General features: G+C 73.4%; 60 protein-coding genes, 1 pseudogene and 1 riboswitch (1 of these 62 cut by a window edge). Of the genes and pseudogenes, 28 read left to right on the top strand and 33 right to left on the bottom strand.

The annotated features are described in order from the left end of the window. The first annotated feature begins 314 nt into the window (after nt 1-314). Nucleotides 315-1,145, top strand: coding sequence for a tyrosine-protein phosphatase (locus BN344_RS12480; RefSeq protein ID WP_040338732.1), 831 nt, complete (start codon nt 315-317; stop codon nt 1,143-1,145). On the opposite strand, the gene BN344_RS12485 is transcribed toward BN344_RS12480, so the two are convergent. The 8 genes from BN344_RS12485 to pdhA form a co-directional block, all read right to left on the bottom strand. After that, nucleotides 1,142-3,166: a sensor domain-containing diguanylate cyclase gene (locus BN344_RS12485; RefSeq protein WP_040338733.1), complete on the bottom strand. Its 2,025-nt coding sequence runs from the start codon at nt 3,164-3,166 to the stop codon at nt 1,142-1,144. The two genes, BN344_RS12480 and BN344_RS12485, sit on opposite strands and share 4 nt — an antisense overlap. A 111-nt stretch (nt 3,167-3,277) precedes the next feature. Beyond that, nucleotides 3,278-5,416, bottom strand: coding sequence for a GGDEF domain-containing protein (locus tag BN344_RS12490; RefSeq protein ID WP_081788576.1), 2,139 nt, complete (start codon nt 5,414-5,416; stop codon nt 3,278-3,280). A 24-nt stretch (nt 5,417-5,440) separates the two neighbouring features. Continuing rightward, a complete protein-coding gene (locus BN344_RS20320) occupies nt 5,441-5,590 on the bottom strand; it encodes a hypothetical protein (protein WP_166518237.1) in 150 nt (49 codons plus the stop codon). Between the two features lie 209 nt (nt 5,591-5,799). Beyond that, nucleotides 5,800-6,261, bottom strand: a complete 462-nt coding sequence (locus BN344_RS12495) for an SRPBCC family protein (protein ID WP_040338734.1) — start codon at nt 6,259-6,261, stop codon at nt 5,800-5,802. Nucleotides 6,262-6,343: 82 nt separating this feature from the next. Further along, a complete protein-coding gene (locus tag BN344_RS12500; protein WP_040338735.1) occupies nt 6,344-6,754 on the bottom strand; it encodes a hypothetical protein in 411 nt (136 codons plus the stop codon). Nucleotides 6,755-6,783: 29 nt separating this feature from the next. After that, complete coding sequence (locus BN344_RS12505; RefSeq protein ID WP_040338736.1) at nt 6,784-8,217, bottom strand: dihydrolipoamide acetyltransferase family protein; 1,434 nt, start codon at nt 8,215-8,217, stop codon at nt 6,784-6,786. Nucleotide 8,218: 1 nt separating this feature from the next. Then, on the bottom strand, nt 8,219-9,196 hold the full coding sequence (locus tag BN344_RS12510; protein WP_040338737.1) for an alpha-ketoacid dehydrogenase subunit beta: 978 nt from the start codon (nt 9,194-9,196) through the stop codon (nt 8,219-8,221). Then, on the bottom strand, nt 9,193-10,353 hold the full coding sequence (pdhA, locus tag BN344_RS12515) for a pyruvate dehydrogenase (acetyl-transferring) E1 component subunit alpha (RefSeq protein ID WP_197022307.1): 1,161 nt from the start codon (nt 10,351-10,353) through the stop codon (nt 9,193-9,195). The genes BN344_RS12510 and pdhA overlap by 4 nt, the downstream gene beginning before the upstream one ends. A 213-nt stretch (nt 10,354-10,566) precedes the next feature. Between pdhA and BN344_RS12520 the strand changes: the two genes are divergently transcribed. Next, the gene (locus BN344_RS12520; RefSeq protein WP_040338738.1) at nt 10,567-11,190 is read left to right on the top strand and encodes a hypothetical protein; all 624 of its coding nucleotides are present in this window, start codon (nt 10,567-10,569) and stop codon (nt 11,188-11,190) included. Here BN344_RS12520 and BN344_RS12525 read toward each other — a convergent pair. Beyond that, nucleotides 11,187-11,432 (bottom strand): DUF3253 domain-containing protein, encoded by a 246-nt coding sequence (locus BN344_RS12525; protein ID WP_051515850.1) that lies wholly within the window; start codon nt 11,430-11,432, stop codon nt 11,187-11,189. The genes BN344_RS12520 and BN344_RS12525 overlap by 4 nt on opposite strands. 90 nt (nt 11,433-11,522) lie before the next feature. Here BN344_RS12525 and BN344_RS12530 point away from each other — a divergent pair, with 90 nt between their 5' ends. Then, a complete protein-coding gene (locus tag BN344_RS12530) occupies nt 11,523-12,041 on the top strand; it encodes a hypothetical protein (protein ID WP_051515851.1) in 519 nt (172 codons plus the stop codon). A gap of 13 nt (nt 12,042-12,054) precedes the next feature. Next, on the top strand, nt 12,055-12,678 hold the full coding sequence (locus tag BN344_RS12535; RefSeq protein WP_040338740.1) for a pyridoxamine 5'-phosphate oxidase family protein: 624 nt from the start codon (nt 12,055-12,057) through the stop codon (nt 12,676-12,678). Nucleotides 12,679-12,687: 9 nt separating this feature from the next. On the opposite strand, the gene BN344_RS12540 is transcribed toward BN344_RS12535, so the two are convergent. Together BN344_RS12540 and BN344_RS12545 are read right to left on the bottom strand one after the other, a co-directional pair. Next, the gene (locus BN344_RS12540) at nt 12,688-14,010 is read right to left on the bottom strand and encodes a serine hydrolase domain-containing protein (RefSeq protein ID WP_040338741.1); all 1,323 of its coding nucleotides are present in this window, start codon (nt 14,008-14,010) and stop codon (nt 12,688-12,690) included. A gap of 29 nt (nt 14,011-14,039) precedes the next feature. Next, entirely contained in the window at nt 14,040-14,366 is a 327-nt protein-coding gene (locus tag BN344_RS12545) for a DUF3817 domain-containing protein (protein WP_081788577.1), read from the bottom strand. Nucleotides 14,367-14,437: 71 nt separating this feature from the next. On the opposite strand from BN344_RS12545, the gene BN344_RS19925 reads away from it, so the two are divergent. Both BN344_RS19925 and BN344_RS19930 read left to right on the top strand, forming a co-directional pair. Then, nucleotides 14,438-14,656 (top strand): hypothetical protein, encoded by a 219-nt coding sequence (locus BN344_RS19925; RefSeq protein WP_155858864.1) that lies wholly within the window; start codon nt 14,438-14,440, stop codon nt 14,654-14,656. Nucleotides 14,657-14,683: 27 nt separating this feature from the next. Next, complete coding sequence (locus tag BN344_RS19930; RefSeq protein ID WP_155858865.1) at nt 14,684-14,980, top strand: hypothetical protein; 297 nt, start codon at nt 14,684-14,686, stop codon at nt 14,978-14,980. Nucleotides 14,981-14,992: 12 nt separating this feature from the next. On the opposite strand, the gene BN344_RS12555 is transcribed toward BN344_RS19930, so the two are convergent. Further along, nucleotides 14,993-16,048 carry a C40 family peptidase gene (locus BN344_RS12555; RefSeq protein WP_040338743.1) on the bottom strand — a complete coding sequence of 352 codons (1,056 nt, stop codon included), beginning with the start codon at nt 16,046-16,048 and terminating at the stop codon, nt 14,993-14,995. A gap of 286 nt (nt 16,049-16,334) precedes the next feature. Here BN344_RS12555 and BN344_RS19935 point away from each other — a divergent pair, with 286 nt between their 5' ends. Together BN344_RS19935 and BN344_RS12560 are read left to right on the top strand one after the other, a co-directional pair. Further along, nucleotides 16,335-16,505: a hypothetical protein gene (locus tag BN344_RS19935; RefSeq protein WP_155858866.1), complete on the top strand. Its 171-nt coding sequence runs from the start codon at nt 16,335-16,337 to the stop codon at nt 16,503-16,505. Next, a complete protein-coding gene (locus BN344_RS12560) occupies nt 16,502-17,404 on the top strand; it encodes a YhjD/YihY/BrkB family envelope integrity protein (protein WP_040338744.1) in 903 nt (300 codons plus the stop codon). Before BN344_RS19935 ends, BN344_RS12560 begins: the two co-directional genes overlap by 4 nt. Here BN344_RS12560 and BN344_RS12565 read toward each other — a convergent pair. Next, nucleotides 17,310-19,394, bottom strand: coding sequence for a HelD family protein (locus BN344_RS12565; RefSeq protein WP_231486758.1), 2,085 nt, complete (start codon nt 19,392-19,394; stop codon nt 17,310-17,312). The genes BN344_RS12560 and BN344_RS12565 overlap by 95 nt on opposite strands. A gap of 105 nt (nt 19,395-19,499) precedes the next feature. Between BN344_RS12565 and BN344_RS12570 the strand changes: the two genes are divergently transcribed. Further along, on the top strand, nt 19,500-20,522 hold the full coding sequence (locus BN344_RS12570; protein WP_040338745.1) for a zinc-binding dehydrogenase: 1,023 nt from the start codon (nt 19,500-19,502) through the stop codon (nt 20,520-20,522). A gap of 199 nt (nt 20,523-20,721) precedes the next feature. Here BN344_RS12570 and BN344_RS21050 read toward each other — a convergent pair whose 3' ends face one another. The 6 genes from BN344_RS21050 to BN344_RS12600 form a co-directional block, all read right to left on the bottom strand. Further along, entirely contained in the window at nt 20,722-20,853 is a 132-nt protein-coding gene (locus tag BN344_RS21050) for a hypothetical protein (protein WP_269319903.1), read from the bottom strand. A gap of 263 nt (nt 20,854-21,116) precedes the next feature. Beyond that, on the bottom strand, nt 21,117-21,785 hold the full coding sequence (locus BN344_RS12580) for an acVLRF1 family peptidyl-tRNA hydrolase (protein WP_040338747.1): 669 nt from the start codon (nt 21,783-21,785) through the stop codon (nt 21,117-21,119). Continuing rightward, nucleotides 21,782-23,035, bottom strand: coding sequence for an alpha/beta fold hydrolase (locus BN344_RS12585; protein ID WP_040338748.1), 1,254 nt, complete (start codon nt 23,033-23,035; stop codon nt 21,782-21,784). Before BN344_RS12585 ends, BN344_RS12580 begins: the two co-directional genes overlap by 4 nt. Next, nucleotides 23,035-24,249: an MFS transporter gene (locus BN344_RS12590; RefSeq protein ID WP_040338749.1), complete on the bottom strand. Its 1,215-nt coding sequence runs from the start codon at nt 24,247-24,249 to the stop codon at nt 23,035-23,037. Before BN344_RS12590 ends, BN344_RS12585 begins: the two co-directional genes overlap by 1 nt. A 117-nt stretch (nt 24,250-24,366) precedes the next feature. Beyond that, a complete protein-coding gene (locus BN344_RS12595) occupies nt 24,367-24,870 on the bottom strand; it encodes an SRPBCC family protein (RefSeq protein WP_051515852.1) in 504 nt (167 codons plus the stop codon). After that, nucleotides 24,867-25,187, bottom strand: coding sequence for an ArsR/SmtB family transcription factor (locus tag BN344_RS12600; protein ID WP_040338750.1), 321 nt, complete (start codon nt 25,185-25,187; stop codon nt 24,867-24,869). The genes BN344_RS12595 and BN344_RS12600 overlap by 4 nt, the downstream gene beginning before the upstream one ends. 84 nt (nt 25,188-25,271) lie before the next feature. On the opposite strand from BN344_RS12600, the gene BN344_RS12605 reads away from it, so the two are divergent. From BN344_RS12605 to BN344_RS12615, 3 genes are read left to right on the top strand one after another with little or no spacing between them, the layout of a single operon-like run. Beyond that, on the top strand, nt 25,272-25,454 hold the full coding sequence (locus BN344_RS12605) for a hypothetical protein (protein WP_051515936.1): 183 nt from the start codon (nt 25,272-25,274) through the stop codon (nt 25,452-25,454). A gap of 57 nt (nt 25,455-25,511) precedes the next feature. Beyond that, entirely contained in the window at nt 25,512-25,754 is a 243-nt protein-coding gene (locus tag BN344_RS12610) for a hypothetical protein (protein WP_040338752.1), read from the top strand. 21 nt (nt 25,755-25,775) lie between these two features. Next, nucleotides 25,776-26,738, top strand: a complete 963-nt coding sequence (locus tag BN344_RS12615) for an NAD(P)H-dependent flavin oxidoreductase (protein WP_040338753.1) — start codon at nt 25,776-25,778, stop codon at nt 26,736-26,738. A gap of 64 nt (nt 26,739-26,802) precedes the next feature. Here the strand turns inward: BN344_RS12615 and BN344_RS12620 are convergent, their stop codons facing one another. Continuing rightward, on the bottom strand, nt 26,803-27,534 hold the full coding sequence (locus BN344_RS12620) for a DsbA family oxidoreductase (protein ID WP_231486760.1): 732 nt from the start codon (nt 27,532-27,534) through the stop codon (nt 26,803-26,805). A 55-nt stretch (nt 27,535-27,589) separates the two neighbouring features. Continuing rightward, complete coding sequence (locus BN344_RS12625) at nt 27,590-27,967, bottom strand: FKBP-type peptidyl-prolyl cis-trans isomerase (RefSeq protein ID WP_040338754.1); 378 nt, start codon at nt 27,965-27,967, stop codon at nt 27,590-27,592. 151 nt (nt 27,968-28,118) lie between these two features. Between BN344_RS12625 and BN344_RS12630 the strand changes: the two genes are divergently transcribed. The 4 genes from BN344_RS12630 to BN344_RS12645 all read left to right on the top strand — a co-directional run bounded on the left by BN344_RS12630 (nt 28,119) and on the right by BN344_RS12645 (nt 32,090). Beyond that, nucleotides 28,119-28,505, top strand: a complete 387-nt coding sequence (locus BN344_RS12630) for a VOC family protein (protein WP_040338755.1) — start codon at nt 28,119-28,121, stop codon at nt 28,503-28,505. A gap of 14 nt (nt 28,506-28,519) precedes the next feature. Continuing rightward, a complete protein-coding gene (locus BN344_RS12635; RefSeq protein WP_040338756.1) occupies nt 28,520-30,226 on the top strand; it encodes a glycoside hydrolase family 13 protein in 1,707 nt (568 codons plus the stop codon). A gap of 28 nt (nt 30,227-30,254) precedes the next feature. Further along, the gene (locus tag BN344_RS12640) at nt 30,255-31,496 is read left to right on the top strand and encodes an MFS transporter (protein WP_040338757.1); all 1,242 of its coding nucleotides are present in this window, start codon (nt 30,255-30,257) and stop codon (nt 31,494-31,496) included. A 75-nt stretch (nt 31,497-31,571) separates the two neighbouring features. Beyond that, nucleotides 31,572-32,090: a cupin domain-containing protein gene (locus BN344_RS12645; protein ID WP_197022309.1), complete on the top strand. Its 519-nt coding sequence runs from the start codon at nt 31,572-31,574 to the stop codon at nt 32,088-32,090. 84 nt (nt 32,091-32,174) lie between these two features. On the opposite strand, the gene BN344_RS12650 is transcribed toward BN344_RS12645, so the two are convergent. Both BN344_RS12650 and BN344_RS12655 read right to left on the bottom strand, forming a co-directional pair. Then, complete coding sequence (locus BN344_RS12650; protein WP_051515853.1) at nt 32,175-33,446, bottom strand: acyl-CoA dehydrogenase family protein; 1,272 nt, start codon at nt 33,444-33,446, stop codon at nt 32,175-32,177. 159 nt (nt 33,447-33,605) lie between these two features. Next, nucleotides 33,606-35,567: an acetoacetate--CoA ligase gene (locus BN344_RS12655; protein WP_040338758.1), complete on the bottom strand. Its 1,962-nt coding sequence runs from the start codon at nt 35,565-35,567 to the stop codon at nt 33,606-33,608. 53 nt (nt 35,568-35,620) lie between these two features. Between BN344_RS12655 and BN344_RS12660 the strand changes: the two genes are divergently transcribed. From BN344_RS12660 to BN344_RS12670, 3 genes are read left to right on the top strand one after another with little or no spacing between them, the layout of a single operon-like run. Continuing rightward, on the top strand, nt 35,621-36,016 hold the full coding sequence (locus tag BN344_RS12660; RefSeq protein ID WP_040338759.1) for a DUF2237 family protein: 396 nt from the start codon (nt 35,621-35,623) through the stop codon (nt 36,014-36,016). A 42-nt stretch (nt 36,017-36,058) separates the two neighbouring features. After that, a complete protein-coding gene (locus tag BN344_RS12665) occupies nt 36,059-36,553 on the top strand; it encodes a glutathione peroxidase (RefSeq protein ID WP_040338760.1) in 495 nt (164 codons plus the stop codon). A 19-nt stretch (nt 36,554-36,572) separates the two neighbouring features. Continuing rightward, a complete protein-coding gene (locus BN344_RS12670; RefSeq protein WP_040338761.1) occupies nt 36,573-37,286 on the top strand; it encodes a mycothiol-dependent nitroreductase Rv2466c family protein in 714 nt (237 codons plus the stop codon). Between the two features lie 63 nt (nt 37,287-37,349). Here the strand turns inward: BN344_RS12670 and BN344_RS12675 are convergent, their stop codons facing one another. Continuing rightward, nucleotides 37,350-39,161 (bottom strand): BCCT family transporter, encoded by a 1,812-nt coding sequence (locus BN344_RS12675; protein ID WP_081788579.1) that lies wholly within the window; start codon nt 39,159-39,161, stop codon nt 37,350-37,352. A 184-nt stretch (nt 39,162-39,345) separates the two neighbouring features. Between BN344_RS12675 and BN344_RS12680 the strand changes: the two genes are divergently transcribed. The 8 genes from BN344_RS12680 (at nt 39,346) to metX (ending at nt 47,079) form a co-directional block, all read left to right on the top strand. Then, nucleotides 39,346-40,152 carry a thioesterase family protein gene (locus tag BN344_RS12680; RefSeq protein WP_040338762.1) on the top strand — a complete coding sequence of 269 codons (807 nt, stop codon included), beginning with the start codon at nt 39,346-39,348 and terminating at the stop codon, nt 40,150-40,152. A gap of 37 nt (nt 40,153-40,189) precedes the next feature. After that, nucleotides 40,190-41,119, top strand: coding sequence for a mechanosensitive ion channel family protein (locus BN344_RS12685; protein ID WP_231486761.1), 930 nt, complete (start codon nt 40,190-40,192; stop codon nt 41,117-41,119). Beyond that, nucleotides 41,116-41,619, top strand: coding sequence for a hypothetical protein (locus BN344_RS12690; RefSeq protein ID WP_040338763.1), 504 nt, complete (start codon nt 41,116-41,118; stop codon nt 41,617-41,619). Before BN344_RS12685 ends, BN344_RS12690 begins: the two co-directional genes overlap by 4 nt. 85 nt (nt 41,620-41,704) lie before the next feature. Further along, entirely contained in the window at nt 41,705-42,637 is a 933-nt protein-coding gene (locus BN344_RS12695) for an ABC transporter substrate-binding protein (protein ID WP_040338764.1), read from the top strand. A 13-nt stretch (nt 42,638-42,650) separates the two neighbouring features. Next, nucleotides 42,651-43,607 (top strand): amino acid ABC transporter permease, encoded by a 957-nt coding sequence (locus BN344_RS12700; RefSeq protein ID WP_051515854.1) that lies wholly within the window; start codon nt 42,651-42,653, stop codon nt 43,605-43,607. Next, nucleotides 43,604-44,380, top strand: coding sequence for an amino acid ABC transporter ATP-binding protein (locus BN344_RS12705; protein ID WP_462475930.1), 777 nt, complete (start codon nt 43,604-43,606; stop codon nt 44,378-44,380). The genes BN344_RS12700 and BN344_RS12705 overlap by 4 nt, the downstream gene beginning before the upstream one ends. Nucleotides 44,381-44,548: 168 nt before the next feature. Further along, nucleotides 44,549-44,666, top strand: a riboswitch (SAM riboswitch). Nucleotides 44,667-44,710: 44 nt separating this feature from the next. After that, on the top strand, nt 44,711-46,003 hold the full coding sequence (locus tag BN344_RS12710; protein ID WP_040338765.1) for a bifunctional o-acetylhomoserine/o-acetylserine sulfhydrylase: 1,293 nt from the start codon (nt 44,711-44,713) through the stop codon (nt 46,001-46,003). A 2-nt stretch (nt 46,004-46,005) separates the two neighbouring features. Further along, nucleotides 46,006-47,079, top strand: coding sequence for a homoserine O-acetyltransferase MetX (gene metX / locus BN344_RS12715; RefSeq protein WP_040338766.1), 1,074 nt, complete (start codon nt 46,006-46,008; stop codon nt 47,077-47,079). A gap of 10 nt (nt 47,080-47,089) precedes the next feature. On the opposite strand, the gene BN344_RS12720 is transcribed toward metX, so the two are convergent. The 5 genes from BN344_RS12720 to BN344_RS12740 all read right to left on the bottom strand — a co-directional run bounded on the left by BN344_RS12720 (nt 47,090) and on the right by BN344_RS12740 (nt 51,049). Then, nucleotides 47,090-47,482 (bottom strand): VOC family protein, encoded by a 393-nt coding sequence (locus BN344_RS12720; protein ID WP_231486763.1) that lies wholly within the window; start codon nt 47,480-47,482, stop codon nt 47,090-47,092. Nucleotides 47,483-47,486: 4 nt separating this feature from the next. Next, nucleotides 47,487-48,017, bottom strand: coding sequence for a gamma carbonic anhydrase family protein (locus BN344_RS12725; protein WP_040338767.1), 531 nt, complete (start codon nt 48,015-48,017; stop codon nt 47,487-47,489). 9 nt (nt 48,018-48,026) lie between these two features. Continuing rightward, entirely contained in the window at nt 48,027-49,370 is a 1,344-nt protein-coding gene (gdhA, locus tag BN344_RS12730; protein ID WP_040339215.1) for an NADP-specific glutamate dehydrogenase, read from the bottom strand. Between the two features lie 67 nt (nt 49,371-49,437). Next, nucleotides 49,438-50,328, bottom strand: coding sequence for an NAD(P)H-hydrate dehydratase (locus BN344_RS12735; RefSeq protein WP_040338768.1), 891 nt, complete (start codon nt 50,326-50,328; stop codon nt 49,438-49,440). Then, nucleotides 50,309-51,049, bottom strand: coding sequence for a histidine phosphatase family protein (locus tag BN344_RS12740; protein WP_040338769.1), 741 nt, complete (start codon nt 51,047-51,049; stop codon nt 50,309-50,311). The genes BN344_RS12735 and BN344_RS12740 overlap by 20 nt, the downstream gene beginning before the upstream one ends. 102 nt (nt 51,050-51,151) lie before the next feature. Here BN344_RS12740 and BN344_RS12745 point away from each other — a divergent pair, with 102 nt between their 5' ends. Beyond that, nucleotides 51,152-51,730: a YdeI/OmpD-associated family protein gene (locus BN344_RS12745; RefSeq protein ID WP_040338770.1), complete on the top strand. Its 579-nt coding sequence runs from the start codon at nt 51,152-51,154 to the stop codon at nt 51,728-51,730. Between the two features lie 6 nt (nt 51,731-51,736). On the opposite strand, the pseudogene BN344_RS20755 reads toward BN344_RS12745, so the two are convergent. From BN344_RS20755 to BN344_RS12765, 4 genes and pseudogenes are all read right to left on the bottom strand, one after another. Continuing rightward, nucleotides 51,737-53,206: pseudogene (locus BN344_RS20755) on the bottom strand (APC family permease). A 13-nt stretch (nt 53,207-53,219) separates the two neighbouring features. Beyond that, the gene (locus BN344_RS12755) at nt 53,220-54,248 is read right to left on the bottom strand and encodes a C40 family peptidase (RefSeq protein ID WP_040338771.1); all 1,029 of its coding nucleotides are present in this window, start codon (nt 54,246-54,248) and stop codon (nt 53,220-53,222) included. Nucleotides 54,249-54,522: 274 nt separating this feature from the next. Beyond that, nucleotides 54,523-54,825 carry a hypothetical protein gene (locus tag BN344_RS12760; RefSeq protein WP_040338772.1) on the bottom strand — a complete coding sequence of 101 codons (303 nt, stop codon included), beginning with the start codon at nt 54,823-54,825 and terminating at the stop codon, nt 54,523-54,525. A gap of 260 nt (nt 54,826-55,085) precedes the next feature. After that, nucleotides 55,086-55,532, bottom strand: the 3' portion of a protein-coding gene (locus BN344_RS12765; protein WP_040338773.1) for a metallopeptidase TldD-related protein. It continues 945 nt past the right edge of the window; the window shows 447 of its 1,392 coding nt (coding positions 946-1,392); the start codon falls outside the window, past its right edge; it ends in the stop codon at nt 55,086-55,088.

Genomic DNA, 55,532 nt, shown 5'->3' on the forward strand with positions numbered 1-55,532 from the left:
AGGGCCTGGTGCATCACCCGCACGGACTGATCGCGGGGTGTCCCTGAGTGGGCCGCTCCGGGACGCATCCTGCCTGGAGTGGGAACCGGCGCTTTCTGGGCCCCACGTGCACTCGCCGGTAGGAAACCCTCTGCGCCTGGGCCCGCTCGGCCCGGCCGTGCCGGGCGCCCCCGGCCTGACCGTCGACAGCCCCGGACGGGGGCCGAGCCGATGCCGCGGGACCAGGGCTGGACGTGGCGCTCCCAGCAGGGTCTCCCGCCCCGCGTCCCTGGGCCCGGCACGAGGCGGTCACCCCCGCGTCGTACCGTCGGCCCGTGACCTCCCTCCACGACCAGCGCTGGCTGCGGCTCGACGGCACCGCCAACACGCGTGACCTGGGCGGACTGCCCACGACCGACGGCGGCCGCACGCTGTCCGGCCGGGTGCTGCGCAGCGACAACCTGCAGGGCCTCAGCGACGCCGACGTCGGCCGGCTGGTCGACGGGATCGGCCTGCGCGAGGTCATCGACCTGCGCACGTCCGCCGAGGTGCTGCTCGAGGGCCGCGGGCCGCTGCGGTCACGGCCGGAGGTGACCCACCGGCACTTCACCCTGCTGCCCGAGCGCGGCGAGTACACCGACGTGTTCGCCGTCGAGGAGGACGAGGTGCCCGACCTCCCGGCCGGCTGGCTGGAGTCGGTGCTGCCGCGTCAGTTCGCCGAGCACGACGAGAGCGAACCGCCGCCGGTGCGCAGCTACATCGGCTACCTCACGCACCGGCCGGAGGCCGTCGTCGCGGCGATGCGCGCCCTGGCCGCGCCGGTCGAGGGCGCATCGGTGGTGCACTGCGCGGCCGGCAAGGACCGCACCGGCGTGGTGGTCGCGCTGACCCTCGCCGTGGCCGGTGTGCCGCACGAGGAGATCGCGATCGACTACGGCCTCAGCGGCGACGTCATCGACGCGATCGTCGCTCGACTGGCCGCCACCAGCACGTACGGCGGGGACATGGCCGGGCGCGACCCGGCGACCCACACCCCGCGCCGGGAGACGATGGACCGGGTGCTCGCCCTGCTGGACGAGCGGTACGGCGGTCCGATCGGGTGGCTGACCGAGCACGGGTTCGGGCGGGACGAGCAGGCTGCGCTCCGCGCCCGACTGCGCGACTAGGTCGACGCCTGCTGCTTGTGCCGGTACATGGCGGCGTCGGCTTCCCGGAGCAGGTCCTCCGCGCCGGCGCCGGGCCGGTGCACGGCGATCCCGACGCTCGTGCCGACCGCGATCGCGCGGCCGTCGAGCCGGAACGGCTCGTCGAAGCAGTGCAGGACGCGGTCGGCCAGGCTGCGCGCGGCGTCGGCGTCGTCGAGGCCCGGGAGGATGATCGCGAACTCGTCGCCGCTGAGCCGGCCGACGGTGTCGCCCGGGCGGATCGCGGCGCGCAGCCGGGCGGAGACCTGGCGGAGCAACTCGTCGCCGGCCGCGTGGCCCATCGTGTCGTTGACCTGCTTGAACCGGTCGAGGTCGCAGAAGAGCACGGAGACGAGCGTGCCGGGATCGGCTGCCGCGAGCTCCTCGACCAGCCGGTCGAGGAACAGCACCCGGTTCGGCAGCCCGGTCAGGGCGTCGTGGGTGGCCTGGTGCCGCACGGTCTCGAGCAGCCGGGCCCGCTGGAGCGCCGAGGTCGCCTGGTCCCCGACCCCGCGGAGCCGGTCGAGCACGTCGCCGGTCAGCTCGTCGTGCGTCTCGCCGGTCCCCCAGCTCGCCGTGGCGACCCCGAGGAACACGTCACCGGCCACCAGCGGCAGGACGACCACGTCGGAGACGCCCATCAGCGCCAGCAGGTCGCGGAGCACCGGGCTGCTGGAGGCGCTCTCGAGCACAAGCGGTTCCCGGGCGCTGAGCATCTCCATCAGTTCGGGCGTGTCCTCCGGGCGCAGTGCCGCCTCGGCGAAGACCGCCTCGAGGCCCGGATCGGGATTCACCGACGCGTGCGCCCTCAGCTGTCCCTCGGCCGGGTCCCAGAGCATGACCGAGGCACTGCTGCACCCGACGACGACGGGGAGCGCGTCGACGACGACGGTGCAGATCGCGTCCACGTCGGGGGCCGCCGCCAGCTGGTGCGCCAGAGACAGCAGCGCGCCGGCCCGGCTGGCCTCCAGCCGGACCTCCTCGAGGGCGATGATCAGGTCGAGCGCCGCGGCGGCGTGCCCGGCGTAGGCCGCCAGCATCGCCGCCTCGTCGCCCATGGGCTCGTCACCCGGCCGGTAGAGCGCCGCCAGCCGGCCGTGTGCGCGGCGGGCCGAGGCAACGGGGACAACCACCGCGCCGGCACCGAGGTCCTCCCCGGCCAGCAACGTGGTGACCAGCCCGGGGACGACGTCCTCGGGCAGCCCCGCGCTGTGGACGAGGGCCGGGCCGCCCCACGGCGCCTCCACGGCCAGCAGGTAGGAGGGAGCCAGGACGGCCTGCGCCGCGCGGGTGACGATGCGGCGCAGCATGGTGTCGAGGTCGTCGCTGGCCACCAGGTCGGTCGCTGCGGACTGCAGGATCTGCAGCTGCCCGCGGAGCGCGTGCAGCTCCGGGTCCACCGTCGGCGTGCCCCGCCGTCGCCACGGCAGGCGTGACCGGCGGGCCCACGCCACCTGGTAGACGCAGGCGTCGAACCCGTCGGACTGGCACTCCTCGTGGACGATGTCGGCCGGCGGGAGCGAGAAGATCACCGGCACCGTGCTGAGCAGACCCTGCGTGTAGCGGCAGTCCAGCCGGGAGTGCGGATAGCCGTCGTGCAGCCGGTATCGGATCGTGGCGGACGTCCCGCCGGCCTCGAGGACCTCCATGGTGGAGGTGGTGCTGAACTTCTGGACCGCGCGCGGGAGCTTGCCGAAGACCTGGCGCGGCGAGCCCATGGTGCGCAGGAGGATGACCAGGGAGTGCGCCAGCCCCGTCTGCAGCGCCGCGGCACCGACCTTGAACATGGCGTCGGGATCGCCGAGGACCGCGGTGGCGGCTGCGAAGAGCCGGATGCGCGTGTCGTAGCTCCACCAGCGGGACTGGTCGTCGAGCTCGGCGGCCGACGCCGGCACGTCCGCCTGCCGTATCAGGTCCGCGACGGCGCTCTCACCGGCGGTGGAGCGGACGTAGCGCAGCACCCCACCGGTCGTCGCGCCGGAGGTCTCACGGGCCTCCGCCACTGCGCCTGTGTCGCTCACATGTTCCAGATCGGCCGACTCGGCCGTCGACCTGAGAGGGCCACCCCTTTCGGGGGGCGAGGACCGCGACGGCCGCGCGCACGGGCGACGTCGTCAGCCGAGCGGTCGGGCGGCCCGGCGGTCCTGCTTGTGGCGGTACATGGCGGCGTCGGCCTTCTTGAGCAGTTCCTCCGCGGTGGTGCCGGACTCGTGCACCGCGACGCCCACGCTCGTGCCGACCGCCACCTCCCGGCCCTCGAGCCGGAACGGCTCGGCGAAGCACTCCTCGACCCGGGCCGCGAGGCCGTGTGCGTCGGCGGCGTCGGTCAGGCCGGGCAGGATGACGGCGAACTCGTCGCCGCTGAGGCGGCCGACGGTGTCACAGGGCCGGATAGCGGCGCGGAGCCGCGCGGCGACCTGGCGCAGCAGTTCGTCGCCCGCGGCATGCCCGAGGGCGTCGTTGACCTGCTTGAACCCGTCGAGGTCGCAGAACAGGACCGACACGGGTGCGCCGGACTCCGATTCCTCGAGCGCGCTGAGCAGACGCTCCAGGAACAGCACGCGGTTGGGCAGCCCGGTCAGGGCGTCGTGGGTGGCCTGGTGCCGGACCGTCTCCAGCAGGCGGGCCCGCTGCAGCGCCGACGTCGCCTGGTCGCCGACACCGCGGAGCCGGCCGAGCACGTCCCCGCCCAGCTCCTCGGCGGCCTCCCCCGACTCCCAGCTGGCCGTGGCGACACCGAGGAAGGTGGTGCCGGCCACCAGGGGGACGACGACGACGTCGGTCACGTCGATCTGGTCGAGCATGGCGCGCAACCCCGGGCTGCTGGTCGCGTGCTTGATGATGCGCGGCTCGCGCGTGGTGAGCATGTCGACCAGCTCGGGGGTGTTCTCCGGGCGCAGGGGCGTCTTGCGGAAGACGTGCCGCTCGGGCCGGTGGACGTTGATGGAGCCCTGCGCACGCAGCGTCCCCTGGGCGGGGTCCCAGAGCATGACCGCGGCACTGCTGCACCCGACCACCCGCGGGAGGGCCTCGGCGACGACGGCGCAGATGCCGTCGGCCTCGGTGGTGGCGGCGAGCTCGTGCGCCAGCGACAGCAGCGCACCGGCCCGGCTCGCCTCGAGCCGGGCGTCCTCCAGGGCGATCAGCAGGTCGAGGGCCGCGGCCGCGTGCCCCGCGTAGGCGGCCAGCATCGCGTGCTCGTCCTCCGTCGGGTCCTCCGAGGAGGGGAAGAGGGCCGCCAGCCGTCCGTGCCACCGGCGCGCCGACGCCACGTCGACGACGACGGCCCCGGGGCCGATGCCCTGTCCGGACAGGAGCCGGGAGGCGAGGTCCTGCACCTGGGACTCGGGGATGCCGGCGCTGTGCACCAGCGGCGGGCCACCGTCGGGGGCCTCGACGGCGAGGAGGTGGCCGGGCGCCAGGACCGCCTCGCCGGCGCGCGCGACGATCCGGCGCAGCACGGTGTCGAGGTCGTCGCTGCCCACCAGATCGGTGGCCGTGGACTGCAGGGTGCGGAGCTGCCCGCGCAGCGCGCTGAGCTCGGGGTCGATCGCGCCGTCCCCGCGGCGGCCGCGTCTCAGGCGGCGCCGTCGCTCCCAGGTCACCCGGTAGACGCAGGCGCGGCCGTGCCCGACGAGGCACTCGGCGGAGGCGATGGAACCGGGCGCCAGGCCGAAGATCTCGGGGATGGTGGTCACCAGCCCCTGGGTGTAGTCGCAGTCCAGCGGCGAGTGGGGGTACCCCTCGGCCAGGTGGATCGCGACGGACGCCGACGTAGCCGTCGACTCCAGGAGCTCCATGGACTGGACCGTGGTGAACTTCGCCGCGGTGCGGGGGAGCCGGCGGAAGACCTGGCGGGGCGTGCCCAGGGCGCGCAGGACCAGGACCAGCGAGTACGCGACCTTGTTGCGCAGCGCCGCCGCACCCACGTCGAACATCACCCGCGGGTCGTCGAACACCTCGGTCGCCGCCTGGAACAGGCGCACCCGGGTCTCGTGGCTGAACCAGCGGGACTGGTCGGCCAGCTCGTCGGCGGTCGCAGCCACACCCGCCCGCTCGATCAGCCGGGCCACGGCCTCGGGACCACCCCGGTCGCGGACGTAGGTCAGCAGCCCAGCGGTCGTGACACCGGACGTCTCGCGCGGCTCGGCCGCGCCACCGTCCGGGTTCCCGTGCTGGTCTGCCTCCACATTCCGCAGATCGGCAGCCAGGGCCGAATCATTAGCCGGGACGACCCCGACGGGTGAGGACATCGGAGGGGGCAACGCCCCCGCCGGTCAGCGCAGCATGTACGAGTTGTGGCTGGCCAGGGTCAGGAGCTCGTCCCGCATGGCCGGGCTGCTGCTGCGCGCCAGGGCCTGGTCGATCGCCCGCCGGGTTCGCGCGGCCTGGCGCCGCTGCCGCCAGCTGGACGTCACGCTGTTCATGGGTCATGCCTCTTTCCTCGGAATGATGGACCTACATCCGTAGCAATGCAGGTGGTATCGACAGTATTCCGAGGATCATTAGGCGGAGGACCAGACAGGCCGAGCTTTCCTCATCCCAGCGGGTGAGTCGCGTCACCAGGGCCGGACGCGACGGCGCCCGCCGTCCCGGAACCGGGAGGGCGGGCGCCGTGGAGCCGCGATCGCTCGCGTCAGCTGGGACGCTCGACGTCCCCGCGCCACGCACCGGTCTCGGTGCCGCGGCTTTCGATGAACTCCTTGAACTTCTTCGCGTCGGCCTTGATCTGGCGGTCGTCGAAGCCCAGGGCGGCGCCGGCCTTCTCGACCAGACCCTCGGGCTCCCAGTCGATCTGGATCATGACGCGCGTCTTGGCGTCGTCGAGGCGGTGGAAGGTCACGACCCCGGCGTGCTTGGCCTCGCCGCCGGTGCTGGTCCAGGCGACCCGCTCCTCGGGGTGCTGCTCGGTGATCTCGGCGTCGAACTCACGCTTCACGCCGTCGACGTTGGTCACCCAGTGGGTGTGCGTGTCGTCGATCTGCGTGATGCTCTCGACCCCGCCCATGAACTGGGGGAAGGACTCGAACTGGGTCCACTGGTCGTAGGCGACGCGGATCGGCACGTCGACGTCGACGGATTCCTGCACGCTTGCCACGTGTCTCAGCTCCTCGTGATCGCTTGATCGGTCGTGTGCGACCTACCCCGCGGATCCGGCTGCGACACCTGAACTGCGCTGGTCAGGGCCGCGCAGTCGGCCGGTCGTCGCGGCGCTGCAGGGCCACGGCGCGGACCTGCAGCACGCACACGGAGAACACGACGACCAGGGCCATCAGCCGCACGAAACCCAGTCCGATGTTCGCGCCGCCGTCCCCGCCGAGTGCCACCACGTCGGCCAGCACGATCACCACCATGGCGGCCACCACCGCGAATCCGGACCGGCGGTCCGCGCCCTTCGTCCTCGCCGGATCACCGGCCATGGCGAGCAGCAGCATCCCCCCGGTGATCCCGGCCAGGTAGCCGAGCGCCTGGACGACCCATCCGGCGACGCTCTCCTCGCTCGCCGGAAGCCGGCCGTCGAGCACCGTCGCGAGGACCGTGGCGACGGCGAACAGGGTCAGGGCGGCGAGGGCGGAGGTGCGTCGGTCCATGGCGGACATCCTGCTGCCCGGGCCGCCGGTCAGAACGCCAGCGCCGAGCCGGGGTCACCCAGAAGTGCCCCGACGTCGGCCAGGAACCTCGAGCCGAGCTCCCCGTCGACGATCCGGTGGTCGAAGGACAGCGCCAGCGTGGTGACCTGCCGCGGCCGGACCTTCCCCTTGTGCACCCACGGCATCTCCCGGACCGCTCCGAAGGCGAGGATGGCCGCCTCCCCCGGGTTGAGGATCGGGGTCCCGGAGTCGACGCCGAAGACGCCCACGTTGGTGAGGGTGATCGTGCCGCCGGTCATGTCCGCGGGCGGCGTGCGCCCCGCCCGGGCGGTCTCGGTGAGGTCGCCCAGCGCAGTGGCGAGCTCGGGCAGGGAGAGCCGGCCGGCGTCCTTGATGTTCGGGACGACGAGGCCGCGGGGCGTGGCCGCAGCGATGCCCAGGTTCACCTGACCGTGCACCACGATCTCCTGCGCCGCCTCGTCCCAGCTGCTGTTCACCATCGGGTGCCGCGTGGCCGCCAGCAGCACCGCCTTGGCGACGAACAGCAGGGGACTGACCTTGAGCTCGGTGAACTCCGGCCGCTCGGCCAGGCGGCGGCGCAGCTTCATCATCCGGGTCACGTCGACGGTGAGGAACTCGGTGACGTGCGGTGCGGTGAAGGCGCTGGCCACCATGGCCGCGGCGGTGTGCTTGCGCACGCCCTTGATCGGGATCCGCTGCTCCCCCGCGGTGCCGGCTGGTTCATGGCCAGCGGGAACGGGGGTGGCCGTGCGGAACGCGTCGACGTCGGCCCGCGTGATCACCCCGCCCGGGCCGGTCCCGAGAACCTCGGCGAGGTCGACGCCGCAGTCCTTGGCGTACTTGCGCACCGGCGGCTTGGCCAGCGGGCGCGGGCCCCGTCGGCCGGGCGCGACCGGTTCCGAGGGCGCGGCAGCCTCCTGGAGGGCACGCGCCTCCGCCTGCCGGCCCAGCTCCAGGCCGCCGTGGCGCACCGGCTTGGTGCGTGCGTCCGGGGCGGTGGGCAGGAGGGGGACGCCGTCGGTCTCCGGAGCGGGCGCCGCGGCGGGCAGAGCGCCGGCTCGCCGGGGACGGCGGCGGGCCTCCGTGCTGCGCGGCCCGTAGCCGACCAGCACGGCGGTACGTCCACCCGGCGCCGCCTCCTCGGCCGCGGCGGGGTCGGAGGGGGCGTCGGACGGGGCGGACGACCCGCCGACGTCGATGGTGATGATCGGCGTCCCCACCTCGACCATGTCCCCGGCGGCGTGCAGCAGTTCGGTGACCGTGCCGGCGTAGGGGGACGGCAGCTCGACCGCCGCCTTCGCCGTCTCGATCTCGCACAACGGCTGGTTGACGGTGACCGTGTCGCCGACGGCGACCAGCCACTGCAGGATCTCGCCCTCGGTCAGGCCCTCACCGACGTCGGGGAGCCGGAACTGCCGCAGCGACGTGCTCGTGGACGTCATCTCAGAACTCCATCGTGCGGTCGACGGCGTCCAGCACCCGGTCGAGGTCGGGGAGGTATTCCTCCTCGAGCTTCGCCGGCGGGTACGGCAGGTCGTAACCGCCGACCCGCAGCACCGGCGCCTCCAGCGAGTGGAAGCACGTCTCGGTGACGCGGGCGGCGATCTCCGCGCCGAGGCCCAGCGTGATCGGCGCCTCGTGGACGACGACGCAGCGACCGGTGCGCCGGACCGAGGCGTAGACCGGGTCGAGATCCAGCGGCGAGACGCTGCGCAGGTCGACGACCTCGAGCGAGCGGCCCTCCCCCTCGGCCGCCTCGGCCGCCTGCAGCGCCGTCTTCACCATGGGGCCGTAGGCGAGCACGGTGACGTCGTCGCCGGCGCGCACGACCCGGGAACCGAACAGCGGTTCGGGCGTGGCGTCCGGGTCGACCTCCGCCTTGTCCCAGTACCGGCGCTTGGGCTCGAGGAACACGACCGGGTCGGGGGAGGCGATGGCCTGCTGGATGCCCCAGTAGGCGTCGACGGGGTTGCTCACCGCGACGACCTTGAGCCCCGGCGTGTGGGCGAAGTACGCCTCCGGGCTCTCGCTGTGGTGCTCCACGGCTCCGATCCCGCCGCCGAAGGGGATGCGGACGACGATCGGCATGGTCAGCGTGCCCTTCGACCGGGCGTGGATCTTGGCGACCTGCGTGACGATCTGGTTGTAGGCGGGGAAGACGAACCCGTCGAACTGGATCTCGCAGACCGGCCGGTAGCCGCGCATGGCCAGGCCGACGGCGGTGCCGAGGATGCCGGCCTCGGCCAGCGGGGTGTCGACGACGCGGTCCTCCCCGAAGTCCTTCTGCAGCCCGTCGGTGATCCGGAAGACGCCGCCGAGGCGGCCGATGTCCTCGCCCATGAGCACGACCTTGGGGTCGTCCTCCATCGCGCGGCGCAGGCCGAGGTTGAGCGCCTTGCCGATCGTGAGCGTCTCGGTCACTGCGCCGCACCACCCTCGAAGCCGGCGCTGTAGGCCTCGAACTCGGCCTTCTGCGCGGCCAGGTGCGGGGTCTGCTCGGCGTAGACGACGTCGAACATGTCGCTGGGCCGCGGATCGGGCATCTCCACCGTGCCGCGGCGGATGCGCGCGGCCAGGTCGTCCGCCTCGGCCTCGACCGCGTCGAAGAAGTCGCCGCCGGCCAGGCCGCCGCGGGACAGGTAGGACCTGAGCCGGGCGATCGGGTCGCGCAGCTTCCACTCCTCCACCTCGCCGGACATCCGGTAGCGGCTGGGGTCGTCGGAGGTGGTGTGCGCCCCCATCCGGTAGGTGAAGGCCTCGATGAAGCTGGGGCCCTGACCCTCGCGGGCGGCGGCCAGGGCGGCCCGGGTCACGGCGAGCACGGCGAGCACGTCGTTGCCGTCCACCCGGATACCGGGGAAGCCGAAGCCGGACGCCCGCTGGTACAGCGGCACCTTCGACTGCCGCTCCAGCGGTGCGCTGATCGCGTACTGGTTGTTCTGGCAGAAGAAGACGACGGGGGCGGCGAAGCTGGCCGCGAACACCATCGCCTCGTTCACCTCGCCCTGGCTGGTCGCGCCGTCGCCGAGGAAGGCGAGAACGGCGCTCTCCGCGCCGTCGCGCTGGACGCCCATCGCGTAGCCGGTCGCGTGCAGGCACTGGGCGCCGATGACGATCGTGTACAGGTTGAAGCCGCGCTCGAGCGGGTTCCAGCCCCCGTTGTCGACGCCGCGGTACAGGCTCATGACGTGCAGGGGGTCCACGCCGCGGGTCCAGGCGACACCGTGCTCGCGGTAGGTGGGGAAGGCCATGTCGTCGTCGGCCATCGCGCGGCCGGCGCCGACCTGGGCGGCCTCCTGGCCCAGCAGCGAGGCCCACAGGCCCAGTTCGCCCTGCCGCTGCAGCGCGGTGGCCTCGGCGTCCCAGCGGCGGACCAGCGCCATGTCGCGGTAGAGGGCGCGCAGCTCGTCGTCGCCGATGTCCAAGGCGTAGTCGGGGTGCTCGACCCGCTCGCCCTCGGGCGTGAGCAGCTGCACCAGCTCCGGCTGGGACGGCAGCTGCGGTGGGGAGCTCCGCCCGCCGGAACTCCGGTAATCGGACCGGCTCTGGACCAGGGACTCGTCGCGCAACGCCGTCACAGCTCGCTCCTCGCCGTCTGCCGCTGCGGCCGGGGTCACCGGCACCTCGCGGAGGTGGACGTGTGTGGCACCGGGGTGTGGTGCCGCTCACACATCCTGACATGCCGCCCCCGGGGTCGGACAAGATCACCACGCCGATGCACCGCCGCGGCTCGCTCATCGGGAGGAGTCCGGGTGCTGGCGCCGGCGACCCCTCAGGAGGAGGCTCCCGGAATGCGACGCACCGGGGTCCTCGTGCTGCTCGGCGCCCTGCTGGGGGCGCTCTTCGTCGTTGCGGCCGCCCCCGCGCAGGCGTGCAGCTGCGCCGAGGCGACGGCGGCGCAGTACCTCGAGTCGGCCGACGCCGTCTTCACCGGGCGGCTGGTCTCCCGCGAGGCCCCGGAGGAACGGATCACCAGCGCCGATCCGGCGCTGCACGTGTTCGCCGTGGACACCGTCCACAAGGGTTCCGTGACCGAGCGGCAGGAGATCCTGTCGCCGATGTCCGGCGCGTCGTGCGGCCTGGAGATCACGGACGACGGGCCGGTCGCCGTCTTCGCGAGCCGAACGCCCGACCCCTACATCAACGGTGAGGCGTCGGCTGCGGACGACCAGTACTTCGCCTATCTCTGCGACGGGACGGGGCCGCTCACCCCGGAACTCGAGGCGGAACTGGCGGCGCTGGGGCCGGCGAGCGCTCCGGCGCCGGCGCCCGCTCCGCCCGAGCCGCGAGCGGCCGCGACTCCGACGGACGACGGCCCGGACGACGACGGCCCGCTCGCCGCGATCCTCGTCGCTGCCGCTGCCGCCCTGCTGGGGGCCGGGGCACTGCTGGTGCTGCGTCGTCGCAGGGGCTAGCGCCTGCGGATCCGGACCGGCCCGCGCGCCGTCGCGACGTCGACGACCTCCCCGCCCTGCGTGACCTCGACCATGCCCGCGGCCGCCAGCCGGCCGGCGGCGTCGCGGGCGGCCGGCATGAGCGGGCGCCAGTTCTCGGGATCCACGGCGCGCGCCGCCTCCGAGGGGCAGATCGTGGCGCCTGCCTTCCGCTGGTCGAGCAGCCCGGCGATCGCCTCCTCGAGCGTGCGGTCGATGTCCACGCAGTCCACCCTGCGCGTGCGGCGGCCCGCTCGCCACGAGGACCGCTGACCGGGCGCGTCGCCGCCGGGTGACCGGGTACGGACGTCGCCATGGCGAAGCGGACGGCGATCGGGACGATCGGCAAGGGCAGGCGCGGGATCAGCAGCGCCGGCTGGGCGCTGCGCGGCGCAGCGGCAGGGGCGGCGGCCAGCACCGCCCTCAACGCCGTCACCTACCTGGACATGGCGGTGCGCGGCCGCGGCAGCAGCTCGACGCCGGAACGGACGGTGGAGAAGCTGGCGGAGAAGGCGCACGTGCCGATCCCGGGCGACGGCGACACCCGCGAGAACCGCGTGCAGGGGCTCGGACCGCTCACCGGGCTGGTGGCGGGCGTCGGCGTCGGCGTCGTCGTCGGGCTCGTGCGGGCGGCCGGCTACCGGTCGCGACCCACGGTGGGAACGCTGCTGACGACAGCGGGCATCCTCGTCGCCGCGAACGGCCCGATGACGGCGCTGGGCATCACCGATCCGCGCACCTGGTCCCGGACGGACTGGATCAGCGACCTGGTTCCGCACCTGGTCTACGGCGCCGTGCTCAAGAAGACGATGGACGCCTTCGACCCACCGTGAGCATGATCGTCCCGTGGCGACGATCACCAGCGAGGCCCAGCTGCGGGAACTGCTCGGCGAACCGGTCCCGGCGGCCCTCGCCAAGGAACGGACGGCGCTGCACGAGCTCGACCGGGCCTGGCTGGCCGCCTCGCCGTTCTGCCTCGTCGCGACCAGCGCCGGCGACGGCTCCTGCGACGTCTCCCCCAAGGGCGATCCGCCCGGCTTCACCCTCGTCCTCGACGACCGGACGATCGCGATCCCCGAGCGGGCCGGCAACCGGCGGGCCGACGGGTACCGCAACATCCTCGCCAACCCGCACGTCGGGCTGATCCACCTCCTGCCGGGACGCACGGACACGCTGCGGATCAACGGCCGGGCCCGGCTGGTCACCGACCCCGACCTGCTCGACCGCATGGTGGTCAAGGGACACCGCCCCGTGCTCGCCGTCGTCGTCGAGATCGACCAGGTGTTCCACCACTGCGGCAAGGCGTTCCTCCGGTCCCAGCTCTGGGATCCGGAGAGCTGGGACACCGAGGCCGTCCCGACGCGGGCCCGGATCGCGCACGCCATGGAGCGCCGGGACGAGCCGCTCGAGGAACTCGAGCGCTACTACTCCCCCGCCACCTACTCGGCCGGCCTCTACCCGAGCGCCTGACCCGACGACTCAGCGCCAGCCGGCCTCGTCCACGCCGCCGGGCACGGGTGCCTGCGGGTCGTACGGCGTCCGTGTGAAGACGAACGTGCCCAGGTCGAGGTGGTCGGCGGCGATGCGCAGGGTCTCGCCCGCGTAGTAGCCGTCCAGCCCCACCCAGCGGCCGTCGTCGGCCCGGGCGAACCGGCTCGCCCTCCCGGCGCGGCCGGGCAGCGGCCCCAGGTGCAGCATCCCGCCGGGCACGGCGCGCAGGACGCACGGCACCGGCCCCCAGAACCACACGCCGAGCACCGCCAGCGGCACCGGCGCGGGCGCGGATTCCCAGGGCTCGACGATCCGGGGCTCCGCGGTCCGCAGGTCCGCCAGCAGCCCGAAGACCACCGGCTCCACGCCCGCCGTCGCGTTGGCCAGGGAGACGGCGCCGGTCTGCTCGTCGCGGTCGACGAAGACGCCGGCGAGGAAGCCCGGCATCGAGCCGCCGTGCCCGACCAGCGTCCGGCCGTCGATCCGCAACACCTGCACGCCCAGCCCGTACGCGGCCCAGCCGGGCACCGAGGAGTCCACGCCGGCGGGCACCGTCATCTCCTCGAGGGTCGCCTCGTCGAGGACGTCGGCGGTGTCCCCGAGCAGGAAGGCCGCGAACCGGCCGAGGTCGGGAAGCGTCGCCCAGAGCTGGCCGGCGGCCGCCATGGCGCCCGCGTGGTGCTCCGGCTCGCGGAGGACGACGTCGGCCCACGGGTGGACCGCGAGGCCCTCCGCCGCCGGCGCGACCGGGCGCGGGGTGGTCCGGTCCATGCCCAGCGGCGCGAGCACCTCGGCGCGGACGACGTCGTCCCACGAGCCGCCGCGCAGCCGGGCGACGAGCTCGCCGAGCAGGCCGAAGCCGAGGTTGGAGTAGTGGAACCGCCGGGCGGCCCCGAGGACGACGTCGCCGGCGTCCAGGCCGAGGTCGTCGAGCGCCCCACCGGCCGTGCGCTCCCACCACCCGCCCGGACTCTCGGCCGAGGCGCCGGAGAGGTGCGAGAGCAGCTGCCCGATCGTGCGGTCCCCCAGGGGCGTGCCGGGCAGGTGCCGCTCGAGGGGGTCGTCCAACGACAGCCGGCCCTCGTCGCGCAGCCGCATCACCACGACGGCGGTCACCGTCTTGCTGATCGAGCCCAGCCGGTACTGGACGTCGGTGTGCGGCTCGGCCACCGCGCCGCGGCCTGCCGACCACGCCAGCTCCCCGTCGCGCACGACACCCGCGACGAGGCTGGGAGCACGACCGTCGCGCTGCGCGCGGGCGACGCGCGCCAGCATCGTGCGGGCGGTGCCGGGGAGGACGGGCTCGGGCATGACGGCGACCGTAACCCTCGCCCCGCAGGTCAGGCGGTGGGGACGGCGTCCGCAGCGGGGAGGCGGCCGGTGCGGGTGGCCCAGCGCTCGAACCAGACGGTGACCAGCGGCGGCACCGAGGCGGCCAGCGCCAGCACCGTCGTGGCCGGCGTCCAGCGGAGCACCCGGGAGGCGAGCAGCGCGACGACCACGTAGGCCACGAAGATCCCGCCGTGGATGGGCCCGAAGATCTTCACCCCGATCTCGGAGGTCTCGGGCACGTACTTGACGAACATCCCGATGAGCAGACCGAGCCAGGAGAACGCCTCGGCCACGGCGACGATGCGGAAGGCGGTGGCGGCGGTACGGGGAGTCACGCGCACGATCCTCCCCGACCGCTCCGTCGGGCCGGGCCCACCCCCGAGGTGAGGTTGCCTACGTTGAGCGCGTGCGGGGACCGGCGCGGCGCGAGTTCTGCCTCGTGCTGCTACGCCGGATGGCCGACATCCGGCCCGACTTCGTCTCCGATGCGCTGCCCCGGCTGGGGGCCACGCGCGCCGAGGCCCACGCCGCGCACACCCGCTGGCAGCAGAAGGACCCCGTCCCTCTCACACCTCGCAAGCTCGGCGCGAGCCTCCGGACGGGGCCACGGGACGCCTGCGGATAAGAGGAAGGGCGCTTCGGCGACCTGGACGTGCAGGTCCGGCGCTGGCCGCTGCCGCTCTGGCCGCACCTCTACTGGGAGGTGCTCACCGGGCCCGGCGGATCGGTGCTGAACGAGCACCTGGTGCGGATGCCCGGCTCGCCCGTGCCACCGGCCTCCGCGGACGGGCTGCTGGTCTGGGAGCACGTGCTGGACGACGTCATCGGCCTGCCCGGTGCGGAGAGCGTGGGCACCGGCGTCGTGACCAGATGGGAGGTGCGGCTCCCCGGCGGCGTGCGGACGACGTTCGTCTGGGGCCTGCTCCAGCGGGTCAGCGGCCCCGAGTGAGGCCCGGTGGGATCAGGCGGAGATGCGGCGGGCGCCGGCGTAGCCGCCCACGGCGTCGACGGGCGCGGTCTTGACGACGTCGCCCGACGTCGGGGCGTGGACCATCTGTCCCCCGCCGATGTAGATGCCCACGTGGCTGACCGGGCTGTAGAAGAACACCAGGTCGCCGGGCTGGAGGTCGGCGCGGGCGACCGACTGGCCCATCCGCGACTGCAGCCGGCTCGAGTGCGGCAGGCTGATCCCCGCCGCGCGGAAGGCGTACTGCGTGAGACCCGAGCAGTCGAACGACCTGGGGCCGCCGGCGGCCCAGACGTAGGGCTTGCCGCGCTGGGCCATGGCCGTGTCGACGGCGATCTGCGCGGCCCCGCTGTTCGCCACCACCGGGGCGGACGCCTCGGCCAGCGGCTCGGTGCGCTCGGCGCGGCTGGCCCGCGGGGAGTGCGCTTCGGCGGCAGCCGCTGCGACCGCCTGCCGCTCCTGGGTGCTCAGCCGGTCGTGGATGGCCTGGAACTCGGCGATCTGCCGCTGGAGCTCGGCCTGCTTGGCGGCGACGGCGTCGTACTGACGCTGCGCCTCGGCGACCGAGGCCTGGACCTGCGCCTGGGCCTCGACGGCGGCGGCGTTGGCGCCGGCGGCACGGCCGAGCAGCTCGTTCTGGTGTCCCGCGACGTGCTGCAGCGTCGACATGCGGGTCACGAACTCGTCGGCCGAGCCGCTGATCATCAGCGCCTCGAACGAGGTGAGCCCCGTGCCGGTGTAGGCGGTGCGCGCGACACCGCGGACGCTCTCCTGCGCGGCGGCGAGGGCGGCGGTGGCCCGGTCGAGCTCGGCCTGGGCGGCCTCGGCGGCGGCCTGCTGGCCCCGGAGCGTCTCGCGCGCCTCGTTGAACTCCTCGGACAGCGCCTCGAGGTCGTGGCCTCGGGCGGCCACGAGCTCCGCCGCCTCGGCCGAGGTCGACGGGTCGCCGGGGGCGGCCGCCGCGGGGACGGTCGCGAGGAGGATGCCGAGGGCTCCGACGACGGCCACGACGGCCCGTCGGGCGGTGCGGCGAGCGGGGTGCAGAGCCATGTGCCGCGGCTCTCCGATCTGTGTGCGATCCCGGCCGGGCTGTCACCCTGGCGGTGACGGAGCGCCCCGGCGGGCACACAGACGGTAAGTCTCGTTATCGAGCCGTGACAACAGGTAATAACAAGATTGTTGTTTGCCGATACGCGCGCGCGGGCACCAACGCCCGTTGACCCAGGTCAGCGTGACGGACCCGTCCGCGTCCGCTCCGCGGCCTTCGTCCCAGGGGCCTCAGAGTTCACGGGCGCGGCGCCGTTTCGACAGGCCACCCTCCGCGCACTACGGAGGCATGGACCTCCGCCGCCCCCTCCTCCTGCTGGCCGTCGCCGGGTCGCTGGTCGCCTGCGGCGACAACACCGACCTGCAGCGCGGTGAGACCAACTGCGACGCCCAGGGCGAGGAGGCGAGCAACTCGCAGGACGCGAGTTGCGAGGAGACCGGCAGCAACGACGCCGGGTGAGCCGGCGCGCCTCCCTGTCGCCCGGCTCCGCCCGCCAGTGGGCCCGCGCCCTCGTCGGAGGTGTGCGCCACCGGCTGCGGGGCCGCGACCTCGCGCTCATCGCCGCGGGGCTCACCTTCTACGCCGGTATCGCTGTGGTGCCGCTGCTGGTCCTGGCCTTCTCCCTCACCGCTCGCCTGACCTCGCCCGAGCGCGTGAGCGACCTCGGCGAGCGGCTTTCCGACCTCCTGCCGCCCGAGCTCGGTGCTCCCGACGCGGTCGCCCGGCTGGTGGACGCCGGCGTCGACCTGAACCCGCTGCAGGGCCTGCTCGCCCTCCTGCCCATGTCGCTGTACGGCGAGGGCCTGCGCCGGGCCCTGCTGCGCTTCAGCCACCGCGAGGAGGGGATGACCGCGTGGCGCGGCCGGCTGGCCGCCCTGCCGCTACTGCTCCTCGCGCCCTTCCTGCTCTACCCGCTGCTGCTGGCCGGCGCCGCCATGGCCGGTCTCGCCGACAGCGGGGGCGCCTGGGCGACGGTCGGCCGGGTCGCCGTCGGTTTCTACGCGGTCCTGGCCGCCCTCACGCTCCCGCTGGCCTGGGGGTTCCGGGTCGTGGGCGGCGGAAGGGTGCGGTGGCCGGCGCTGGTGTGCGGCGCGCTGTTCACCGCGGCGTGCCTGTCCGGCTTCCTGCAGGGCTTCGTGCTCTTCCTGTCCCTGCCGCTGGACCTCGGCGCCCCCTTCGGCGGGCTGACCGTGGTCGGCGGCGTCGTCGCGCTCGGCCTCTGGCTGTGGCTGCTGCACCTCGTCCTGCTCGCCTGCTGGCTGCTCACCGGCTCGCTGGACGAGCTGCTGGAGCGCCGGCGAGCGGCGCCGGCAGGTCACCCCGGTGCAGGACGACCAGCGTGCTCACCGCCCGGGTGAGGACGACGTAGAGCCGGTGCAACCCGCGCGGCTCGGCCGCCACGATCGCCGCGGGGTCGACCACCACCACCGCGTCGAACTCCAGCCCCTTGGCCAGCGTCGCGGGCACCACGGCCAGGCGGGCCGGGGGTTCGCCGTCGTCGGCCAGCGGGACGGCAGGCAGCCCCGCGTCCGACATCATCGCGACGACGTCGGCGACGGCGTCGTCGGCACAGACCACCCCGATCGACCCCGGCACCGCGGACAGTTCTTCGACGACGTCGGCCAGGGGCCCGGCGAGCTCGGTCACCGGACGCACGCGGAGCGACCCCGGCTCCCCGCGGACGGCGGTCGCGGCCGGCAACCCCGGGGCGATGAGCGGCAGCAGCCGGTTGGCGTAGTCGAGCACCTCGGCCGGCACCCGGTAACCGCGGGTGAGCGGGCGGACCACGGTGCCGGGACGGCCGAGCCCGGCCAGGGTCTGCCCCCAGTCGGCCGCCGACCAGGGGCTGGTCGCCTGGGCGAGGTCCCCGAGCACGGTGAGCGACCCCGCGGCGAGCCGGCGGGCCACGGCGCGGCACTGCATCGGCGAGAGGTCCTGCGCCTCGTCCACGACGACGTGCCCGTAGCCGGGCGTCCGCTCGAGCAGCCCCGCCACCTCGTCCACGAGGACGGCGTCGGCCTCGGTCCAGGGCGCCGAGCGGATCGACCGCGGGGCCTTCTCCCACCGCAGCAGCGCCTGCTCGGCGTCGTCGAGCAGGGCGCGCGCCGCGCGGGCCAGCAGGGCGGGGTCGCTGTACAGCGCGGCCAGGACGCCGGCGGCGTCCTGCGCGGGCCAGACCAGGTCGCAGAACGCGCGCACCTCGGGACTCCGCGCGGCCCGGCGGGTCTCCGCGTCGGTCGGACTGCCGCCGGCCGCCTCCTTCTGGCGGCGGGCGTCCTCGGCCAGCATGAGGGCCAGCCGCTCCCGGCCGGCGGCATAGTGCAGCGACTGCTGGTCGTCGTCCGCCCGGGCCCGGCGGCGCAGGTCGTCGACGTAGCGCTTGAGCCGCTCGACGGGCACCCGGTAGCGGCGTCCCGTCAAGGGCACCAGCACGTCGTCGGCCGGCTTGCGGATCTCGCCCCACAGCGCGCGGCGCAGCACCTCGGCCATCCGGCCGTCACCCTTGAGGACCGCGGCCCCGGGGGCGTCGACCGCGCGCACCGGCACCCGGCCGGTCAGGTCGGCGACGGTCGACTGCGCGACGTCCACCTCGCCCAGGGTGGGCAGCACCTGCTCGATGTAGCGCAGGAAGGCGCGGTTGGGCCCGACCACGAGGACGCCGGTGCGGGACAGCTGCCCCCCGTGCGTGTAGAGCAGGTAGGCGGCCCGGTGCAGGCCGACGGCGGTCTTGCCGGTACCCGGGGCACCCTGCACGCAGATCGACTCGGCCAGTGGAGCCCGCACGATGTCGTCCTGGTCGGGCTGGATGGTCGCCACGATGTCGCGCATGGGCCCGCTGCGCGGTCGCTCGATCTCCGCGCGGAGGAACTCCCCCGGTCCGTCGTCCCCCGCCTCGAGGAGCTCGTCCTCGTAGCCGGTGAGCTCGCCGCCGGCGAACCCGAACCGGCGACGGCGGGCCACGCCCTGGGGATCCGCGGCGGTGGCCTGGTAGAACGGCCGGCTCATCGGGGCGCGCCAGTCGATGACCACCGGATCGCCGGCGTCGTCGCGGACGTGCCGGCGGCCGATGTGGAAGGTCTCCGGGGCAGGGCCTGCGGCGTCGGTGCGGCCGAAGAACGGGGGGACGCCGGGGTCGGCGGCCAGCGCGAGCAGCCGTTCGGCCCGGGCGGCGCCGAGGCGCTCGGAGGCCCAGGCGTCGACACCGGCGTCGGTCACCGCTTCGGTGGCGTCCCGCATCCGGGTCAGGCACTCGGCAGCGCGGTGGAGGTGGGCCCGCTCGGCGGCGAGCACGGGGTCGGGGCGGATGTCGTCGGGGGCAACGGTCTCGGGGCGAGCAGCGGGAGACACGGTCGGAGGACGTTACGCCGCGACCCGACGCCGGTCGAGCGCATTCCGTCGTGCAGGTCACACCCCCGTGCACCGGGCCGCGGCCGCGGCCGCCAGGGTGGGGGCATGACCGACACGATCCCCGACTCGATGCTGGCCGGCCGCCTCGACGTGCGCACCCGTGAGTTCACGGTGAAGGAGGTGGCGGTTCCCCGCCCCGGTCCCGGCGAGGTGCTGATCCGGGTGGGCGCCGCGGGCATCTGCCTCTCCGACGTGCACCTCATCGAGGGCTCGCTCTCGCCACTGTTCCTGGAGGGTCCCGAGGTCACGCTGGGCCACGAGGTCGCGGGCACGGTCGCGTCGCTCGGTGCCGGCGTCGAGGGCTGGGCGGAGGGCGCTCGCGTGCTGCTGCAGGCCGGCGAGCAGCGCAACGGCTGGGTGTACACCCGCGGGGTCGACTACGACGGTGGCTGGGCGGAGTACGCGCTGGCCACGGCGACGACGCTCGTCGCCGTCCCCGACGACCTGCCGCTGGAGCAGGCGTGCATCGTGCCCGACGCGGTCTCGACGCCCTGGGCCTCGATCGTGGAGACGGCGGGTGTGCGGGCCGGCCAGTCGGTGGGGGTGTGGGGCATCGGCGGGCTCGGCGCGCACGCGGTGCAGCTGCTCCGGCTGGCCGGCGCGGCGCCGATCGTCGCCGTCGACCCGGTGCCGGCCGCGCGGCAGCGCGCCCTGGACTTCGGCGCCGACCTGGCCCTCGACCCGGCCGACGACGTCGCCGCTGCGGTCCGCGAGCTCACCGGCGGACCGGGTCTGGCGTACGCGTTCGACTTCGCCGGTGTGGCCGCCGTCCGCGAGCAGGCGGTGGCGACGCTGGAGCGCAACGGCTCACTGGTGCTCGTCGGGCTCACCGACCATCCGCTGAGCATCGAGAAGGGGACGCAGTTCAGCTACTTCGGGCAGCGGATCCTGGGGCACTACGGCTCCGGGCCGGGTCACGTGGATCAGCTGGTCTCACTCATCCGGCACCACCGGCTCGACCTGTCCGCGTCCATCTCCGGGACGCTCCCGCTCGCCGACGCCGCCGACGGCGTGGCGCGCCTGGCGAACAAGGACGGCAACCCGATCCGCCTCGTCCTGACGCCATAACACCGTCGTCCTCCGGACGACACCGCGGCCACGTGCCATGACCGGTTTCATGGAGCGCGTCGGTCACGCCTGCGCGGGAGCCTCCGGCCCCCACTCGGCGCGCAAAGAAACAGCGGTACATACGACAGCGACGCGAGAGCCGCCTCTCGGCAGTTCTCGCGTCGTCGTCGCGGCCCTCGCTCGGCGAGGACGGAATGGCTCAGCTGTGGGCGCGGAGAATCCGGCCCAGCTTGGCGATGAAGCGCACGCCGTCGCCCTGGTACGACCCCATGGGGGCGCGGTCGGCCTGGAAGTAGGACGGGTCCGCGAAGAGGATCGGCGCGAAACTCATCGGGATGTTGCCGAGCGTGCTGGGCCTGTGAGCGGTCTGCGGTCCCATGACTCTCTCCTGACAGATGTCGGTGGTCGTGATTCGCATCGGCCACGCTTGGTCGTTCCTTTAGTAGTTAACGCCCGCTGTAGCGCACGGATCCCGCGCGCAGCTGAGATCTCGCTCACTAAATACGTTGAAAGTGGCCCAGAACACGCATTTTCCGTGTCCGCCGACACACCGCGCCATTCCACAGCGCCATTCCGGACCATTCCGGCCGCAATTCAGGGGCGGTCGGAGGGCTCCACGATCGTCACCTCGACGGCGCGGAACCGACCGGGGGTCTCGAGCAGCACCGCCTTGGTGGGCTCGCCCACGTCGAGGTGCGGCTCCCGGCGCAGGACGGCCAGCGGAGCGAGCCGCCGGTCGGCGAGCACCTCCTCGACCAACCCCCTGTCGCCACCGGTGAACAGCGCCACCACGTCGGCGACGTGCGGGAGCAGCACACGCGCGGCGGTGTCGGCGGCCGAGGCGACGACGGCGTCGGTCTGGTGGCCGCGCCGCCGGGCGAACCGCTGCTGCGACCACCCGCCGGCCGCCGTCCGGCCCTGCACCTGCCGGGCGTCGACCTTGGACACGACCAGCCGCTCGCCGTCGAACACTCCGACAGCCCACCGGCCACGGCGGACCAGCAGCACCGCGGCCGTGCGGTCGACGCGAGCGGCCGCGGTGAAGCTGCCGAGCACCGGTTGCTCCGGCGTCCAGCCGAAGGGGGCGCGCAGGGCGACGGTGGTGCTGTCCGCGCAGGTGAGCCGCACCGTCCCGTCGGTGTCCGGCGAGACGTCGGTGAAGGCCCCGTGCCGCGCGGCGACCCCGTCGAGCCACGCGCCCAGCCGTGCGGGCGCGACGCCCAGCCGGCGCCCGCCGCCGGCGGCGGGCCGTGGCCGGGTCATCGGCAGCGGAGGGACAGCAGCCGGTCCAGCACGTCTCCGGTGCGCAGGCCGTCGTGCTCGTACTCGTTGGTCACCCAGGTGCGCACGTTGCCGACGGCGTCCGCTGTCTCCAGCGAGAGCCCGGCGTCGACGTACATGTCGTCGACGTAGACCGCCGCGTCGACCGGCACGTCGTTGGCCGCCAGCCGGGCCGGGTCGTACAGCGGTGTGAACTCCTCGATCTCGGCCAGCGCGTGCGCCGCCGGTCCGAACGGCCGCAGCGAGGCGATCTCGTCGAACATCCAGGGGTGGATCATCTCGCCGGTGAACAGCAGCGGCCGCCGGTCGCCGTCGAACTCCGGGCCGCGCTCGGCCTCGGCCGCCCATCCGGTCCGGCCCGCTCCGGACGCGTAGATGCTCTCGTGCAGGGCGGCGTAGAGCGGGTTGTCCCAGTAGGACGTCCGCCGGGCGACCTGGTCGAGGAAGGTGTCGGACAGGCCGTCTCCTTCCAGCGCCTCCTCGAACAGCCAGTGCAGCTCCTCGGCGCCGGCCTGGGTGCCGAGGACGTGCCCGAGGGTCTGCAGCCTTCGCACGCCGAGCCGGTCGCCGTCGGGCAGCGTCGCCGGCTCGGCGGCGAGCCGGTCGGCCACCGCGCCGACGCGGGCGACGTCGCCCGGATAGCGCTCGTAGAACCGGCCGACCTTCGCCGCCACCCGCGGATACGTGCGCCGGTAGAGCTCGCGGGCGTCCGGCCGGAGCGAGGGCAGACCGCCGGTGATCAGGCAGCGCTCCAGGGCGTCCGGTGCGCGGGAGAGGTAGGTGAGGGTCAGGAATCCCCCGTAGCTCTGGCCCAGAGTGGTCCAGCGGCGGCCGCCGTACAGGGTGGTCCGCACGTGCTCGGCGTCGGCGACGATCGAGTCGGCCCGGAAGGCGAGCAGGAACGCGGCGGCGGCCCGAGGGTCCTCGAAGCGCCGCATGGTCGCGCCGGTGACCCGGGAACTGCGGCCGGTGCCGCGCTGGTCGAGGAGCACCACGCGGAAGTCCTGCAGCGCGCGCGGGATCCAGCTGCCGCGGGTGGGCCGGGGCGACTTCCCACCGGGGCCGCCCTGCAGGAAGAGCAGCAGCGGCAGGTCGGCGTCGCGCTGGTCGGGGTGCACCAGCTCGCGGACGAAGACGGTGATCGTCTCGTCGTCGGCCCCGGTCCGGTGCAGGGGAACGGTCACCGACCGGTCCCGGACCACGGCGCCCGGGAGCTCGTACCGCTCGTCCATCAGCGCACGAGCGCCGCTGCCGAGGCGTGCTCGGCCGGCACGTGCAGCACCCGCTGGCCCAGCGCCACGACGACGGCGGCGAGCGCGGCGGCGAGGGTGGCCACGGCGAGGGCGGCGTTCGCTCCGGAGACGTCCACGATCTTGCCCGAGAAGGCTGCGCCGACGGCGACCCCCAGCGCGAGCGCCGTGCCGATCCAGGTGAACGCCTCGGTGACGGCCGCCCGCGGCACGAGCAGCTCGGCGAGGGTGAAGACGCTGATCAGCGCCGGCGACACCGCGACGCCGGCGAGCACCACGAACGGCACCATCAGCCAGACCTCGCCGACCAGGAGCAGCGGGGCGCTGAGCAGGGTCAGCAGAACGAGGACCCCGGCCAGCCGGTGGCGCAGCGGCAACCGCCAGTTCACGACGCCCCAGCCGATGCCGCTGATCATCGAGCCGACGGCCAGGCCGGCGATGAGCACGCCCGACATCGGCCGCTCCCCCACCTCCTCCGCGAAGGCAACGAGCGAGATCTGCAGGGTGCCGAGGACCGTGCCGATGGCGGCGGCCACGACGAAGAGCACCTTCAGCCCGTCGGACCGCATGGCCGAGGTGGTGACGCGGTGCTCGTCCGCGGTCGGTTCCGGCTCGGTGCGGCGCTGCGCTGCGAACAGCAGGCTGCCGACCGTGGCCAGCACGAAGGCGGTGACCAGGCCGGAGGTCGCATGACCGGTGGTGGACAGGATGGTGACCAGTACGGGCCCGAGCACGAAGACCATCTCGTCGACGACGGACTCCATCGCCAGCGCCGTCGGCAGTCGGTGACTGCCCCGGAGCAGGTGGGTCCAGCGGACGCGGATCATCGAGGAGACCGGCGGGAGGCAGGCCCCGGCCAGCCCGGCGGTGACGAAGACGAGGAGCAGCGACCAGTCCTGGCGGACGGCGAACAGGAATCCGGTTCCGGAGACGACGAAGACGCCGAGGACGGGCAGCAGGACCCGGCGCTGGCCGTGTGCGTCGGACAGCCGGCCGATGAACGGGCCGGCCACCGCCGTCGTCACCGCTCCGACCGCCGCCACGGCACCGCCGAGACCGTAGGAGCCCGTCTCGGAGGCCACGAGCAGCACGCACCCCAGCCCGACCATGGACAGGGGCAACCGGCCGATGAACGCCGCGAGCACCATGGGCAGGGCGTGCGGCGTGCGCAGCACCTGCAGGTAGGGATTCGCCACGTGGGGAAGAGCCTCCGTCGAACGGGTTGCGGCGCTTCCCACGCTAACCGACCCCCGTCGGGGTCACCGGGCGAACGGCTGAGCCGAGGGCGGCTCCTCGTCCGGGTGTTCCGGCCCTCAGCGGGCGTAGGCGGGGCCCACCTCGGCGAGGAAGGTGTCCCAGTTCCCGGGGACCGGGGAACCGGCGACCTCGCTGCCGAACTTGTCCAGGTACCAGTGCCAGCCCATCGCGAAGTCGGTGACGTCGGCCTCGGCGCCGAAGACCTGCACGAACCGCAGCACGGTGCGGCCGTCCTCGGTGGCGAGGTCGAGGTCCACCCGCCAGGCGTCGGTGTCCTCCTGCACCCACTGGACGACCAGCCGCCGCGGCGGCTCGCACGCGACGATGGTCATCTGCTCCCCCGCGGGCTCCTCCTCGTGGGTCATCGTGAACGTGCCGGTGGCGCCCACGGCGCGCTCCCCCTCGTAGGTGCCGATCCACCGGGCGAGCCGGTCGGGCTCGGTCAGCGCGGCCCACACGTCCTCGATCGGGTCGGGCCAGGACCGACGGAACTCCAGGCGCTGCCGGCCGTCATCCAGCCGCGTGACGACGCCCCGCCGGCTCTCCAGGTGCTCGGTCATGCCGTTCCTCCGCTTCCTCGGGCCCGCCGGCCGCGGGCGATCTCGGTGTCCAGTGCGTCCAGCCGCTGGGCCCACAGGTCGCGGTAGGGCTCCAGCCAGTCGTCGATCTCCCGCAGCGGTCGCGGGTCCAGCGCGTACAGCCGGTGCCGGCCCTCGGTGCGCGACCGGACCAGGCCGGCCTCGCGCAGGACCCGCAGGTGCCGGCTGACCGCCGGGCGGCTCACGGGGAACCGGTCGGCGAGCTCACCGGCCGACACCTCGCCGTGCGCCAGGAGCGCGACGAGCTCGCGGCGTACGGGGTCGGCCAGGGCGGCCATCGCGTCCACGCCCGATGTGTAACACACGAGTTACGCATTCGCCCAGAGGTTTCCGCTCCTGGAGCGCCGGGGCACGTGATCGGCATGACGGTCACCGATCCCGACGTCCCCGATCCGCTCAACGACCCGCGCACGCTGCAGGCGGATCCCGGCGCGGTCGGGCAGGGCGCGGACCTCGCCTCGACGGCCGACGACCCCTCGGCCACCGGCGAGGACGAGCTGGGAAACGGGGAGCTGGGCGAGGAGACCGACGCCGATCCGTTGTGACGGATCGGTCCTCCCCGGGTACTGAGCGGCGGTCCGTACGACTACCGAGGAGGAACGATGGCCACCGGTGAGACCGGCTTCGAGGACGTCTTCTTCGACCTCGTCTCCGTCCAGTACCACTCGCTCAAGGCCGGGCACGACTACGGCCAGTACGTCCGGGATGCCGAGAACGCCGGCCTGGACGACATCGCGGCGTTCTTCCGCGAGGTGATGGAGCAGGACTCCGCCCGCGCGAAGCGCTGCCACGAGTTCCTGGGCCGGCTGCAGGGCACCGACCAGGGCGGTCCGGCGACGAAGTGACGTCGGGAGCACGATGAGCGGGTGATCACGACCCCGCTGACCCGCTGGTTCGACCTCACGACTCCGGTCGTCGGTGCGCCGATGGCCGGCGTCGCCGGCGGTGCGCTGGCCCGCGCGGTCTCGCAGGGCGGCGGGCTCGGGATGATCGGCGTCAGCGGCCGGCACGGCGCCGGGTTCGTGACCGAGCAGTGCGCGCTGGCGGCCGAGGGCGAACTGCCCTTCGGCGTCGGACTGATGATCTGGACGCTGGCCGACCGGCCGGAGCTGTTCGACGCCACCGTCGCGGCGCGGCCCAGCCTGGTGTCGATGTCGTTCGGCGACCCGGCGCCCTACGTCGGGCCGCTGCACGACGCCGGGATCGCCGTCGCGGCGCAGGTGAACACCGCCGCGGACGCCCGGCGGGCGATCGACGCGGGTGTCGACGTGCTCGTCGCCCAGGGCACGGAGGCCGGCGGGCACACCGGTCAGCGGGCGCTGCTGCCGCTGCTGCAGGAGGTCCTGCCCCTCACCGACCGGCCGGTGATCGCCGCCGGCGGGATCGCGACCGGCCGCGCCATGGCGGGAGCACTCGTCGCCGGCGCGGCCGGCATCTGGGTCGGCACCGCGCTGCTGGCCTGCGCGGAGGGGCTCAACGGTGCGGCCGCCCGACAGCGGATCCTGGCGGCGTCGGGCGACGAGACCGTGCTGACCCGCGCCTTCGACGTGGCGGAGGGCATCGCCTGGCCGGAGCGCTGGCCCGGGCGGGCGCTGGTCAACGACTTCTCCCGCGCCTGGCACGGCCGGGAGGACGAGCTCGTGGACGACGCCGCCGCGCGGCAGCTCGTCGTCGACGGCCGGCGCAGCGGGGATCCCGCCCACGCGCCGCTCTACGCCGGAGAAGCGGTCGGCCTGGTGACGACGGAGCGCTCGGCGACCGACGTCGTCAGGGAGCTGACCGCCGACGCCGAGGAGGCGCTGCGGTCGGTTCCCCGCCTGCTCGCGTGATCATTGCGCAGTTGTCCACCTGTCCGGACCTCGCGAGAGGTGGATAAGTGCGCAATCGGCGGGTCTAGTGCGGGACCTCGCAGCTGTCGTCCGTGCAGCCCTCGGCGGCCGGGACGGTGATGAGCGGTTTCGCGTCGGCCCAGGCGCGCTCGAGGAGCTGCAGCAGCTGCTCGGCGGGCTGAGCGCCGGCGGCGCCGTACTTGCGGTCGACGACGAAGAAGGGGACGCCCCGCGCGCCGAGCTCGATGGCGGTCGCGCTGTCCTCGCTGACGGCCCAGCGGAAGCGCCGGTCGGTGAGGGCCTCGCGCACCTCGGCCTCGTCCAGCCCCACCTCGACCGCCAGGGGCACGAGCGACTCGACGTCGAAGACGGAGCGCTGCTCCTCGAAGTAGGCGTGCAGGAGGCGCTCCTTGAGCTCGTTGCGCTTGCCGTGCTCGGCGGCCAGGTGCAGCAGCTCGTGGGCCAGCAGGGTGTTGCCGCTGACGCCGTCGGCCAGGTGGTACTCCAGCCCCTCGTCGGCGGCGACCTGCTCGAGGCCGCGCATGTTCTCGCGCATCTGCTCCACCTCGACGCCGTACTTGGCGGCCAGCGCCGGGAGGGTCGGGTGCGTCTCGCCCTCGGGGACGGTCGGGTCGAGCTGGAACGAGCGCCAGACGACCTCGACCTGGTCGCGGTGGGGGAACCGCTCCAGGGCGGTCTCCAGCCGGCGCTTGCCGACGTAGCACCACGGGCAGACGACGTCGGACCAGACCTCTACGCGCATGCCCGGCCCAACGTCGTCGTCCGTTCCGAGCATTCCGCGAAGCGGTGTCGCGGCTCCTGGCCGCGGTGCGATCCGGAGGATCGCAGTGTCAGCGGACGCCGACGAGGTCGACGACGAAGACCAGGGTGGCGCCGGGCTTGATGACGCCGCCGGCGCCGCGCTCGCCGTAGGCCTTGTGCGGCGGGATGGTCAGCCGACGGCGACCACCGACCTTCATGCCGGTCATGCCCTCGTCCCAGCCCTGGATGACCATGCCCACACCCAGGCGGAACTCCAGGGGGTCGCCACGGTCCCAGGAGGCGTCGAACTGCTCGCCGCCGTCGTGGGTCACGCCGACGTAGTGGGCGCTGATCAGGTCGCCGGCCTTCGCCTCGGGGCCGTCGCCGACGACGATGTCCTCGATCACGAGGTCGTCGGGGGCCGGTCCGGTGGGCGGCTCGACGTCCGGACGGGTCAGCTCGGCCACGGTGCTCCCTCCTGCGCCGAGGCTCTCCCGGCACCGGACCCATCCAAGCAGCGGAGCGGGGAGCCCGCCCGGGTGGCCGCCGCACTGCCGCCGATGGGCGCGGCGCCGCCGGAGGTTCCGGAATGTCGGTGGCCGTCGCTACCTTCCGGCCATGATCGACCACCTGGGTCTGCAGACGGCCGACAGCGAGGCTGCGGCCGGCTTCTACGTACGGGTCTTCGCCGCCTGCGGCGTCCGCGAGTTCATGCGCCACGACACCCCGCACGGGCCGGTGATCGGCCTGGCCGGGCCGGACGGGCAGCCGCAGCTGTGGGTCAGCCCGAGGGAGGACACCGGCCACCGCCCGGTCCACCTGGCGCTGGCGGCGCCCTCGCGCGAGGCTGTCGACGACGTGTTCGCCGCCGCCCGGGCGGCGGGCGCGGAGATCCTGCACGAGCCGCGGGTCTGGCCCGAGTACCACCCCGGGTACTACGGGGCGTTCTTCCGGGATCCCGACGGCAACAACGTCGAGGCGGTGCACCACTCGCCGCCGTCCTGAGCTGGGGAGCCGCCGTGCCGGACGGGACCGCACCGTGGTGGACCAGCGCCGTGGTCTACCAGATCTATCCCCGCTCCTTCCAGGACTCCGACGGCGACGGCGTCGGTGACCTCGGCGGGATCCTGCAGCGCCTGGACCACCTGACCGATCTCGGCGTCGACGTCCTCTGGCTGTCGCCGGTCTACCCGTCCCCTCAGGCGGACAACGGCTACGACATCAGCGACTACCAGGACATCGATCCGCTCTTCGGCTCGCTGGCCCAGCTCGACGAGCTGATCGAGGCCCTGCACGCGCGCGGGATGAAGCTGGTCATGGACCTCGTGGTGAACCACACCAGCGACGCGCACCCGTGGTTCCTCGAATCACGATCCTCGGCCGACAGCCCGAAGCGCGACTGGTACTGGTGGCGGCCGCCCAGAGGAGGGATGGCCGCGGGTGACCCCGGCGCGGAGCCGACGAACTGGCAGTCGTTCTTCAGCGGGCCGACCTGGGAGCTCGACGAGGCCAGCGGCGAGTACTACCTGCACCTGTTCGACCGCCGGCAGCCCGATCTGAACTGGGAGAACCCGCAGGTCAGACAGGCGATCTACGAGATGATGCGGTGGTGGCTGGACCGCGGCGTCGACGGCTTCCGCATGGACGTCATCAACATGATCAGCAAGGACGTCGCCGAGGACGGCCACCTGCACGACGGGCCGCCGCTGCCCGGTTCGTCGCTCGGCAGCGGCTACGCGTCCTTCATCTGCGGGCCGCGGATCCACGAGTTCCTCCAGGAGATGCACCGCGAGGTGTTCGCGGGGCGCCCGGAGGCCCTGCTGACGGTCGGCGAGATGCCGGGCGTCACCGTGGAGCAGGCACGGCTGTTCACGGACCCGGCCCGCGGCGAGGTGGACATGGTGTTCCAGTTCGAGCACGTCGGCCTGGACCACGGCACGTCGAAGTGGGACCTCAACCCGCTGCGGATGCGCGACCTGAAGGCCTCCTTCGGGCGCTGGCAGGCCGGCCTGGCCGAGGTGGGGTGGAACTCCCTCTACTGGGACAACCACGACCAGCCGCGGGCGGTGTCCCGCTTCGGCGACGACTCACCGCGGTACCGCCGCGACTCCGCCACCTGCCTGGCCACCCTGCTGCACCTGCACCGCGGGACGCCGTACGTCTACCAGGGACAGGAACTCGGCATGGCGAACTACCCGTTCGCCTCCCTCGACGACTTCCGGGACGTCGAATCGCTCAACCACCACGTGCAGGCCGTCTCCGCGGGCCAGGACCCGGCCGCCGTCCTGGACGCGATGCGGACGATGAGCCGCGACAACGCCCGCACCCCCGTGCAGTGGGACGCCTCCCCGCACGCCGGGTTCACCAGCGGGGAGCCGTGGCTGGCGGTCAACCCCGACCACGTCGAGTGGAACGCGGAGGCCCAGCGGGAGGATCCGACCTCGGTCCTCGCCCACTACCGCCGGCTGATCGCGCTGCGGCACCAGCTGCCGGTGGTGGCGCTCGGCGACTTCACCATGCTGCTGCCCGAGCACGACGACGTGTACGCGTTCACCCGCTCCCTGGACGGCGAGACGCTGCTGGTCGTCTGCAACGTCTCCCGCAGGGCGCACGACCTGACCTCCCTGCTGCCGCAGGCGGCCGGCGCCGAGCTGGTGCTGGGCAACCTGGCCGACGGTGACCCCGGCGAGCTGCGCCCGTGGGAGGCCCGGGTCCTGCGGCTGTGACCACGGTCCGCTGACCTAGGGTCCCGGCGTGAGTCGCACGCTGGAGGCCGTCTTCCCGGCCCGCATGGGGACGCCGTTCCGCTGGCTGGTCGGCTCGTCCTGGATGAGCAATCTGGGCGACGGCATCCTCGTGGCCGCCGGCCCCCTGCTGGTGGCCTCGCAGACCTCCGACCCCCTGCTCGTCGCGCTCGCCGCCCTCCTCCAGCGACTGCCCTGGCTGCTGTTCGGGCTCTACGCGGGCGTGCTGGCCGACCGGCTCGACCGCCGCCTCGTGGTGATCGTCGCGGACCTCATCCGCGCCGCGATCCTCGTCGGGCTCACGCTGACCCTGGTCACCGGCGTCGTCAACGTCGGCGTCGTCCTGACCGCGATGTTCCTGCTCGGCGTCGCCGAGGTCTTCGCCGACGTCACGACCGGAACCCTCCTGCCGATGGTCGTCGGCAAGGCCGACCTCGGCATCGGCAACGCGCGCGTGATGGCCGGCTTCCTGACGATGAACAACCTCGCCGGGCCCGCCATCGGCGCCTTCCTCTTCGCGGCGGGCACCGCCTGGCCGTTCGCCGTCCAGGCACTGTGCCTGGCGCTGGCGGTGGTCCTGCTCTCCCGGATGGCCGTGCCCGCCCGGCCGCGGCCGGAGACGCCCAGCCACCTGCGCCGCGACGTCGCGGAGGGCTGGCGCTGGACCTGGGGGAATGCCGCCGTCCGGACGCTCACCCTGACGATCGTCACGTTCAACGTCACCTGGGGCGCCGCGTGGTCGGTGCTGGTCCTCTACGCCACCGACACCCTCGGCATGGGGCCTGTCGGCTTCGGCCTGCTCACCACGGTCAGCGCCCTGGGCGGGGTCCTCGGCACGTTCGGCTACGACTGGCTGGAGCGGCACGCCAGCCTGGGCAACATCATGCGCGTCGGCCTCATCATCGAGACCCTCACCCACCTGGGGTTCGCGCTCACCACCACGCCCTGGGTGGCGATGGTGATCATGTTCGTCTTCGGCGTCCATGCCTTCGTGTGGGGGACGACGTCGCGCACCGTGCGCATGCGGGCCGTGCCGATGGAGCTGCAGGGCCGGGTGGGGAGCCTCTACATGGTCGGCGTCTTCGGCGGGATCGTGGCCGGCCAGGCGCTCGGCGGGGTGATCGCGAAGATCTGGGGCATCACCGGGCCGTTCTGGTTCGCCTTCGTCGGCTCCGCGCTCATCCTGGCGCTCATCTGGCGGCAGCTCGTGCACATCGAGCACGCCGACGACGAGGCCCGCGCCGAGGTGTGACGCGCGGGAACCGCTGTACGGGCGGCCTCCGCGACGCCAGCATGACGGCACTGACAGCGACCTCGGGAGGTGCCCGTGTCGGACGACGTGCAGCCGCCACCACTGACGGTGGTGCGCCCTGGCGAGGGGAGGCTGGCCGACCTCGGGGACGGCGTCGGCGTGGCGTTCAAGCTCTGGGGCCACGACACCGGCGGCTCGATCTCGGTCGTCGAGCACCCGTTCGAGGTGGGGGCGTACGTCTCCGCGCACCTGCACACCCGGGAGGACGAGTACTCGATCGTCCTCGAGGGGGAGATCGGCTTCCGGTCCGGCGACCGGGAGGCCGTCCTGGGCCCCGGCGGCTACATCACCAAGCCGCGCGGCGAGATGCACGCCATGTGGAACGCCGGCCCGACCCCCGCCCGGATGATCGAGATCATCAGCCCGGCCGGCTTCGAGGGCTTCTTCCGCGACATCGCCGACCTGGCCGAGGCCGGCACGACCGACCCGGCCGCGTTCGTGGCGGTGGCCGCGACCTACGGCCTCGAGTTCGGCGAACCGGACTGGCAGGCGGACGTCATACAGCGCTACGGGCTCACGACCCCCGAATGGTGACCGTGACCCCCGGCGATTGCGCGGATTCCGACGCCTCGAGGCCGGTCGAGACGTGGGTTTCCGCGCAACGGAGGCGCCAGGGCCTCAGCCGAGCGGGGACCGCGGCAGCAGGCGGTCGCTGATGATCCGCTTCTGGATCTCGCTGGTGCCCTCGAAGATCGTGGTGAGCCGGGCGTCCCGCCAGTGCCGCTCCACCTGCCGCTCGGTCGTGTAGCCGTTGCCGCCGTGCAGCTGCATCGCTTGGTTGGTCACCCGCACCGACATCTCGGTGGCCTCGAGCTTCACCATCGAGGCCTCCTTGGCCACGGGCATGCCCAGGTCGATGAGGTGCGCCACCTGCCGGTAGAAGGCGCGGGCCTGCTCGATCTGCGCGGCCATCTCGGCGACGGCGAAGCGCAGCGCCTGGAAGTCGCCGATCGGGTGACCGAACTGCTCGCGCTCCTGCAGGTAGAGGATCGAGTCCTCCAGCGCGGCACGGGCCAGCCCGACGGCGCGGGCGGCGGTGTGCACGCGGGCGGTGTTGAGGAACTTCTGCGCCTCCGCGAACCCGGCCTGCTTGGCGGCCTCGCCCTCCTCGCCGCTGTCCTCCCGCGCCGCCTTGGCCTCGTCGATGATGTTGTCCGCCGGGATCCGCACGCCGTCGAACGTGAGGTCCCAGGTCAGGAAGCCGTGGTAGCCGATCTTGTCGATCGGATGCCCGGTGAGCCCCTCGGGGAACTCGCCGCGCTCCTTCTCCAGCAGCAGGTTGATCAGCCCGGCCGAGCGCGACTCCCCCTCCTCCGGCTCGCGCTCGCGCACCAGCACCTGGATGAAGTCGGCCGCCTCGGCGTTGCCGCACCAGCGCTTGTGCCCGGTCACGACCCACTCGTCGCCCTCCAGGACGGCGCGGGTGGAGACGCCGGCCAGGTCCGAGCCAGCGTCCGGCTCGGAGAGCGCGATCGCGCCGATCCACTCGCCGCGGGCGCTGCGCCGCTGCAGCTCCTCGCGGCGGTCGGCGTCGGGCACCGCCGTCCCCAGGCCCTGGGAGCGGGCCAGGATGCTGGCCGTCGACATCCACGCGCGGGCCAGCTCCTCGCTGACCATGCAGTACTCGAAGACGCCGAGCCCCAGCCCGCCCTGCTCGGCGGGCACGGTGATGCCGAAGTAGCCGAGCTCGGCCAGCCGGGACAGCAGCGACGCCGGGATGAGGCCCTTCTGCGGGTCGAGCTCGTCGGCGACCGGCAGCACCTCGTCCATCGCGAACCGGCGCGCCTGCAGCTGGAGCTCCTCCCGCTCGGGCGTGTGCCACGGGGGCAGCAGGACCGGCGGCGGGGGCAGCAGGGTCTCGGTCTCTTCGGTGCTGGCGCTCGACGTCATCGTCGGTCGGCCCTCCTCGACGGCGGGATGATCACGTACACCTTGGCGGGTGCACCGTGCCCCCGCATGCCGCCGTCATCCGCGCAGGTGACCAGCCTCACCGGCGGCCCGACGGACTTTCGGCGCCGAAAGTCCCGGGTTCCGGTGCCGCAGGTTCGCTCAGGGGGTGCGCCGCTGCCGGGCCAGGGCGATGTAGTGCTCGATCAGCGCGGCATCGTCCACCGTGCCGCGGTTGACCGCCTTCTCGGGGTCCACGCCCTGGAAGAGCCGCTTGAGCGGCACCTCCAGGCGCTTGCCCGTGCGCGTGTGCGGCACGCCCGGCACGGCGATGATCTCGTCCGGCACGTGCCGCGGCGAGGCCTGCTCCCGGATCGCCGCCCGCAGGCGGCCGACGAGCTCCTCGGTGAGCTCCTCCCCCGGCGGGAGCTGCACGAACAGCGGCATCCAGTAGCCGCCGTCGGGCTGCTCCACCCCGAGGACGACGCAGTCGAGCACCTCGGGCACGGACTCCACCGCCGCGTAGATGTCCGCGGTCCCCATCCGCACGCCGCCGCGGTTGAGCGTGGAGTCCGAGCGGCCGGTGATCACGCAGGTCCCGCGCGGGGTGATCTCCAGCCAGTCGCCGTGCCGCCAGACGCCCGGCCAGGGCTCGAAGTAGGCGGCGCGGTACCGCTCACCGGACGGGTCGTTCCAGAAGTACAGCGGCATCGAGGGCATCGGCTCGGTGATCACCAGCTCGCCGAGCTCCCCGGTCACCGCCTCGCCGGCCTCGTTCCACGCCGCGGCGGCCACGCCGAGCATCGGGCGCTGCAGTTCCCCCGCCGTCACCGGCAGCAGCGGCGAGCTGCCGATGAAGCCTGTCGCGACGTCCGTACCGCCCGACAGCGAGCCCAGCAGCACGTCGGACGACACCGCGTCGTACACCCAGCGGAACGCCGCCGCCGGCAGCGGGGAGCCGGTCGAGCCGACCCCGCGCAGCGCCGACAGGTCGTGCGTCGCCCCCGGCCGGAGCCCGGCCCGCTCGCAGGCGGTCAGGTACCCGGCGCTGGTGCCCAGGTAGGTCATCCCGGTCCGCGCGGCCAGGGCGAACTGCGCGTCCTTGGTCGGATAGGCGGGCGCGCCGTCGTGCACGACCAGCGTGCAGCCGGCCAGCAGCGTCGACGTCGCGATGTTCCACATGATCCAGGCGGTCGAGGCGTACCAGAAGAACCGGTCGCCGGGCCCGACGTCCATGTGCAGCTCGGCGGACTTCCGTCCCTCGAGGACCACCCCGCCGTGGCCGTGCACCATGCCCTTCGGCAGCCCGGTCGTGCCCGAGGAGTAGACGATCCACAGCGGATGGTCGAAGGCGGTCGGCTCGTAGACCGGCTCCTGCGCGTCGGCCACCGCGTCCGCCCAGGCCAGCGCTCCGCCGGGCAGTTCGTCGGACAGCCGGGGGACGACGACCGTCGTCCGCACGCTGGGCAGCGCCGCGCGCAGCTCGGCGAGGATGTCGCGCCGGTCGAACTCCCGGCCGTTGAACCTGTAGCCGTCGACGGCGACCAGGACCGTCGGCTCGATCTGCGCGAAGCGGTCCAGCACCGCGCGGGTGCCGAAGTCCGGTGCGCACGCCGACCACACCGCGCCGACGGCGGCCGCGCCCAGGAAGGCGACCACCGCCTCGGGCACGTTGGGCAGGTAGCCGGCCACCCGGTCGCCCGAGCCCACGCCCAGCCGGCGGAGGGTGGCGGCGAAGGCGCCCACCCGGCCGCGCAGCTCCGCCCAGGAGATCTCGACCGGCTCGGCGTCCTCGGCCGTGGCGATGATCGCCGGGTGGTCGGGCGTGCTCTGCCGGAAGACCTGCTCGGCGAAGTTCACCGTCGTCCCCGGGAACCAGAGGGCACCCGGCATCTCCCGGCGGGTCAGCACCCGGTCGTCCGGGACACCCGGGAGCACGCCGGTCCATTCGGCCAGGTCGCCCCAGAACTGGTCCAGGTGCTCGACCGACCACCGCCACAGGGCGTCGTAGTCGACCGGGTCGCCGAACGAGAGCCCGCGCCGCCGGCCGACCCACGCGCCGAAGGCCGCGATCCGCGTGCCACGGACGCTCTCGGGAGTCGGCTGCCACAGGACGTCGCTCACGCCCGCACCCTGCCATCCTGACCATCGCGTGCCCACCGGAGACAGGAGTTCCCGTGCCCCAGGACGAACGGAACGTGCTGGGCGGACCGCTGCAGCCGTGCGGCACCGAACCGCTCACCGGCTTCTACCGCGACGGCTGCTGCAGCACCGGCCCCGAGGACCTGGGCTCGCACACCGTCTGCGCCGTCGTCTCGGCCGAGTTCCTCGTGATGCAGCGGGAGCTCGGCAACGACCTGTCCACGCCCCGTCCCGAGTACGGCTTTCCGGGGCTGCGTCCGGGTGACCGCTGGTGCGTGGTCGCCGTCCGCTGGCTGCAGGCCTACCAGGCCGGGGCCGCCGCGGGCGTCGTGCTGGCCGCCACGAACGAGCGCGCGCTGGAGATCGTGCCGATGGAGGCGCTCCGCCAGCACGCCGTGGACGTCCCCGACGACATCAGCGCGCTGGAATGAGCACGGCGGAATGAACACCTCGCCGGCGGCGCTGCCGCGGTCATGAGCGACCTCCTCGACGTGCCGGTGACCACCCTCCAGGGCCGAGCGACGACGCTGCGGGAGCTGGCCGGCGGCGGGCCGGCGCTCGTCGTCAACGTGGCCAGCAAGTGCGGCCTCACGCCGCAGTACAGCCAGCTCGAGACGCTGCACGAGGAGTTCTCGCCCCGGGGCTTCACGGTCGTCGGCGTGCCCTGCAACCAGTTCATGGGCCAGGAGCCGGGCTCTGCCGAGGAGATCGCGGAGTTCTGCTCGGCCACCTACGGCGTCACCTTTCCGATGACCGAGAAGGTCGAGGTCAACGGCGAGGGCGCGCACCCGCTCTTCCAGCAGCTCACCACCGCTCCCGACGCCGCCGGCGAGGCCGGCGACGTGCAGTGGAACTTCGAGAAGTTCCTGGTCGATCGGGACGGCTCGGTCGTGGCCCGGTTCCGCCCGATGATCCAGCCGGACGCCCCCGAGGTGCGGACCGCGATCGAGGCGGTCCTGCCCGGTTGACCGGGCTACGGTCGAGCGCATGGCTGACCTCCGCTTCTGGTTCGACCCGGTCTGCCCCTTCGCCTGGATGACCAGCAAGTGGGTCCGCCAGGTGAGCGCCCAGCGGCAGTACGACGTCGAGTGGCGGTTCATCTCGCTGCGGCTGCTCAACGCGCACGTCGACTACGCGAGCCACTTCCCGCCCGAGTACGAGGCTGGGCACACCGCCGGGCTCCGCCTGCTGCGCGTCGCCGCGCGGGCCCGCGCCGACCACGGTCCCGAGGCGGTCGACCGGCTGTACGCCACGCTGGGCGCGCACGTGTTCGAGGTCCCGGCCACCCGCGGGGACGCCGCGCGCCGCGGCACCCGCGAGTTCGTCGAGCCGGTGCTGGCCGAGGCGGGGCTCCCCGCGGAGCTCGCGGCCGCTCTGGAGGACACGGCCTGGGACGAGCAGATCCAGGCCGAGACCGACGAGGCCCTCGCGCTGACCGGGAAGGACGTCGGCACGCCGATCCTGCACTTCCGGCCACCGGAGGGCGTGGCGTTCTTCGGCCCCGTGATCAGCCGCCTGCCCGACGACGCGGACGCCGTCGCGCTGTGGGACCACGTCGTGGGCCTCGCCTCGTTCCCCGGCTTCGCGGAGCTCAAGCGCAGCCTCCGGGAGCGGCCCCAGCTGCCCGCCTTCGGGGTGCGGACCGACGAGGCGGGGCAGCAGGAGGACTGGCACGGCGGCAGCCGTCGGCAGAAGCGCTAGACCGGCCGTTCCACCCAGGCAGGGGAACCGCCGGGATCGCGTGATCCCGGCGGTTCCGTCGGCTCAGCGGGGCGTGTCGTCCGGCGCGGGCACCGGGGACCCGACGTCGGACGCCGTCCTCGTACCGTCCGACGACCGCTCCACGGCGGCCTGGACCGGCGAGGGACCCGGTCCGGTCGCGCCGTTGGAACTCGGCTGCACGGCCAGGGAGAAGTCGTCCCCGTGCTTGGTGATGCCCTCGACGACCGCCTGCTGCACCGCCTCGACCGCCGCGGTCCGGCGGAGCACGATCGGGTCCCGGCGCACGTCCTTGGTGAGGGACACCGCCAAGCCGGCGATCACCAGCGCGAACGGCAGCGCCCCGATGATCGTCAGGTTGCGCAGTCCCTGGAGTCCGACGTCGCCGCCGGACAGCAGCATCACCGCCGCGACGGCACCGGTGACCACGCCCCAGAAGATGACGATCTTCGGCGTGGGCTCCCGCCTGCCGTGCTCCGACAGCGAGGCCATGACGATCGAGGCGGAGTCCGCGCCGGTCACGAAGAAGATGGCCACGAGCAGCATCACGATGACCGTCATGACGCCGGTCCACGGCAGCGTCTCGAGCAGGCCGAACAGCTGGGCCTCCTCGCTCCCCTCGCCGGCGAGGTCGACCCCGTCCTGCTGCGCGGAGATGGCCGAGCCGCCGAAGACGCAGAACCAGAACAGCGTGACCACGCTCGGCACGAGCAGCACGCCCGCCACGAACTCGCGGATCGTGCGGCCCCGGCTGATCCGGGCGATGAAGACACCGACGAACGGCGTCCACGAGATCCACCAGGCCCAGTAGAAGACGGTCCAGCCGGACAGCCACTCCGCCATCGCCTCCCCGCCGGCGGCCTCGGTGCGGGCGGCCATGTCGGCCAGGTCGCCGAAGTACGACCCGAGCGCAGTGGGCACCAGGTCGAGGATCAGCACGGTGGGGCCGACGACGAAGACGAACAGCGCCAGGGTGAAGGCCAGGACGACGTTGATGTTGGACAGCCACTGGATCCCGCGGGCGATGCCGGAGAAGGCCGAGGCCACGAACGCCGCCGTCAGCACGGCCAGCACGGCGACGATGACCGCGTTGCCGGCCTCGCCGACCCACCCGATGATCTCCAGCCCGCTGCCGATCTGCAGCGCCCCGAGACCCAGGGAGGCCGCGGTGCCGAAGAGCGTGGCGAAGATGGCCAGGACGTCGATCAGCTTGCCCGCCGGCCCCTCGGTGGCCGCGCGACCGAACAGCGGGGTGAAGGCCGCCGACAGCAGCTGCGAGCGTCCCCGCCGGTAGGTGCCGTACGCGACCGCGAGGCCCACCAGGGCGTAGATGGCCCACGGGTGGAGCGTCCAGTGGAAGAGCGTCGTCGCCATCGCGGTGGTGACGGCCTCGTTGGTCTCCCCGCCCACGGTGCCGGGCGGCGGGGACACGAAGTGCGTGAGCGGCTCGGCGACGCCGAAGAACATCAGGCCGATGCCCATGCCGGCGCTGAACATCATCGCGACCCAGCTGATCGTGCGGAACTCCGGCGCCTCCCCGTCGCGCCCCAACGGGATGCGCCCGTACGGACTGGCCGCCAGCCACAGGACGAAGAGGACGACGCCCGTCGCCAGCAGGACGAAGAACCAGCCGAGGTTGCTCTCGATCCAGCCCAGCGCGGAGCCGCTCGCGCTCCCCAGGTTCTCGGGTGCGCTGAACCCCCAGGCGACGAAGCCGAGAGCGAGCACCGCCGAGATGCCGAAGATGGTCTTGTCCAGGCCGCGGTCGTGCTCGGCCGCCGCGACCGGCGGCTCGGCCAGGGCAGGGTGCGTCCGGCGTCGGCGGCGGGGAGGGGCGGGTTGATCGGCTCTGGTCACTGTGGTGTGGCGCCCGTGCGGGCGCTGCTCCGTTCCTGTCGACGGGGATGAGCGGTCGCCCCCGGCCTGCGGGGGACACGAAACCTCGACCGGACGCACTCACCACTTCCGGGGCGACCCAAACGCGAATTGCCCGATCGGGCCCCGGCGATCTCGTGCCGGGGCCACCGACCAGACTGACGTCATGGAGCTGCCCGGCGCCCTCTACGTGCCCACCGCCGAGGGGTTCACGGCCACCGCCCTGACCATCGGCCCGTGGGATCCCGGCCTGCAGCACGCCGGCCCGCCGGCCGCACTGCTGGCCCGGGAGGCGGAGCGGGCCGGCGGGATCGACGGTGGCCAGACGGTGCGGCTGAACTACGACATCCTCGGTCCGGTGCCCGTCGGACCGGTGCGGATCCGCAGCAGGATCGTCCGGCCCGGCCGCCGCGTGGAGCTCGTCGAGGCGGTGCTGGACGCCGGCGACGACCGCCCGCTGATGCGGCTGTCGGCCTGGCGCATGCGCACCCGCACCGAGGGCCTCCCGGCTCCCGTCGAGGGCGCGGCCCCGGAGGCGGCGCACCCGGCCCCGGCCGGCGTGGAGGCCAGCCGGCCAGGAGAGGCGTCCTTCTTCCGCTCCGAGATCGCGTACCACAAGGCGCTGGAGTGGCGGTTCGCCTCCGGCGACTTCGACGCCCGGGGGCCGGCCGCCGCCTGGACCCGCCCGCAGTGCACCCTGGTCGAGGGCGAGCCCATCACGCCGCTGCAGCACCTGCTGGTCATGACCGACGCCGCCAGCGGCATCTCGGCGGTGCTCGACGGGAGGTCCGCCACGTTCGCCAACGTCGACCTGAGTGTGGCGTTGCACCGGCCACCGCGGGGAGAGTGGCTGGGCATGGACGCGATCACCGTGCTCGGCGACTCCGGCGCCGCGCAGTGCTCCGCCGTCCTCTTCGACGAGGACGGCGCGATCGGCCGCTCCACCCAGTCGCTGTTCGTGGAGCCGCGATGAGGATCCCGGTCGGCCACCGGTCGACGGGCGCAGCAAGGTGGACGACGACATCGACGAGGAGGAATCGGCCGTGGGCGATGCGCTGAGGGACGTCCTGGACTGGCTGTCCGGGCGGGGACTCGAGGTGGTCCTGATCATCCTCGGCTCGGTGCTGCTCGCCCGGCTCGTGACGTGGGCCGGGAGCCGGATCACCAGCCGGATCGACGACCGGTACACCGGCGGGGACGCGCTGGTCCGCTCCGAGGCGGCCAAGCACCGGCACTCCCTCACCCAGGTGCTCACCTGGGCCGCCGTCGTCCTCATCTACTCCGTCGCCGTGTTCTTCGTGCTCGAGCGGCTCGGCGTGCCGATCTCCGGGCTGGTCGCGCCGACCGCGGCCCTGGGCGTCGGGCTCGGCTTCGGCGCGCAGCGGGTCGTCGGCGACGTCCTGGCCGGGTTCTTCATCATCACCGAACGTCAGTACGGCTTCGGCGACGTCGTCGCGATCCAGGTCGTGGGCGGGATGGAGCCCGCGACCGGCACCGTCGAGGACGTCACGTTGCGGATCACCCGGGTGCGCTCGGCGGACGGCGAGGTCGTCACCGTGCCCAACGGGCAGATCGTCAAGGTCACCAACCTGTCCCGCGACTGGGCCCGGGCCGTCGTCGACGTCCCCGTCCCGACGGGCGTCGACGTCAACCGGGTGAACGAGGTCCTGCGCTCCGTCGGCCGGGATGCCTTCCGGGACCCCGCTCTGCGACCGCTGCTGCTCGACGCGCCCAGCGTGATGGGCGTGGAGAGCCTCGACCTGGAGCAGGTGAACGTCCGGATGGTGGCGCGCACGCTGCCGGGCAAGCAGTTCGACGTCGGCCGCGACCTGCGCGCCCGCGTCGTCGAGGCGTTCCGTGATCAGGGCATGAAGGTGACGCCCCCGACGCCGGACGACGAGCCGGCGGGCCGGCCCGAGCGGGAGAGGGAGGACGCGTGACCACGCCGCAGCACGAGCCCACGACGGGCGACGCGGTCGCCGACCCCACGGTCAGCACCGCCCCGACCAGCGCCACCGAGGCGCCGCCGCCCGCCTCCCGGTGGTGGACGTGGGACAACCTCCCCGACCACCTCGGCCGGGCGCGGACCTCGACGGTCTTCCTGTCGGTGCTCTTCCTCGCCGTCTTCACGCTGTACCTCAACGTCCGGCCCGACCCGGATCCGGTCGGCACACGGCCGTCCGGGGGGAACACCGACGTGGAGGCCCCGGTGGAGCCCTCGGAGCCGTCGGAACCCGCCGCGCCCGAGACCACCTCGGGGCCGGAACCGACCGAGGACCCCGACGAGGAGACCGGGACGCCCACGACGAGCCGGCCGCCCGGCCCGACGAGCCCCGACTCCGACACGTCGGAGCCCGACGAGCCGACGGAGACCTCGGAGCCGACGGGCGGGACGACCGGGCCGGGCGGCTCCGCGCCGTCGTCGCCTCCCGCACCGTGACCGAAGTGGTACGGACCTCCCGGCCCGCTACGACACGCCGCAAGGCAAGATCGAGTGTCTGCCCGTCCCGAAGGAAGGCCCGCCCGTGTCCGCTCGTTCCCTGACCCGCCGCCGCGCGACGCTCGTCGCAGCCGCCACCAGCGCCGCGCTGATCCTCACCGGCTGCGGTGACGATTCCGACTCCGGCTCCTCCGGTGGTGGTGGCGGGGACGCCGCCGGCTCCGAGCTGCCCGAGGTCGAGGTCGACGAGGAGCTGGCCGCGCTCGTGCCCGCCGAGATCGCCGAGGACGGCGTCATCAGCGTCGGCAGCGACACCACCTACGCGCCCAGCGAGTTCCTCGACGAGGACGGCGAGACGATCATCGGCTTCGACGTCGACCTGTTCACCCTCGTCGCCCAGAAGCTGGGCCTGGAGGCGGAGTTCGAGTCCGCCCCGTTCGACAGCATCATCGCGGGCGTCGGCTCCGGCCGGTACGAGGCCGGCGTCTCCTCCTTCACGATCAACCCGGACCGGCTGGCCGAGGCGACGATGGTCAGCTACTTCAACGCCGGCACCCAGTGGGCCACCCGCGAGGGCAACCCCGACGACGTCGACCCCGACAACGCCTGCGGCCTGTCCGTCGCCGTCCAGACCGGAACCATCCAGGTGGACGACGTGACCGCCCGCTCGGAGGCCTGCGAGGCCGCCGGCGACGACGAGATCGACATCCAGCAGTTCGAGTCGCAGGCCGACGCCACCGCCGCGGTCGCCTCCGGCCGGGTCGACGCGGTGCTCGCCGACTCGCCGGTCATGGCCTACGCCGTGCAGCAGACCGACGGCCAGCTGGAGCTGCTCGGCGACATCTACGACTCCGCCCCCTACGGCTACGTCGTCCCGAAGGAGCAGACGCAGTTCGCGGAAGCGCTGCAGCGCGCGCTGCAGGCGCTCATCGACGAGGGCGCCTACGACGAGGTCCTGAGCAACTGGGGCGTCGAGGACGGCGCCATCGACGACCCGTCCGTGAACCCGGCCTCCTGACCTGCCGGTCGGCATGACCTCCGAGACACCGGCGCGACCGGCACCGCCCGATCCGATCGAGGCGGTGCCGGTCCGCCACCCCGGCCGCTGGATCGCCGCGGCCGTCATCGCCGTCCTGGCGGCGATGTTCGTCCACATGCTGGTCACCAACCCGGTGTTCCGGTGGGACTTCATGGTCGACAACATGTTCAGCGACCCGGTGCTGCGCGGGGCGCGGACGACCCTGATCATGACCGTGCTTGCCATGGTCCTGGGCGTGCTGCTCGGCATCGTCGTGGCGATCATGCGGCTCTCGCCCAACCCGATCGTCTCGTCCGCGGCGTGGGCCTACATCTGGTTCTTCCGCGCGATCCCCCGGATCGTGCTGCTGTTCTTCGTCGCCAACCTGGGCGCTCTCTACTCCCGGTACGAGTTCGGCGTCCCGTTCGACCAGCAGCTCATGGACCTGTTCGGGTTCCAGGGCGACTGGCGGTTCTTCGGCTTCGACGGCAACGACATCTTCGTCGGCTTCATGGCCGGCCTGATCGGACTGTTCCTCTCCGAGGCCGCCTACATGGCCGAGATCGTCCGCGCCGGCATCCAGTCGGTCGACCCGGGTCAGGCCGAGGCCGCCGCCGCGCTGGGCATGAGCCGGGCGCGGACCATGCGCCGGATCGTGCTGCCGCAGGCGATGCGGGTCATCATCCCGCCGACGGGCAACGAGACGATCGCCATGCTGAAGGACACCGCGCTGCTCATCGCCATCCCGGTGTCCAACGAGCTGAACTTCCAGCTGCGCGCCATCGGCAGCCGCACGTTCCAGGTGATCCCGATGGCCGTGGCCGCCATCCTCTGGTACCTGGCGCTGGCCAGCGTGCTCATGGTCGGCCAGTACTTCCTGGAACGGCGGTTCAGCCGCGGGTTCGGCGGCCGGGAGACCCGGGCGCAGCGGGCCGCGCGCCGCGCCGCCGAGGTGGGGAGCAGCAAGTGACCGGCACGTCCGCGGCGCCCATGGTGAAGGCCGAGGCGGTGCACAAGTCCTTCGGCCACGTCGAGGTGCTCAAGGGCATCGACCTCGAGGTCGCACCGCGCGAGGTCATGTGCATCGTCGGGCCGTCGGGGTCGGGCAAGTCCACGTTCCTGCGGTGCATCAACCACCTGGAGCAGATCACCGCCGGGCGGCTGTGGGTGGACGGCCACCTGGTCGGCTACCGCGAGAAGGGCGGCAAGCTGCACGAGCTGCGCGACCGCGAGGTGGCCGCCCAGCGCCGCGACATCGGCATGGTGTTCCAGCGGTTCAACCTCTTCCCGCACATGACGGCGCTGGAGAACGTCGCCGAGGCGCCGGTCCAGGTCAAGCGGGTGGGCAAGGCCGACGCCCGCGCACGGGCCGCGGAGCTGCTGGACCGGGTGGGTCTGGGCGACCGGGTGCACACCTACCCGAACCAGCTCTCCGGCGGCCAGCAGCAGCGGGTGGCGATCGCCCGCGCGCTGGCCATGGAGCCCAAGCTGATGCTCTTCGACGAGCCGACCTCGGCGCTCGACCCCGAACTGGTCGGCGAGGTGCTCGACGTGATGCGCGGGCTGGCCGCCGACGGCATGACGATGATCGTCGTCACCCACGAGATGGGCTTCGCCCGCGAGGTCGGCGACACCCTGGTCTTCATGGACGACGGCGTCGTCGTCGAGGCCGGCGACCCCCGCCAGGTGCTCACCGACCCCCAGCACGAGCGCACGCAGGCGTTCCTCTCCAAGGTCCTCTGAGCGGGTTCCCCCCGTCCCCCGTCGACGATCAGCTGACCTGATCGTGCAGCGTCCTCCCTCAGCGCCCACCACGAGGGAGGACGCTCGATGATCAGGTCAGCTGATCATCGCCGCCACCGTGGGACCCGTGTTTCACGTGTGACATCGCGCGTGCCTAAGATCGACACGGCTCACGAGAGGCAGTGCGAAGCACCTGGCTGACTGCCCGGCAACCTCTACTCCGTCTGAGGTGCTCCAGGGGAAGAGCCGGCTGTCGCGGCGTCCGCCACGGTGGCAAGGACGGAGCTCCCGTGCGCCGCGGGATCTCCTGACCGAGAGGAGACGGCGCACATGAGCGACCCGCAGAACTGGAGCTTCGAGACCCGGCAGATCCACGCCGGAGCCAGCCCCGACCCGACCACCGGGGCGCGCGCCCTGCCGATCTACGCGACCACCAGCTACCAGTTCCGCGACAGCCAGCACGCCGCGGACCTCTTCGCGCTGGCCGAGATGGGCAACATCTACACCCGCATCATGAACCCGACGCAGGACGCGCTCGAGCAGCGCGTCGCCTCGCTGGAGGGCGGGGTCGCCGCGCTCGCGGTCGCCTCCGGCCAGGCCGCGGAGACCCTCGCCATCCTCAACCTCGCCGAGGCCGGCGACCACGTCGTCGCCTCCGCCTCGCTGTACGGCGGCACCTACAACCTGCTGCACCACTCGCTGCCCAAGCTCGGCATCACCGTCTCCTTCGTCGAGAACCCCGACGACCCCGAGGCCTGGCAGGCGCTGGTGCAGGAGAACACCCGCGCCTTCTACGCCGAGACGATCGGCAACCCGAAGGGCGACGTCCTCGACATCGAGGCCGTCGCGGGCGTCGCGCACCGCAACGGCGTGCCGCTGATCGTGGACAACACCGTCGCCACCCCGTACCTGATCCGCCCGTTCGAGTTCGGCGCCGACATCGTCGTGCACTCGGCCACCAAGTACCTGGGCGGCCACGGCACCGCGATCGCCGGTCTGATCGTCGACGGCGGCACGTTCGACTGGCGCGGCGGCAAGCACCCGATGTTCACCACGGCCGACCCCACGTACCACGGCGTCGTCTACGCCGACCTCGGCGCGCCCGCCTACGCGCTCAAGGCGCGGGTGCAGCTGCTCCGCGACCTCGGCCCCGCCATCAGCCCGTTCAACGCCTTCCTCGTCGTCCAGGGCATCGAGACGCTCTCGCTGCGCATGGAGCGGCACGTGGCCAACGCCCAGCGGGTGGCCGAGTACCTCGAGGCGCACGACGCCGTCGACCGGGTCAACTACGCCGGCCTGCCCACCAACCAGTGGCACGCCGCGCAGCAGAAGTACGCCCCCAAGGGCGCCGGCGCCGTCCTCACCTTCGAGCTGCACGGCGGCAAGGAGGCCGGCCAGAAGTTCGTCGAGGCGCTCGAGCTGCACAGCCACGTGGCCAACATCGGCGACGTCCGCTCGCTGGTCATCCACCCGGCGTCCACGACGCACTCGCAGCTGACCCCCGAGGAGCAGCTCACCACCGGCGTCACGCCGGGCCTGGTGCGGCTGGCCGTGGGCCTGGAGGGCATCGAGGACATCATCGCCGACCTCGAGGCCGGTTTCCGGGCCGCCAAGTCGGCCTGAGCATGGGCGGGTGGGTCGAGGGGGATCCGGTCGGCGACCGGCTCTTCCTCGACCTGCCCGCGTTCGCCCCCGAGCGGGGCGGAGAGCTGCCGTCGGTGCGGGTGGCCTACGAGACCTGGGGGACGCTCGCTCCCGACGGCGGCAACGCGGTGCTGGTCGAGCACGCGCTCACCGGCGACAGCCACGTGGTCGGCGCCACCGGCCCGGGGCATCCGACCGCGGGCTGGTGGGAGGGCATCGTCGGGCCGGGCCGCCCGCTGGACACCGACCGGTGGTTCGTCGTCTGCGCCAACGTGCTCGGCGGCTGCCAGGGGACGACGGGGCCGTCCTCGACGGCCCCCGACGGCGCACGGTGGGGCTCGCGTTTCCCCGAGGTGACCGTCGGCGACCAGGTCCGGGTCGAGGTGGCCCTGGCCGACGCGCTCGGCATCGGCCGGTGGGCGTGCGTGGTGGGCGGCTCGATGGGCGGCATGCGGGCGCTCGAGTGGGCGGTGGCGCTGCCCGAGCGGGTGGGGTCGCTGTTCTTCCTGGCGTCGGGCGCCTCCGCCAGCGCCGACCAGATCGGCACGCAAACCACCCAGCAGGCGGCCATCCGCGCCGACGCCCGCTGGGCGGGCGGCGACTACCCGGCCGACGCTCCCCCGGTCGACGGGCTGGGCGTCGCCCGGCGGATCGCCCACCTCACCTACCGCAGCGCCCTGGAGCTCGACGCCAGGTTCGGTTCCCGGGTCCAGGAGGACGGCCGCTTCGCCGTCGCCTCCTACCTCGACCACCACGCCACCAAGCTGGCCGCACGGTTCGACGCCGGCAGCTACGTGGTGCTCACGGAGGCGATGAACTCCTGGGACGTCGGCCGTGGTCGGGGAGGGGTCGAGGCGGCGCTGGCCCGCGTCACCGCCCGCACCGTCGTCGCCGGCATCGACAGCGACCGGCTCTACCCGCCGGCGCTGCAGCAGCGCGTCGCCGACGCCCTCGACGTCCCCCTGCAGCTCATCCGGTCCCCGTACGGGCACGACGGGTTCCTCGTCGAGGTCGACGAGGTCGGCGGCCTGCTGGCCGGGCTCCTCGCCGGCTGACGGCGGTCACCTACCGTCCGGCCGGCTCCAGGAACTCGAGCCGGTTGCCGAAGGGGTCGGCCGCGTAGAACCGGTCGTGACCCGGGAAGTCGTCGTCCCAGGTCACCGGATGTCCGGCCGCCTCCAGTGCCTCCGCCACACCGCGCAGGCCGCTCACCAGCAACCCGGGGTGGGCCTTCCTCGCCGGGGCGAACGGCTCCTCGACCCCGAGGTGGACCTCCAGGCCGCCGCCCCGGAACCAGCACCCACCGCGGGCGGCGAGCACGGGCGGCTTCTCCAGCTCCCGCATGCCGAGCACGTCCCGCCAGAACGCCCGGCACTGCTCCTCGCCGCCCGCGGGGATGGCCAGCTGCACGTGGTGGAGCGGCAGCAGTTCGAAGGCGCCCGTCGACGGGTGGGTCACGGGCTCAGCGGTCCAGCCGGCGCACCCGCCGGGCCGAGGCCAGCCGCTCGCTGTAGGCCTTGGCGTTGCACTGGATGTGCAGCTGGTCGTCGTCGGTCGCCTCGCGCATGACCTTCGCCGGGACGCCGGCGATGAGCGAGCGCGGCGGGAAGACCTTGCCCTGGGTGACGACGGCGCCCGCGGCCACGATCGAGCCCGAGCCGATGTGCGCGCCGTTCATGACGACGCTGCCCATGCCGACGAGCACGTCGTCGTCGATGCGCGCACCGTGCAGCACCACCCGGTGGCCCACCGACACCCGCGCCCCCACCACCAGCGGGAAGCCCGGGTCGGAGTGCAGCGTGCAGCCGTCCTGGATGTTGGTGTCGGCGCCGATCTCGATGACCTCGGCGTCCGCCCGCGCGACGGCGCCGTACCAGATGCTCGAGCGCGGCCCCATCGTCACCGCTCCCACCACGACCGCCGTGGGCGCGACGAACGCCTCGTCGTCGATGGCCGGAGTGCCGAAGTCCAGGGCGCCGATGAAGTTGTCCACCCGGCGAACCTAGATCAGGCCGTGGGCGTGCACCGCCTCGGCGACCTGGAGGAACCCGGCCACGTTGGCGCCGAGCACGAGATCACCCGGCGACCCGTACTCCTCGGCCGTCTCGTGGCAGCGCGCGTGGATGCCGCGCATGATCTCCTCGAGCTTGGCCTCGCTCTGCTCGAAGCTCCACCGGTCGCGGGACGCGTTCTGCTGCATCTCCAGCGCGGAGGTGGCCACGCCGCCGGCGTTGGCGGCCTTGCCCGGCGCGAACCCGATGCCCGAGGCCCGGAAGAGCGAGACCGCGTCGGGGGTGGCGGGCATGTTCGCCCCCTCGACGACGTACTGGCAGCCGTTGCGGGCCAGCGTGCGCGCGTCCCGGCCGTCCAGCTCGTTCTGCGTGGCGCTGGGCATCGCGACCTCGCAGGGGACGTCCCAGATGGACCCCTGCGAGATGTAGTGGGCGCTGGCGACCCGGTCGGCGTACTCGCTGATCCGGCCGCGCTCGGTCTCCTTGACCTGCTTCAGGATCTCGAGGTCGATGCCCTTCTCGTCGACGACGTAGCCACTGGAGTCCGAGCACGCGACGACGACGCCGCCGAGCTCGTGCACCTTCTCGATGCCGTAGACGGCGACGTTGCCCGAGCCGCTGATGACCACCCGGCGCCCCTCGAAGGACTCGCCCCGGGCGTGCATCATCGCGTCGGCGAAGAAGGCGGCGCCGTACCCGGTGGCCTCCCGGCGGACCAGCGCACCGCCCCAGCCCAGCCCCTTGCCGGTGATGACGCCGGACTCGTACCGGTTGGTGATCCGCTTGTACTGGCCGAACAGGTAGCCGATCTCGCGTGCGCCGACCCCGATGTCACCGGCCGGGACGTCGGTGTACTCGCCCAGGTGCCGGTACAGCTCGGTCATGAACGACTGGCAGAACCGCATGACCTCGGCGTCGGAGCGGTTCTTGGGGTCGAAGTCCGAGCCGCCCTTGCCGCCGCCGATGGGCATGCCGGTCAGGGCGTTCTTGAAGATCTGCTCGAAGCCGAGGAACTTGACGATGCCGAGGTTGACCGAGGGGTGGAAGCGCAGGCCGCCCTTGTAGGGGCCGAGAGCGGAGTTGAACTCGACGCGGAAGCCCCGGTTGATCTGGACCTGGCCGTGGTCGTCCTGCCACGGCACGCGGAAGATGATCTGCCGCTCGGGCTCGCAGATCCGCTCGATCGTCTTCATCTCGGCGTACTCGCTGTGCCGGCCGAGGACGACGGCCAGCGACTCGAGCACCTCGCGCACGGCCTGGTGGAACTCGGCCTCACCGGGGTTGCGCCGAAGCACCTCGGCGTAGATCTCCTGCACCTTGGCAGGCACGTCCACGTGCACGCGATCCTCCGTACTGCTGTTCCGATGACGAGGGATCAAGGTACGCGCGCCGCTGCGGCGGTCAGGGGGCCACCTCCGCCAGGGCCCGCGGGACCTCCCCCGGCAGCTCGCGGGCGAGGAAGCCCAGCCGGCCCACGGACGAGGCCAGCCGCTCGCCCGCCCGGCCGTGCAGCCAGGCCGCCCACACCGCCGCCTGGGCCGGCTCGGCCCCCCGGGCGAGCAGGCCGCCGGTGATGCCGGCGCGCACGTCCCCGGAGCCGGAGACACCCAGGCCGGCGTTCCCGCTGTCGTCGCGCCAGATCCGGCCGTCGGGCGTGGCGATCCACGAGGTCGCCCCGCCCAGGCCGACCACCCCCTTGGTCCGGGCGGCGAGGTCGGCCGCGGATCCCGCCGGGTCCTCGTCGACCTCGTCCTCCTCGACGTGCAGGGAGTGGGCGGCCTCGGTCGGGTTGGGCGTGAGCACGACCCGCCCCTCGAGGTGGTGCACGCAACCCTCGTCGGCGGTGACCGCCGCGAGGCCGAGCGCGTCCAGGGCGAGCGGACCGCGCAGGTGCGGCAGCAGCCGCTCGCCGAACGCCTGGGTCGCCTCCTTGTCCGCCATGCCCGGGCCGATCAGCACGGCGTCCGCGGCCTCGGCGAGCTCGCGCACGACCTCGGCGGCCTCCGGGGCGATCGCGCCCCCGTCGGTCTCGGGGAGCGCCCGGACCAGGGCCTCGGGCAGCGCGGTGGCGACGTGCGGCGCCATCGCTGCGATCGTGGCCACCTGGAGCTTGCCCGCGCCGGCCCGCATCGCCGCCTCGGCGGCCAGCAGGACCGCGCCGAGGGTCTCGGTGCTGCCGCCGATCACCAGGATCGAACCGCGGGCGTTCTTGCCCCCGGCCGGCTCGGGCAGCGGCCACCCCCTCAGCACCTCGGGGGTGACGGTGGTCGGGTCAGGCCTGTTCGACGGCATCGGGCTCCTCGGTGACGTGCTCGTGCTCGGCGACCAGGTGGTCCACCTCGTTGAAGGCGACGAGCCGGAAGCTCCCCGAGTCCTCCCGCTCGTACCGGGTCAGCGAGGCGTTGGCCACCTGCTCCTCCCGGTCGACGACGAGCAGTTCCTGCTCGGTCAGCTCCTCCAGCACGTAGCGGAACACCATGATCACCGCCTGGTGCGCGAAGACCACGAGCCGCTCGCAGTCGTGCCGCAGGCCCTCGGTGGCCAGCAGGCTGCGGATGCGCAGGGCGACGTCGGCCCAGCTCTCGCCGCCGGGCGGCCGGTAGTAGAACTTGCCCAGCAGGTCGCGGCGCGCGGCCTCGTCGGGGAACTGCTCGCGGATGCCGGCGCCGGTCATCCGGTCGAAGGCACCGAAGTCACGCTCCCGCAGCCGCTCGTCGGTGCGCACCCGGATGCCCAGGTCCGCCGTCGCCAGGCGGGCGGTGGTCAGCGCGCGCTCGAACGGGGAGCTGAGCACCGCCGTCGGCCGCTGGTCCTCCGGCAGCGCGGCCAACCAGGCGCCCAGCGCCTCGGCCTGGGCGCGGCCGGTGTCGGACAGGGGGACGTCGGGGTCGCGCACGTCGAGGTCCAGGCGACCCGCGCCGGCCTCCTGGGCCTGTGCGTCAGCGACGTTCCCCACGCTCTCGCCGTGCCGCACGAGCCACAGCACCGACGGACCCGGTTCCTGGCCGGCCACCCGTCACCTCCCGTCCTCGCGCCGCGCCCTGCGGGCATCCGCTGGCCGGTAGCCGCGCGCGAGGCCCCCGAAACCGTCACCACCCCGAGGCAGGATGGCGCCGTGACGCTGCCGACGGACCTCCCGGTTCTCCCCTTCGCCGACCAGACCGCCCTCGAGGCCTGGCTCGAGGAGCACCACGAGACCGCCCCCGGGCTGTACGTCAAGATCGCCAAGAAGGGCACCGGAATCCCCTCGATCGCCTGGGCCGGCATGGTCGAGGTGCTGCTCTGCTTCGGGTGGATCGACGGCCGGGCCAATCGGATCGACGACACCTGGTACGTGCAGCGGATCACGCCGCGGCGGCCGAAGAGCGTCTGGTCGGCCAAGAACGTGACCACGGTGGAGCGGCTGACCGCCGAGGAGCGGATGCGTCCGGCCGGGCTCGCGGCGGTCGAGGCGGCGAAGGCCGACGGCCGCTGGGAGCGCGCCTACGCCGGGCCGGCCACGATCACCGTGCCCGACGACCTCGCCGCCGCGCTGGACGCGGTCCCCGCCGCGCGGGCGGCGTTCGACGGACTGGACGGGCAGAACCGGTACGCCGTCCTCTGGCGGGTGCAGACGGCGAACACCGACAAGACCCGGGCGAAGCGCATCTCCGCGCTCGTCGAGATGCTCGCCTCCGGCGACACCCTGCACTGAGGGGGCTCACCCGGGGTGGCGGCTGGGCCGCTCGCGCCAGAACGTGGCGTCCCGCCGTCGCCACCAGAGCATGAGGACCACTCCGGCCGCCATGACGCCGACGCCGATCACCAGGGGCGGGCCCACGCCGAACCACGCCTGGCCGGTGTAGGAGTTCTCCGCGTCGGCGAGGTCGCGCACCGAGAGCACGAGCAGCCAGGCGAGCATCCCGGCGCCGACCAGCGGGCCGACCCCGAGCAGGAGCAGGTCCCGCACGCTGCGCAGCAGCCGCCGGCGGAAGTACACGGCGCAGGCCAGGCCCGTGAGGGCGTAGTACAGCGCGATCAGCAGCGAGAGCCCGGTGATCGAGTCGAAGAGCGCGTTCTCGCTGACCAGGCCCACCCCGAGGTACCAGGCCACCCCCACGCCGGCGACCCACCAGGTGGAGACGTCGGGGGTGCGCCGCGTGGGCGAGATCGAGGCGAAGCGGCGGGGGAGGGCGGCCCGGCGGGCCATGGACAGGCCGGTGCGCGATGCCGGGATGATCGTCGTCTGGGTGGAGGCGATGGCCGAGGTGGCGACGGCGAGCAGCACCACCCAGTCCCAGCCGCCGAGCGCTTGCGTCGACAGCAGCGCGAACACCGCCTCCTCCTCGTCGGCGTTCGCGGCCAGCCAGCCGGTGCCGGCGAAGGCGAGCACGGCCGTCGCCACGCCCAGGTAGGTGACGAGCAGGACGACGGTCGACCAGACGCCGGCCCGGCCCGGCGCCCGCAGCCGGTCGCGGGTCTCCTCGGTGAGGTTGACCGCGGACTCTCAGCCCCAGTAGGCGAAGACGCCCAGGAGCAGCCCGCTGGTCAGCGACGCACCCCCGGAACCGAAGGGGTCCAGCCAGCTCCATGCAGGGTCCAGCCCGCCGAAGGGGCTGTCCCCGCCGAGGCCCCTGACCAGGGCGACGACCGCGAACACCAGCAGGGCGAGGGTCTGGGCGACGATCAGGCCGTTCTGCAGCCGGGAGGAGAGCTCGGTGCCCCGCACGCAGATGGCGGCCATGAGCACCACGAGCAGCACGGACAGGCCCATGACGACCGGCGTCGACTCCGTCCAGCCGTCGAGGCCGGCGGCCAGCAGGGTGAACCGGACACCCACCTCGGCCAGCGACCCGAGCACCAGGACGCCGGTCATCGCGATCGCCCAGCCGGCGATCCAGCCCGTCCAGGGACCCATCGCCCGCGTCACCCAGGAGAACGTCGTCCCGCAGTCGGGGTCGACGCGGTTGAGGGCCGCGAACGCCCCTGCGATGAGCAGCATCGGCAGAAAGGAGGCCAGCAGGACACCGGGGGCGTGCACGCCCACGAGGGCCACGACGGGTCCGAGGACGGCGGCCAGCGAGTAGGCCGGCGAGGTGGCCGCGAGGCCGATGACCAGGGTGTCGAGGAAGCCGACGGCGTCAGGCCGCAGGGTCGCCGGCGCCCCGGGGGCGCTCGCGGGAGCCGTCACCCCGCGATTGTCCTCAGCCGGTGAGGCGGACGCCGAACCGGTAGCCGTTCTGGTCGACGCTCGTCACGGCGACCGGCTTCCCGTAGGTGCGCGCGTGCACGATCATCCCGTTGCCGATGTAGAGGGCCACGTGGCTGATCGGCGTGTAGTAGAAGACCAGGTCGCCGGGCTGCAGCTCGTCACGGGAGACCTGCCGGCCGAGCTGGGACTGCGCGCGGCTCGAGTGCGGCAGCGAGACCCCGGCAGCGCGGTAGGCGAACGACGTGAGCCCCGAGCAGTCGAACGCGTCCGGGCCGGTGCCGCCACCGGCGTACCGGTCGCCCACCTGGGCCAGCGCGGTCGCGATCGCAACGGCGGCGGCCGAGCCCGGCGCGACCGGCAGCTCGGCGACCGCCGGGGCGTCGAGTGAACGGCCGGCGACGGCGGTGGTCACGCGTGCCTGCTCGGTGGCGGAGAGCCGGGCGAAATCGGCCTGGTAGGCGGCGGCCCGCTTCTGCACGTCCGCCTTCTGCTCCTGCAGCTGCCGGAGCCCGGCCTCGGCCGTGGCCGTGGCCTCGTCGGCGGCGGCCTGCGCCTGCTGTGCCGCGGTCTTGGCCGCGGCCGCCTGCGAGACGACGGCGTTGGTGTGCGCGGCGATCATGTCCAGCGTCGTCATCTGCTGGACGAGTTCGTCGGCGGAGTCGCTGGTGAGCATCGCGGCGACCCGCGACTGCGTCTTGCCCGTGTAGCCGCTCTTCGCGATGGCGCGCAGCTGCGGTTCGAACACGGCCAGGGCGGCCTGCGCGGCGGCGGCCTGCTCCGCCGCGACGCGCGCCGCCTCCTGCTGGTCCTGGACGGCGATCTCGGCCTCGTGGACCTGCTCGTCGACGACGGTCAGCTCCTGCGCCGCTTCCTGCACGAGGCGGGAGGCCTCGGCGGCGGTGGTCGGGGCGGCGCCGGCCGGCGAGGGTGCGAGCACTCCCGCGGCCGTGGCGACGAGCGCGGCGGCCATCGCGAGGAAGGCGCGGGAGCGGCGACGCGGGGTCGTGCGTGCGGACTGCACGGTCGGCCTCCGATCAGCTGCGCCGGTGCCGGGGAAGGGCACTGTTCTTTGCGCGTCGGTACGCACCGTAGGGACGATGTGTCGACCCGTTACGAACGGCGCGCGGTTGCGGACCGCTGCTCCCACCTCGTCCGCCCCATGCGACCCAGCCATCACGTGGCTCACACGGGCGCCACGCGTCGGGGGTATACGGCCCCGGATGCACCGAAGCCCCGCCGCGATGGTGCGTGCGGCGGGGCTGGGCGGGCGGGTGGTGCCACCCGGAAGGACTCGTTCAGCCGGCGAGCGGCTCCTGCACCTGCAGGCCGGCGATGGTCTGGAAGTCGCGGAGGATCGAAGAGAGCTCCTCGGCCGTCCACGCCTCGCAGCAGTCGCAGCCACCCTCGGCGTGGCTGACCAGCCCGAGGCGGCCCCCGGCCTGGTCCTCGTCGATGGCGAGATTGCCCGCCGACGGGTGGCGGTGGCAGGCGCAGGCTGCGGCGCAGAGGCCCAGGCCCCAGCCGGAGATGACGACCGTGTGGCCGTCGTCCCGGACCTTGCCGATCTGGAAGACGGACGGCTTGTGACTCCTGCTCACGGAGTCCTCCCCTCGACAGCCCGTTCCGGAGAGCCGGGCCCGTGTGCGTGTACGTAATAGGAGCTACTGAAGGTTTCGGCAGGATCGGACCTGGGGTAAAGCCTTCGGCCACACCAATTTCGACACCCACGGTAGCCCCGCCCGCACGGGCCGTCGCCGTCACAACTCCCCATCCCTCGCGGGGAGGGTTGTCGGAACTCCACCGGTCGGAACCGTTCCGGTGACTGGTGGGGCGCGCGTGCCGGCCGTGGCGGAGCGCCCTAGCTGGCGGGCGAGACCGAGCTCATGTTGAAGTCCGGCACCCGGAGCATCGGCATGGCCGCACGGGTGAACCAGTCGTTCCACTCCCGCGGCAGGGTGCGCTCGGTGCGGCTGGCCTGCACCGTCCGGGCGAGGAGGTCGACCGGCGACTCGTTGAACCGGAAGTTGTTCACCGCGCCGGTCACCTCACCGCCCTCGACGAGGAACACGCCGTCCCGGGTGAGCCCGGTCAGCAGCAGCGTCTGCGGGTCGACCTCGCGGATGTACCAGAGCGTCGTCAGCAGCAGGCCGCGCTCCGTGGCCGCCACCATCTCGTCGGGTGCGACCGTCGCCGAGCGGTCCTCGAGGATCAGGTTGTCGACGGCGACGGTCGCCGGCGCGGTCTGCTTCAGCGCCCAGGCGCGCGGGCGGACCAGGTTGGTGAGGACGCCGTCGGTGATCCAGTC

This window comes from Candidatus Blastococcus massiliensis AP3, assembly GCF_000582785.1.
Classification (GTDB): Bacteria; Actinomycetota; Actinomycetes; order Mycobacteriales; family Geodermatophilaceae; genus Blastococcus; species Blastococcus massiliensis.

Excerpts from the sequence above, each read along its gene's own strand:
- BN344_RS12700 (WP_051515854.1), top strand. The coding sequence starts at position 42,651 with ATGACCTCCGAGACACCGGCGCGACCGGCACCGCCCGATCCGATCGAG.
- BN344_RS21050 (WP_269319903.1), bottom strand. The coding sequence starts at position 20,853 with ATGAGTTTCGCGCCGATCCTCTTCGCGGACCCGTCCTACTTCCAGGCC.
- BN344_RS12630 (WP_040338755.1), top strand. The coding sequence starts at position 28,119 with ATGATCGACCACCTGGGTCTGCAGACGGCCGACAGCGAGGCTGCGGCC.
- BN344_RS12710 (WP_040338765.1), top strand. The coding sequence starts at position 44,711 with ATGAGCGACCCGCAGAACTGGAGCTTCGAGACCCGGCAGATCCACGCC.
- BN344_RS12595 (WP_051515852.1), bottom strand. The coding sequence starts at position 24,870 with ATGACCGAGCACCTGGAGAGCCGGCGGGGCGTCGTCACGCGGCTGGAT.
- BN344_RS12520 (WP_040338738.1), top strand. The coding sequence starts at position 10,567 with ATGCGACGCACCGGGGTCCTCGTGCTGCTCGGCGCCCTGCTGGGGGCG.
- BN344_RS12585 (WP_040338748.1), bottom strand. The coding sequence starts at position 23,035 with ATGGACGAGCGGTACGAGCTCCCGGGCGCCGTGGTCCGGGACCGGTCG.
- BN344_RS12650 (WP_051515853.1), bottom strand. The coding sequence starts at position 33,446 with ATGACGTCGAGCGCCAGCACCGAAGAGACCGAGACCCTGCTGCCCCCG.
- BN344_RS12600 (WP_040338750.1), bottom strand. The coding sequence starts at position 25,187 with ATGGCCGCCCTGGCCGACCCCGTACGCCGCGAGCTCGTCGCGCTCCTG.
- BN344_RS12570 (WP_040338745.1), top strand. The coding sequence starts at position 19,500 with ATGACCGACACGATCCCCGACTCGATGCTGGCCGGCCGCCTCGACGTG.
- BN344_RS12505 (WP_040338736.1), bottom strand. The coding sequence starts at position 8,217 with ATGACGTCCACGAGCACGTCGCTGCGGCAGTTCCGGCTCCCCGACGTC.
- BN344_RS12490 (WP_081788576.1), bottom strand. The coding sequence starts at position 5,416 with ATGTCCTCACCCGTCGGGGTCGTCCCGGCTAATGATTCGGCCCTGGCT.
- BN344_RS12580 (WP_040338747.1), bottom strand. The coding sequence starts at position 21,785 with ATGACCCGGCCACGGCCCGCCGCCGGCGGCGGGCGCCGGCTGGGCGTC.
- BN344_RS12605 (WP_051515936.1), top strand. The coding sequence starts at position 25,272 with ATGACGGTCACCGATCCCGACGTCCCCGATCCGCTCAACGACCCGCGC.
- metX (WP_040338766.1), top strand. The coding sequence starts at position 46,006 with ATGGGCGGGTGGGTCGAGGGGGATCCGGTCGGCGACCGGCTCTTCCTC.
- BN344_RS12680 (WP_040338762.1), top strand. The coding sequence starts at position 39,346 with ATGGAGCTGCCCGGCGCCCTCTACGTGCCCACCGCCGAGGGGTTCACG.
- BN344_RS20320 (WP_166518237.1), bottom strand. The coding sequence starts at position 5,590 with ATGAACAGCGTGACGTCCAGCTGGCGGCAGCGGCGCCAGGCCGCGCGA.
- BN344_RS12500 (WP_040338735.1), bottom strand. The coding sequence starts at position 6,754 with ATGGACCGACGCACCTCCGCCCTCGCCGCCCTGACCCTGTTCGCCGTC.
- BN344_RS12620 (WP_231486760.1), bottom strand. The coding sequence starts at position 27,534 with ATGCTCGGAACGGACGACGACGTTGGGCCGGGCATGCGCGTAGAGGTC.
- BN344_RS19935 (WP_155858866.1), top strand. The coding sequence starts at position 16,335 with ATGGACCTCCGCCGCCCCCTCCTCCTGCTGGCCGTCGCCGGGTCGCTG.
- BN344_RS12735 (WP_040338768.1), bottom strand. The coding sequence starts at position 50,328 with ATGCCGTCGAACAGGCCTGACCCGACCACCGTCACCCCCGAGGTGCTG.
- BN344_RS12670 (WP_040338761.1), top strand. The coding sequence starts at position 36,573 with ATGGCTGACCTCCGCTTCTGGTTCGACCCGGTCTGCCCCTTCGCCTGG.
- BN344_RS12540 (WP_040338741.1), bottom strand. The coding sequence starts at position 14,010 with ATGCCCGAGCCCGTCCTCCCCGGCACCGCCCGCACGATGCTGGCGCGC.
- BN344_RS12530 (WP_051515851.1), top strand. The coding sequence starts at position 11,523 with ATGGCGAAGCGGACGGCGATCGGGACGATCGGCAAGGGCAGGCGCGGG.
- BN344_RS12610 (WP_040338752.1), top strand. The coding sequence starts at position 25,512 with ATGGCCACCGGTGAGACCGGCTTCGAGGACGTCTTCTTCGACCTCGTC.
- BN344_RS12665 (WP_040338760.1), top strand. The coding sequence starts at position 36,059 with ATGAGCGACCTCCTCGACGTGCCGGTGACCACCCTCCAGGGCCGAGCG.
- BN344_RS12555 (WP_040338743.1), bottom strand. The coding sequence starts at position 16,048 with ATGGCTCTGCACCCCGCTCGCCGCACCGCCCGACGGGCCGTCGTGGCC.